The following is a 56,033-nucleotide window of genomic DNA, read 5'->3' as shown; positions in this document are numbered from 1 at the left end:
ACGACACCTTCCCCACCGCCACGCACATCGCGGCGACGGAAGCCGCTGTGCGCCACCTGATCCCGGCGCTCGAGGTGCTGCACGAGTCGCTGGCCAACAAGGCCCGCGCGTGGCGCACCGTCGTCAAGTCCGGCCGTACCCACCTCATGGACGCCGTGCCCGTCACCCTGGGCCAGGAGTTCGGTGGTTACGCCCGTCAGATCGAGGCCGGCATCGAGCGCGTCAAGGCGACGCTGCCCCGTCTGGGTGAGCTGGCCATCGGCGGCACCGCCGTCGGCACCGGCCTGAACGCCCCCGACGGCTTCGGCGCCAAGGTCGTCGAGGTGCTGGTGAACCAGACCGGCATCGCCGAACTGCGCACCGCCGCAGACTCTTTCGAGGCCCAGGCCGCCCGCGACGGACTCGTCGAGGCGTCCGGCGCGCTGAAGACCATCGCGGTGTCGCTCACCAAGATCGCCAACGACGTGCGCTGGATGGGCTCGGGCCCGCTGACCGGCCTCGGCGAAATCCAGCTGCCGGACCTGCAGCCGGGCAGCTCGATCATGCCGGGCAAGGTGAATCCTGTTCTGCCCGAAGCGGTTACCCAGGTCGCCGCGCAGGTCATCGGCAACGACGCGGCCGTCACCGTCGGCGGCCTATCGGGCGCCTTCGAGCTGAACGTCTACATCCCGATGATGGCCCGCAATGTGCTCGAGTCCTTCACGCTGCTGTCCAACGTGTCGCGGCTGTTCGCGTCCAAGTGCATCGACGGCCTCGTCGCCAACGAGGACCACCTGCGCACGCTGGCGGAGTCGTCGCCGTCGATCGTGACGCCGCTGAACTCGGCCATCGGCTACGAAGAGGCCGCCAAGGTCGCCAAGGAAGCCCTCAAGGAGAAGAAGACCATCCGGCAGACGGTCATCGACCGCGGCCTGATCGGCGAGAACCTCTCCCTGGCCGAGCTGGACAAGCGTCTCGACGTGCTGGCCATGGCGAAGGTCAAGGACGGCGAGTAGTTCTCAGCCGCAGAAAAGTGCCCTCTTCTTCGGAAGGGGGCACTTTTTTTGCTGCCCTCCCGCGGGCTCTTCTCACATCGCAGGTGAAGCGAATGTGAACAGCTCCTTACTGGACAGATACTGCCGGGAAACGGGATTCGACCCGTGCATTTGCGATTGTGTTGCAATGACGGCCGACCTCACCGATTCGCACCGAGGTGCCCGGCTGGATGCCGTCCCGTGCATGACGCACGGCCGCTTCCACATGCCGCACACGCACGCCGGCGAGCGGCTGCCCAAACCCCAGGCCGAGGTCCTCAAACTCGTGACGACATCACCGGGTCAGCGCAATGCGGATGTCCTGCAGGCCAGGTTGTTCATCGAACTGCTCGAGGACGAACTAGCCGAGTTGCACCTGCAGCTGGCGGTGACGGAGCGCCGGGCGGCCAAGCAGGGCGCCGACAAGCATCTCGACGTGCTGCGCGGGCGCATCGCCGAACTCCTGGCGATGGTCGACGCGATCGTCGACCGCTTCCCCACTGCGTAGGGTCCCCTGCACGGCGCCGAACCGGGCAGGAAGTCCGTGCGTTCAATCGCAAGGGCGATGTCCCGGTGGTTTTTGCACTCAGGGACCGTTGGTGGCCGGAAAAAGTACCTGGGTTCAGTCACCGCAGCCGCGGCCCGTCGTGATTGAAGCCACGTACTTCCGATGGCAGCACCTACCTCTGCGGCAGCCGCTCGGCGTACCTACTGGCCGTTGTTCGAGCCGCCGGAGTTGGCGCCCGGGATGTCGGTGATCGGGATGTTGGGCATCGGCGGCGGCGACGGCGTGTTGGGCAGCGTCGGAATCTCCGCCGGCGGGATGTCGGTCAGATCGTTGACCGGCGGGCCGTTCTCCCGGCTGCCGTAGCTCGTGCCCGGCTCACGAGGGCCGATCATGTGGCTGACCGTCACCATGTGATACCCGTTGGCCTTCAGGACCGGGATGAACTGCTGCACCAGATCGACCGTCGATGAGTAGGTGTCGTGGAACAGCACCACCGAGTTCGGCTTGATCTGCGTCATCAGCATGTAGCGGGTGGCCGCGGTGTTGGAGTCGTTGGCCCAGTCGAACGGGATGACGTCCCAGTTGATGTCGGCCAGGCCCTGCTTCTTCGCCTCGGCGAGCACCTGGTCATTGATCAGGCCGCCGGCGGTGCGCACCAGTTTCGGCCGCTGCCCGGTGGCCTTCTCGATGGCGTCGCTGGCCTTGCTGAACTGGCCCGCGATGAACTCCGGCGGGATGGTCGTCATGTTGGGGTGTTCCCAGGTGTGCTGACCGAGCTCCATGCCGGCCTCGACTACGCGCTTGGCGCCGTCGGGGTTTGCGGCGACCTTGTTGCCGATCTCGAAGAACGTCGCCTTCGCGTCGTTGTCCTGCAGGATTTTCAGCAACCGGTCGGTGTACGGGCTGGGACCGTCGTCGAATGTGAGCGCGACGCACTTGTACTTACTGCAGTCGACTTCGTCGGCCTTGGCGACATTGCCGGTCTGACACCCGACCACGACGATCGTCACACCGGCACACACACCGAGGACGGTTCGCCAGTAGGGCCAGGCCTTGCTCTCGCGTCGCACCCAATCACCTTACCGACGCCGCGATTTGTGCACGAAAACCCGTGTTCAGCGCGGAAAATCGTGCACAAATCGCGGTCCGGCTCAGGTCACGGCAGGGTGCCGGGGCTGATCTCCTCGAGCATCTCGGTGACGAGCGCGGCAATCGGCGAGCGTTCGCTGCGCATCAGGGTGATGTGCGCGAACAGCGGGTGGCCCTTGAGCTTCTCGATCACCGCCGCGACACCGTCGTGCCGGCCGACACGCAGGTTGTCGCGCTGGGCGACGTCGTGCGTGAGCACCACGCGGGAACCGGAGCCGAGGCGCGAGAGCACCGTCAGCAGCACGTTGCGTTCCAGCGACTGGGCCTCGTCGACGATGACGAACGAGTCGTGCAGCGAGCGGCCGCGAATATGCGTGAGCGGCAACACTTCCAGCATGCCGCGGGACAGCACCTCTTCCAGCACGGCCGGGCTGGCCAGGCCTTCCAGGGTGTCGAAGACGGCCTGCGCCCACGGGCCCATCTTCTCGCTCTCGCTGCCCGGCAGGTAGCCGAGGTCTTGTCCGCCAACGGCATACAGCGGCCGGAACACGACGACCTTGCGCTGGGTGCGGCGCTCGAGCACCGCTTCCAGGCCGGCGCACAGCGCCAGCGCCGACTTGCCGGTACCGGCCTTGCCGCCGAGGGAGACGATGCCGACGGACTCGTCGAGCAACAGATCGAGGGCGACGCGTTGTTCGGCTGACCTTCCCCGGAGGCCGAACACTTCGCGGTCACCGCGGACCAGCTGCACGCGCTTCTCGGCATTGACGCGGCCGAGCGCGTGCGACGTGCCACCGAGCAGCCGGATTCCGGTGTGGCACGGGAGATCCCGCGCTTCCAGCAGGTCGACCTCGCCGTCGGCGAACAGCGTGTCGATGTCTTCCGGCGAGGCGTCCATCTCGGTCATGCCCGTCCAGCCGGACGTCACGACATCCTGCGCGTGGTACTCGTCGGCAGTCAGGCCCACCGCGCCGGCCTTGACGCGCAGCGGAATGTCCTTGCTGACCAAGGTGACTCGCTTGCCCTCGGCGGCGAGGTTGGCGGCGCAGGCGAGGATGCGGTGGTCGTTGGTGTCGGTGCGGAAGCCCGAGGGCAGCACCGACTGGTCGACATGGTTCAGCTCGACCTGGAGCGTTCCCCCTTGCGTCCCAACAGGAATCGGCTGATCCAGCCGTCCGTGTTCCAACCGCAAGTCATCGAACATGCGCAGGGCCTGCCGGGCGAACCAGCCCAGTTCGTGGTGGTGGCGTTTACCCTCCAGCTCGCTGATGACCACCAGGGGGACAACCACTTCGTGCTCAGCGAAGCGTGTGCATGCCCAGGGATCGGACAGCAACACGGAGGTATCGAGCACGTAGGTACGGACCTGCGAATCAGACACGTGGCGCTCCTCGGCCCGTGCGGCCCCACACGAGTACTTCGGTGGACGCAGCGGTACCTGGACCGGGGCCGGTCCCAATCTCTAATCGGGTACCGCCCGGATAGCAGAGCAATTCGCTAGCCATCACCGGCGACGCTACCCCCGGCGACGGCCGCGCGCTCACTGGCGCGCCGCGCCTGTTTTGTGACGTCTAGATGAACTGAGCGAGCGACGGCTCGTCGCTCAGCCCCCACGCCTTGATGCGGTCCGAGATGACGGTGCGCAGTGCTGCGGCGTCGAAGATGCCGGCGTCAGCAACAACCTGGACCTTGTCCTGGTAGGCGTCGATGTCGGCACCGATGACCTCGAGGCCCGCGGCCCGGGCCGCGATGGCGGCGATGGTCTCGTCGCGGTGCGTCTGCAGCAGGTGCGAGACCAGGTTCGCGAAGAACTCCTCGTGCCGCTCTTCGTCGCGGGCGATACGGCCGGCCATGGCCGCCAGCACCGGCTCCTCGATCTGAGCCTGCAGGTTACGGGTGAAGACGGCATGCGCGCGCTCGAAGAACGCCATGAAGACCAGCGTCTCGATCTGGCTGTACTTGTCGGCCCGGTAGCCCTTCATGACGTGCTCGACGCGCACGTCCTCGTTGGCGGTCGGGTCGATCTGGCGGGTGACGACCAGGTAGTTACGCAGCGCGATGGCGTGCAGGTGCTCCTCGGCGGTCCAGCGGCCCAGCCAGCGGCCCCACTTGTCTTCGAGGATGAAGTGTTCGACCAGCTCACGGTGGTAGCCGGCGAGGTTGTCCTTGGTGATGAGCAGGATTTCCAGCGCATCGGTGACCGGCTTGGGCAGCGTGACGCTGGAGGCGTCCCAGTCGGTGCCGCCGAGGAAGGCGAAGTTCTCGCCCTGCTCGAACGGGACGTAGTCATGGGCGTACCAGGCTTCCTCAGTCGCGAGGTGCCGGGACAGCTCGGTGTCCACCACGGGCTCGAGCTCGAGGGTCAGTGCGTTGGCAACCGGTTTCTCAGCCATGAAAGTAACTGTAACCCGAGTTCACATGTTTTTGAAATCTGCCCCGCACAAATGGGGGCCGGTGTCACCCGGCCCCCATTCGCCCGCAGACGGTTACTTCGTTGTGCCCGAACCTGCGCCTGCGGTCTTTTCTCCGCCACCAGCAGAAGCTGAATTCTTACTTTCGGCGTGCTGCTTGCTGTGTGCGGGTTTGGAGTCCTCCGGGCCACTCGTCTGCGTGGCGCCAGAAGTGCTGGAACCCTTGGCAACCTTGGACGGCTTTCCATTGGCAGGTTTCGATCGCTTCCCGTCCTTGGGCTGCTTGACGTGCGGCGTGCCGTCGGTCTGCTGGTTCTTGCCATTGGCGGCCGCCGGCTTCGCCGATCCCTCGGCCGCCGGGGTGTCAGACGGTTTCGCAGGGCTGCTCGCCGGAGTGCCCGCCGGGTCCGCAGCTGTCGGTGCTGCCGGGCTAGCGGGCTGTGCCGTCGGTGTTGTGTCCGCCTCATGTGTGGTCTTCGCTGTCGGAGTCACGTCCGCGCCGAATGTTGCCGCGGTCGGCGCCGGCGTCCCGGTCGGGGTTTGTGACGTGGGGTTGGCCGCGGGGATCGCGCCGCGCAGCCCACCGACCAGCATGTGCCCTGTGGTGCGGCCGAGGTCTCCGAGCTCCTTGACGACCGTCTTGATGTTGCCCATCGTCAACGGCGAGTAGCTGTCGGCGCGGTTCAGCGCCACCGACAGGTCGTCACGCGCGTTCAGGAAGCCTGCAGTGACGCTGGTGCTCGGGTCGGTCAAGGTCCGGTTGATGATTGTGCCCAAACCTTGGATGCCACTGCCCAGCGCCGCGACCACGGCGGTGATGTTCCCGGAAGCGAGGCCGGCCCGGATTTGGGTGAGGGTCTGGTTGATGAGTAGGTCGCACCGCAGAGCGGACAGGACCATGGGATTCACGATGTCCTGGGCCGCCAACGGAATGTTCTGCACGAGAGCGGACAAGCTGCCGACGGGGTTGGCGAAGATGCCGCGGGCGAGGTCGACGTAGTCCGGGTTGAGGGCAGATTGCGTGATCCGGTCCAGGACGGACGGGACGTTGCTCTGGCTACCGAATATCTCGTTGAACTTGTCGGTGCCGACCGCTGCCCTGATCTGATCGAGCTCCAAATTCGCCGTCGCCCAGCCAGTGGGCACGTTGTTCTGGTTGTGCACGTAATTGAACTCGAACATCCGCCGTTTGAGGCTGGCCGCGTACTGCTGCGGGGTGACGGTCGGGGTATCGGCCGGCAAGTGCAGACGGACATCAGAGATCGGGACTACTTGGGCCGTCACCGCATTGTTGTCGAGCGTGCCGTTGACGTCCTGGAACCGGAGCGTGACGGAGCCGTTGACGACGCCTCCGTTGTCCAGCCAGTTCGCGACGCCGGGGTTCGTGGCGCTGACGACGTAATAGGTGTAACCGTCGTCTGCCTGAAAAATGTTGCTGCCGTTGAGGCTGCTCTGCGCGGTCACATACGGCAGATCCAGCTGCCAGATATTGGTCAGCTGGGCAGCCACGTAGCCGGCCGAAACGGTGGGCACCTTGACCACGAGTGCCTGGTCCGGCTGCAGGTTGAAGTGTCCGATGCTGGTCAATTGCCCCGGCAGAATCGGGCCGCCGACCGCCGAAGTCGTCGGCTTGATCACGGTGAAGGTGTTTTCCGGTACTGCGGCCCAGACCGCCTGAATTCCCTTATTCGTGACGCTGGAATTGAACCCGGAGACATTGTCCGCGACGCCGGCCAACACCGCCGCCACCTGGCTTTCTGACAGCACCGGCAGCTTGAACTGCGACGATGAACTCTGCTGCTTGATGAGGATCGTGTCGTGCGGAATGCCCCAGTCGGTGGTGGTATCGCGCATGAGGATCGTCTGGGCGCCGGTGCTGTTCACCCAGTTGCCCGGTTGCTGGTCCGGACTGATCACCACGGTGTACGTGCCGTCCGCATTCGGTGTGAATTGCGTCAGGTCATAGCTGACACCGGTCGAGATGAACTTCCCGTCCATGATGTTCCCCGACATCGGAACGAAGGTCACCACCTTCGTGCCAGGGCGAGGGGTGATGGTCACCGTGTACGACTCGCCCCGCACGGCCAGCAGCGTGTACTTGTTGTCCGCCGTCGGGTCGTTCGAGAACGGCAGAGGCTCGGCAGACGGCGCGTTCCAGGGGGCGGTGAGAAATTCACCGTTGCGGTCGTAGCCGTTGATCCGGTTCTGTTCATTGAGCGCACCGAAGAGCACGCCCATCGCCAGGGCCTGGGTGTATTGCGGCAACGAACTCACGTCGGACGGTTTGATGAACGGATAGTTGCTGTTGGTGGCGATGATCTGCTGCTGTTGGGCGAGGATCTGATCTGTCACGGCCTGGTTGCTGTCCGCGGCGAACGCCTGCGGGGCGGTCAGCGCCGCGACCATGGCGCCGGCGACGGCGGTCGTGGCGATCCCCCGCTTGGTCCGGGAGCGGCGCCGCGCCGCACGGTTACCGGTTGCTACCGGCTGATCGTCCCCTGCCGTATGCGACCGCCAAGAGTGGCCCAACTCAGACATGCTTCGCCCCTTCGTGATGGGTCTGCCCGGGTTGGCTGACTCAGCGGAACGCCGGGGTGTGATGTGGTGAACAGCTCGACGAAATTGTCGTCCACGTCACGATATGAGCGATCGCTGTGCTGAACCAATGGGTGCTCAGACCAGCGTTTTCGGGCCGGCATGTGCAAAATGCACATCACCCAGCCGCAAGCTCAGGAAACCGGCGCAAGCACCCGTCCGCCGTACCAGCGGCAAATCTCCAGGGCCAGCGCGACCGTCAGGGTGTCGGCGTCCAGGCGCAGGCCGTATTGGTCGACGGACTGTTGGACCCTGAGGTAGACGGTGTTGCGGTGGAACATCGTGCGCTTCGCGGTCTCGGTGTAGCTGCAGTTGGCGGCCAGGAAGGCCCGGATGGTCTCGCGTAGCTGCTCGCACCGCGCGTCGTCGTCCGCCAGCGAGCCGAGGACGGCGGCAACGAACGCCGCGAGGTCGGCCGGCTCGTCTGCCAGCAACGCGACTGAAGCAACGTCGTCGAACAGCACGACCTGCGGTTCATGGGGTGCGGACCGGGCCAATTCCTTGACCCGCGCTGCTGTCCGCGCCGCCGAGCGGAAACCGTCGAGCCCCTCACCGCGCCGGCCGACGGCGACGCGCAATCCGTTGATACACAATCGTCTTGCGAGTTCGTCGTGGTCCACCCGGACGGCCGCCGGCAGACGCAACCAGATGCGCTGTTGCGATTCCCCGCCTAAGACAAGGACGTCATCGACTCCTGGCAGCACCTGACGCAGGACCGTCACTACTTTGGGCAACGCGTCGGCGTCCGCGGTGTCGTCCGCCCATGCCTCGACGGCGAGGTGACTGCCAGACAGCCGGTATCCGAGCGCCGATTCCGCTTGCGCCACATCGGGTTCAGAGTCATTTAGCAGGCGGGTGATCCACTGCCGCCGGATCGCTTCGTCAGTGCGGACACGTTGTGTCAACCGGTCCTCGTACAGCGCGGTGATCTGCTCGGTGACCCGACCGTTGTGCGACCCGCTGAGATTCACCACCTCGATCATGGCCTCGGCCGCCCCGGGTGCATCGGCCGGCATCTCGGCCAGACAGGTGCTGAGCATGCGGCCATGCCCGACGCGGTATGCCCGCAGGATCGCAGTCAGCGGCACACCGTCGGTCACCGCCCGCTCGACGTTGGCGATGGCGAGGCTGGACGGCGAGATGCTTTGTGGGTCAAGGCCGTTCGCAAGCACGTCGAGGAAGAGGTCCAGGCTCTCGGTGGCATTGACAGCGACGATCTCATGGAACGACGGGTCGCTGAGTTCGGGCACTGCGTCCAGGATCTCGGCGATCACGCCCTTGACGAAGGCATATTTGTTCTGGGCGAAATAGTCGATGATCGCGGCCAGCACCTCACTGCCCATCTGCCACCTCCTCGGCCGCAGCTCAGGCTACCGAGGTGTGCGCCGTGCACATCGGCTTTCTCGCCAAGCGGCACACACGAAAGTGGGGCCTATGACCGAGAATCTCGCGATCCTCCGGCCACAGGCCCCACTTTCGGCGTCAAATCAGAGCGTCAGACCCGGGTACAGCGGGTTGGCGTCGAGCATCTCGGCCGAGGCCGCGCGGACGCGGTCGGCGGTGCCGTCGGCCAGCGTGTACTTGGCCTTCGACGGGCCGTTCGGGCCGGCGTCTGCCGAGGCGTTGTTCAGCACGTCGACCACCAGCTCGGCGACCTTGTCGAACTCGTCGGCGCCGAAGCCGCGCGTGGTCAGCGCGGGGGTGCCGAAGCGGATGCCGCTGGTATACCAGGCGCCGTTCGGGTCGTTCGGGATGGCGTTGCGGTTGGTGACAACGCCCGCGTCCAGCAGCGCCGACTCAGCCTGGCGGCCGGTCAGGCCGAACGACTGCACGTCCAGCAGCACCAGGTGGTTGTCGGTGCCGCCGGTGACCAGCGTCGCGCCGCGCTTGAGGAAGCCCTCGGCGAGCGCCTTGGCGTTGTCGGCGACGTTCTGCGCGTAGCTCCGGAACTCGGGCTGACGGGCCTCGGCCAGCGCCACGGCCTTGGCGGCCATCACATGCGACAGCGGTCCGCCGAGCACCATCGGGCAGCCCTTGTCGACGGCCGGGGCGTATTCCTCGGTGGCCAGCACCAGGCCACCGCGCGGGCCGCGCAGCGACTTGTGCGTCGTCGTGGTGGTGACGTGGGCGTGCGGCACCGGGTCCTCGTCGCCGGTGAACACCTTGCCGGCCACCAGACCCGCGAAGTGGGCCATGTCGACCATCAGGGTGGCGCCGACCTCGTCGGCGATCTCGCGCATCTTGGCGAAGTTCACGCGGCGCGGGTAGGCCGAGTAGCCGGCGACCAGCACCAGCGGCTTGAACTCGCGGGCGGCAGCGGCGACGGCGTCGTAGTCGATGAGGCCGGTCTGCGGGTCCGTCCCGTAGCTGCGCTGGTGGAACATCTTGCCCGAGATGTTGGGGCGGAAGCCGTGCGTCAGGTGACCGCCGGTGTCCAGCGACATACCGAGCAGGCGCTGGTTGCCCAGCTTGTTGCGCAGCTTCTCCCAGTCCTCTTCGGACAGGTCGTTGACGTGCTTGGCGCCGAGCTCGGCCAGGCCGGGGGCCTCGATACGGGTGGCCAGGATGGCCCAGAAGGCAACCAGGTTGGCATCGATGCCCGAGTGCGGCTGCGCGTAGGCGTAGGGGGCGCCGAACAGCTCGCGGGCGTGCTCGGCGGCGAGGGCCTCGACGGTGTCGACGTTCTGGCAGGCGGCGTAGAACCGGTGCCCGACGGTGCCCTCGGCGTACTTGTCGGAGAACCAGGTGCCCATGGTCAGCAGCACGGCCGGCGACGCGTAGTTCTCGCTCGCAATCAGCTTCAGCGAACTGCGTTGGTCGGCAAGCTCTTTGCGCGTCGCGTCGGCGACGCGGGGCTCAACCTGCTCGATGACCCGCAGCGCCGCCTGGTAGGCCTCGCTGGCGGTGGCGGCGTACCCGGCACCCAGGCCGGACGAGGCAGAAGCGCCCGATACAGTCGAATCCAAGGTCATGCGTTCAGCCTAATAGGGCCGGTCGTGGCCGTTCACCTGACCCGGGCCTGGATATCCCGTGGGTGGGTGAGGCGGCTGGACGGGCGCGAGGCCTTTGGTGAGCTTGGAGAACAGCACGCACCACGCGACGGGTCCGGCAATGACGCAGGCCGACCAGAGCAGCTCGCTCACCGTTTCCGACCAGGACGGCTCGCCGAGGAGTTTCATCAGGATCGACGACGTGGTGCCGCTGTCGCCGCCGTCTGCGCAGAACACGCCGAAGCCGAACATCGCCGACCACACGGCCACCTGCGCGCGGGTCTGGGCAGGGGTCAGCTCCCGCCCGGGTAGCTGCCGGATCATCCTGGTCGTCATCGTCAGGCAGATCAGCAGCACCGGCGAGACGAGGACGACGAATACCGTCATCCAGCCCAGCTGGACGAACAGTCCCCGCCCGACCGCCATCCACACCACCAACAGGACGTTGAGTGGCATGGCCTTGCCCGCGCTGTCCCGCGGCAGGGTCCACACCGTCGGCGCCTAATTCCGCAGGGACGACGGGATCAGTGGCTCGTCGAGCAGGCGGCCGAACCGCGCGGTGAGGCTGACATCGGCGGGCCGGGCATCGAGCCAGCCGCGCAGCAGCCGGTAGCCCTCGACATATGTCGACGTGTAGGCGCGCCACAGCGGCGACGACAGGAACCGCATGGACTGCCGGGCCCGCTCCGGGCTCGTCAGCAGCCAGCGCTGCAGGAAGGCGACCACGTCGTCGGCGTCGCGGTGCTCGTCGTGCAGCATCAGCGCGGCGTCCTGGCGGACGTCGGCGAGGGCCGCGCTGGCCTGTGAAATCGCTTCTGCGCGTTCGCCATCGAAGCGCAGGCCCAGGTCCTGGTAGATCTCGGCGGCCCAGGCGCCCCAGTTCTCGGGCACCGCGGCGTACAGCGCCAGGTCCGCCAGGCCCTCGGCCATCAGGCACTGCGGGGTGTTGACCAGGAAGATCGTCTGCTCGGCCTGATGTTGACCGGCTACCAACCCGAACTCTTTGCGGCAGTGCTCGGTGTGGTGGCCCGGGTACGACTCGTGCGCCACCAGCCGCGGCAGGTTCGACATCTGCTGCTTGAGGTCGGCGTTGACCGCCACCGTCGACCGGTAGTTGCCCTCGTAGTAGTTGAAGCCCGACCACGGCTTGTCGGTGACGATCTCGTAGTTGATGGTCTCGGAATCGGGCAGCGGGAAGTCGACCCGGACCCGGTCGCGCAGCGCGGACGAGAACGCGTGGATGCACTCCTCGAGCCGTTCGGGCGGAATCTCCTCGCCGGACCGGTGCGCCTGCATGCGCTCGACCAGCGGGCCGCTGCCGCCCAGCGCCTCGTCGAGCAGTCGATGCGCCTCGCGGTAGCGGTCCTCGTCGCCCTTGGCGATGGACACGTCGAAGTAGTCGCGGACCTCGTCGACGAAGCCGACGTCCTCGCCGGCGAACTTGCGCCCCGCGCAGTCCAGGGCCCGCAGATGCGCCTTCAGGTAATCCGCACGCTGCGGGTCCAGCCCGGAAGCATCGACCTCGCCGTGCAGCCGGCGGGCCTGGCGGGCCACCGCCGCGGGGTCCGGCGCGGGTTCGTCGGCGACCTGCTGCCGCAATGCCGGGTCGCCGGTGAACGAGTCGACGTAGCCCTCCTCGATGCGGTCGAACCGCAGACCGAGCAGCAGGTATTCGCGGATCAAGCCGTCGGCGACGGTGTCGGGAACCGGCAGCGAGATATGCCCAGCGCTCATACCCGCCCACGTTAGCCGGTACCCCCGCGTTCATCGCCCGGCAATGACTGCAAGACTGAGCACATGCCGCGGCCGAGCGAGCCGAGTCCCTACGTCGAGTTCGACAGGCGCCAATGGCGCGCGCTGCGTATGGCGACTCCCCTGAAACTCACTGCTCATGAGCTGCTGGGCCTGCGAGGTATGGGCGAGCAGCTCGACCTGCTGGAAGTCGAAGAGGTCTACCTGCCCCTGGCCCGTCTGATCCATCTGCAGGTCGCCGCCCGGCAGCGCCTCTTCGCCGCGACAGCGGAGTTCCTCGGCGAGCCGCAGCAGAATCCGGACCGCCCGGTGCCGTTCATCATCGGCGTGGCCGGCAGCGTCGCCGTCGGCAAGTCGACCACCGCCCGCGTGCTGCAGGCGCTGCTCGCCCGGTTCGGCCACCACCCGCGTGTCGACCTCGTCACCACCGACGGCTTCCTGTACCCGAACGCCGAGCTCCAGCGGCGAAAGATCATGCACCGCAAGGGCTTTCCCGAGAGCTACGACCGTCGCGCGCTGATGCGGTTCGTCACCGCGGTCAAGTCGGGCGCCGATCAGGCGTCCGCTCCGGTGTACTCGCACCTGATCTACGACATCGTGCCCGGTGAGAAGGTCGTCGTCCGGCACCCCGACATCCTGATCATCGAGGGCCTCAACGTCCTGCAGACCGGACCGGCCCTGATGATCTCGGACCTGTTCGACTTCTCGGTGTACGTCGACGCCCGCATCGAGGACATCGAGCAGTGGTACGTGTCGCGGTTCCTGGCGATGCGGGCGGGCGCGTTCGCCAATCCGCAGTCGCACTTCCACCACTACTCGACGCTGACCGACGAACAGGCCATCTTCGCCGCCCGCGACATCTGGCAGTCCATCAACCTGCCCAACCTGATCCACAACATCCTGCCGACCCGGCCCCGGGCCACGCTGGTGCTGCGCAAAGACGCCGACCACTCCATCAACCGGCTGCGCCTCCGCAAGCTCTAGACAGGGATTTGTGCACGATTTTCCGCGGGCGGCGCGGAAAATCGTGCACAAATCCCCAGGTGATCAGGCGCGGCGGACGCCCTGGTACTGCAACTCCGCCATCGCGAGCGTGTAGACGGCGCTGACGATCATCATGGCCACGCCCGTCGTCGTCAGCGGCCAGACATCGTCGACCACGGCCAGCACCGCGGCGATGGTGAAGACCACGTTGGCGATCGCCACCGCGATGCCGGGACGACGCACCGCGGCCAGGGTCGACAGCCCGTAGACACCGACGCCGTAGCCGACGAGGACGGCGGCCAGCACGTAGACGGCGGGCCGCGGGATGCCGGATTCCGCTGCGATGGCGCCGGCCGCGGCCGCCAGGATGACGCCGCCGCTGCCGCTGATGAGGGCGTCGGCGCGCAGGGCCAGACGCAGCAGACGGTCGGAGCGGACGCGGGCAGGTGCGGTGGTGGTGGTCATGAGTTTCCTTTCGGTGGAGGGGGTGGAAGGCCGGCGCGGGGACGTCAACTGCAACCTCTTTCAGCGACGCCCCCGCCCGGCGGGAAAGGAGTCACGCCAGACGGCGTACTCCGAGGTATTGCAGCCAGGCGCAGCCCAGGCCCACGGCCATGACCGCGAGCACCAGGACGTTGCCCGCCGCGGTCAGCGGCAGCACTCCGGAGGCCAGCACACCCAGCACCGCGACGGTGCCGATCAGATTGCCGATCAGCACGCCGGTCCCGACGCGCCGAATCCTGGGCACGGCGGCCAGGACGTAAAGAGCAAATCCCCAAACGACCAGCACCGCGCCGATGACCCATTCGGACGTCGCCGACAGCCCCGACAACCGGGACAGCGGATCGGCGGTGAACGCCATCAGCAGGCCGGTGAGCGAGCACAGCGTGCCGTCGACGCGGAGGCCGAAACGGAGCAGGGAATCGGAGCTGTCGGACAGTGGTCGGGTGTGGAGCCCTGGGTTGATTGCGGTCATGGCGGTCGCTCCTTGCGGTGCCGGTTGGGGGACACCCATGACACTGCTCGAACCGGGCTGCCCGGTCTGCACCAAACGCTGCCGATTACTGCCAGGCACTGCCAACCGCAGGTCAGCGACCCTTGCGGCCTACGTCAGCGTAGAGACCGGGGTACCGCGCAGGTCGGCGGCGATCACCCGGGCCGCCGCGTTCTGCCAGTTGTGCAGCGACCGCTGCGGCACCTCGGTGACGAACCATTGCCACGCCTGCCGGGCCACCGGGTCGAGCCCGGCCGCCGTGGCGTTCTGCGCGTAGGCCCGCACCCCGACGACGTACGGGAAGTACAGCGAGTTGTAGTGCCGCCACTGCTCGGTGGTGCCGAAGTCGCCGCCGTCGCGGGGTTTGAGCGCCGCGATGCGATCGGCCAGCAAATCCTTGAGTTCGTTGGCGCGCTCCAGCGGCTGGTCGGGTGCGCCGCGGCGGGCGAGTCTGTCATCGATGACGGGCAGCGTCGTCAACGGCGAGGCGACGAGCTTGGAGAGGTCGGCGTAGTGGCCGAGTGCGCGCCGGGTGAGGCGGACGAACGTCTCGTCATCGATGTGGTCCAGCGGGTTCGTAGCCCGCAGCGGCAGTGCAGCTTCGGTGCGACGCAGTGCGGCGCGGTCGGCCCGCAGGTCCGGCTCGCGCGCGAAGGCCAGCCGGTCCAGCAGCCCGGACAGCGGGTCGGCCAGGACGTTGATGGCGATGGCCACCGCGAGGCTGGTGAACAACAACACCATCAGCGCCAGATGCTCGCCCGTGACCGCCAGGCCGATCAGCACCTGGCCACCGAACAGCACCGACACCGCCATGCTGCCGACCAGCGAGCGGCGCATCCCCGCGCGCAGGGCCTGCCCTTCGTCGAAGGCGTCCCACCACGCCACCGCGATGCCCAGCAGCAGCACGTCGAAGGCCGCGGACGCCAGTACCAGCCAACTGGGCAACAAGCCCAGCGGAATGAGCAGGATCGCATTGCCGAGCCCGAAGAACAACGTCGCCGCCACCACCGGCGGGACGATCTTGCGCGACGACGCACCACGGCGCAGCCGTCGTACCGCCAGCACGAGCGCACCGAACGCCGACAGCGCGATGGCCCCGACCATGACCCAGTGCCCGGGCCGCAGCGGCGGGTGCACACCCCCGGAAATCCCGGCCCCGACCAGCGCGATGGCCGCCACCGTCGCCACCGCCACGAAACCCCACCGGCTCCGCGCCGAGTCCACGGGCCGGGACAGCTCGAGCAGCACGGTGAGCCAGGCGATGCCGGGCAGCACCGCCAGGTACGCCTCGATGTGACTGAGCGGGCCGGTCGGAGCGTCGCCGGCCAGCCGGATCGCGTCGACTGCGACCACCACGGCGAAGCTGCACAACCCGAACGCAGTCCACGCCAGCATGGGCTTGCGGGGATCCCGCGCGAGCAGGTACAGCCCCAGCCACCAGCTCAGGGCGAAGACCACTGCCGACAGCGCAGCCATGTCTTCAGTTTGGCACGAACGCTATTTGCCGTAGCGGCGGTTGCGCAGCGTGTAGTCACGCAGCGCGCGCAGGAAGTCCACCCGCCGGAAGGCGGGCCAGTGTGCGTCGGTGAACCACATCTCCGAATAGGCGCTCTGCCACAACAGGAATCCGCTGAGCCGCTGCTCCCCCGACGTGCGGATGACGAGGTCGGGGTCGGGCTGGCCCGAGGTGTAGAGATTCTCGGAGATGCCGTCGACGGTCACGGCCTCGATGAGTTCCTCGGCCGTCGCGCCGTTGGCGAGCTCCTTGCTCAGCAGGGTGCGCACGGCGTCGGCGATCTCCTGCCGGCCGCCGTAGCCGACGGCGACGTTGACGTGGAACGACCCGGCACCGGTGCGCGCGGCCGTCGACTCCACGGCGTCGCGCAGCCGCTTGGCCGGCTCCTCGCCGAGCAGCTCCAGGTCGCCGACGGTCCGCACGGTCCAGTGCTTGTCGGGCGCGCAGATCTCTTCGACGACGTCGGTGATGATCTCGATCAGCGGCGCCAGCTCCTGCGGGTCGCGCTGCAGGTTCTCGGTGGAGAGCAGGTAGATCGTCGCCATCTCGATACCGGCCTGCTGGCACCAGCGCAGCACCTCGGCGATCTTGGCCGCCCCCATGAGATAGCCGTAGCTGACGTCGTCGTGACCAGCCTCACGTGCCCAGCGCCGGTTCCCGTCGCACAACACCGCAATGTGGCGTGGCAGTTGCGCTTTCGAGTGCGCAAGCTCCTGACGCAGCCGCAGCTCATAGAGCCGGTACGCCGGTTCCTTGAGACGCGGGGGAATGATGTCCACGAGAAACCAGACTACTGTGGACGCCTGGGTATCCCATGGCTGTTAGTGGAGGAACGTTGTCCGCTCCGAGCGATACAGGTCCGGCCGCCACCGACCCGGCTAACGCACCGTCGAACATGACCAAGCCGTACCGCGCCGCCGCGGTGCTCCGGCAGGCGGATTCACTGCCCGACGTGGTGGTGGAAAGCGTCGTCGAATTCCTCGGCAAGCCGCGCGCCCGCGGCTGGATTCACGTCTATTCGGCGGTGGTCGCGTTCTTTGCCGGTGCCGCACTGGTTTCGGTGTCGTGGGCCATGCAGGGCACGCGCGCCGGTTTGGCGACGTTGCTCTACACCTTCACCATCGTCGCGATGTTCACCGTCAGTGGCACCTATCACCGGGTGAACTGGAAGTCGGAGAAATCGCGCACCTGGATGAAGCGCATGGATCACTCGATGATCTTCATCTTCATCGCCGGCAGTTATACGCCTTTCGCGCTGCTCGCGGTGCGCACCGACGGCTGGCTGTTGTTCTGGATCGTCTGGAGCGGGGCGCTGGCCGGCGTGGCCCTCAAGATGCTGTGGCCGACGGCGCCGCGCTGGCTCGGCGTGCCGCTGTACATCCTGTTGGGCTGGGTCGCGGCCTGGTTCATCGGGCCCATCCTGGAGGGCGCGGGCGTCACGGCGGTCGTGCTGTTGATCGTCGGCGGCGCGCTGTACTCGATCGGCGGCGTGCTCTACGCGCTCAAGTGGCCCAACCCGTGGCCGCGGACGTTCGGGCACCACGAGTTCTTCCACGCCTGCACCGCGGTGGCGGCCATCTGCCACTACATCGCGATGTGGTTCGCCGTCTTTTCCGGGTGATTTGTGCACGATTTTCCGCGCTCAGTGGGTGTCGCAATTTGATTGAGCGTGTCTGGGCGCTTTGACCTGCTGGTTTGCCAGAATGTGTTGGTGGCCAAAGGATACCGCCCTGTTGTGCGTGACCAGGAGTTTCTGTTGCCGCCGAATATGGCGGACTGGCTGCCTGAGGATCATCTGGTGTGGTTCGTGTTGGATGTGGTCGCGGAGTTGGATACCTCGGCGCTGCATGCCGCCCGCCGCACCGGTGGTGTCGGGCGGGCCGGGTATGACCCGGACATGCTGGTGGCGTTGATGATCTACGCCTACGCGACCGGGCAGCGGTCCTCGCGGCGGATCGAACAACTGTGTGGTGATCATGTGGCGTTTCGGGTGCTGTGCGCCCAGGACCCGCCTGATCACAGCACGATCGCCCGGTTCCGCGCCGCCCACGACGGGGTGTTCGTTGACCTGTTCGCGCAGGTGCTGCGGTTGTGCGCCGAAGCCGGGCACGTGCAGGTCGCCACGATCGCCGTCGATGGCACCAAGATCGCCGCGAACGCGTCGAAATCGGCGAACCGGTCCCATGCCTGGGTGCGTGAACAAGCCCGCGCGATCGCGCAGCAGGCCCTCGATGAGGCCACTGCAGTCGATGCCGCCGAGGACGCCGCCGAGGCTGCGGCCGGCGGCCCGAGGCGGCCACCGGCAGCGTTGCGGACGCGGGCGGGGCGGGCGGCGGCGATCAAGAAAGCCATGGCGGAAATCGCCCGGCAGGACGCCGCCCACCAGGCTGCTGATGCCGCTGACCGGCAGGTGCAGGAGGACTACCTGCGGCGGGTCGAGGCCGGCGAGGCGGTGCCGGGCCGGCCACCTGCTGGTATCGACGAAGTCCGGCTGCACCAGGCCCGACTTGTTCGGGAGCAGCAGCGCCTGACCTTGGTGGCCGATGCGCGGGGCGCTGCAGCGACCAGTCAACGCAGCGCGATCCGCCGGGCCATCACCAAGGCCCAGGCCGCACTCGACGGTGCCATCGCGGCACAGGCGGGCGGGAGCGCCGACCGGCGTGGCGCCACAGCACGCGAGCGTGACCGCGATCAGGCCCGCCGCGGCCCAGCCGTTGGGCCATTGGTGAACCTGACCGATCCGCAGGCCCGGATCATGGTCGAGGGCTCCGGTGGCGGGACGGTGCAGGGCTACAACAGTCAGATCGTGTGCTCTGATGACCACTTCATCATCGGGCTGCACGTATCCCAGGACGCTAACGACACCCATTGCTGGACACCGTCTTTGGCCGCTGCTACCGCCCAGGTTGAAGCACTGGGCAAGACGATCGGGGTGGTGTTGGCCGACAACGGGTACTTCACCGACGCCAACCTCGCCAGCACCGGACCGGCACGGCTGATCGCCCCCGGCAAAGGCCGACAGGTGCACCACGACGCCGTACACCATCCTGCCGAAGGCCCGCCCCCGGCAGGCTTGTCACCCGCGGAGAAGATGCGCCACACCCTGCGCGATCCAGAAAACGCCCAGCGCTACAAACGACGTTCGGCGACCGTCGAACCCACCATCGGACGAGTCAAAGACCGAATCGGCTTACGCCGCTTCGCCCGTCGCGGACTCGACGCCGTCACCGCCGAACTGAACCTGGCCGCTGCGGCCCTGAACATCACCCGACTGCACCACGCCACCACCGCCTAACGGAATACGCGGCGCTATGCCATTCCGTCAGAAGTCGGTCACCCGCCCGGCAGCACAAATTGCGACACCCACTCACCGCGGAAAATCGTGCACAAATCGCTCAGAGCTGGGTGACGTTCGCCGGGCCCCAGTACGCCTTCATCGAGGTGATCTTGGCGTCGGCGTCGAAGTTCATGGTGCTGATGATGTCGATGCGCATGGCGCTGTTGACGGTCAGGGTCCAGTAGAACGCGGCCTCGTGGCCGCAGACCCGCAGCGTGTGCAGTTCGTGGGAGTTCTTGGTGCCCGCGATGTTCGAGTAGAAGCCGTGGATCGTCTGGCGGCCGACGTGCACCTCACCGCCGACCGGGTCCTCGATGGCGGCATCGACGGCGTACAGCTCCGCGATCCCGTCGGCGTCGGCGACGTCGACGAGGTCCAGATAGCGGTTGACGTTTTCGGTGATCTGCTCAGCGCTGGGCATGCGCCGCACGCTACACGGCCGCGCCGAGGGCAGCGCCGAGATCCCCCGCCGTCGTCACCGGAAGGTCACACGCCTGGCCACGGCAGACGTACGCGGCGTCCTGGCCGTGCACGCGGCCACGTCCGTCGAGCAGCGTCGACGACCCCTCGGCACCACCGACGACGATGGCGCCACCGGGCGCGAATCTGCGTGCCGCACCGAGCAATTCCGAGTCCGGACCGGTGCAGGCCACCGCGATCTGAATGGGGCCGCGGACGGCCGCTTCCGTGACCGCCAGCCAGTGGCCACCGCCGCGTGGCGAGCGGGCCAGGATGGGGGTTGCCGACGCCAGTGTGGCGGCGGCCGCATCGAGGTACCGCTCGGGTTCGGCGGCCAGGTGCGCGAACGTCAGCAGCGCCTCGGCGACCAACGACGCACCCGACGGCGTCGCCCCGTCGACCGGGTCGGCGGGGCGCACCAGCAGGGCCTCGGCGTCATCCGCGGTGTCGAACCAGCGGCCACCGCGGTCCGGGTCGGCGAAGTGCGTCAGCGCGGTGTCGAGCAGACCGTGCGCGGCCGTCAGCCAGCTGTCATCGCCGGTCACCTGATGCAGCGTCAGCAGGCCCGTCGCGAGCGCCGCGTAGTCCTCCAGGATCCCGACGCTGTCGCCGACGACGCCGCCGAGGCTGGCCCGGCGCAGCCGGCCGTCGACCAGATGCAGATCCAGCAGCCGGCGGGCGCAACCCGTTGCGGCAGCGAGGAATTCGGGCTTGCCGAGTGCGACGGACGCCTCCGCGAGCGCCGTGATGGCGAAGCCGTTCCAGGCGGTGACGATCTTGTCGTCGCGTCCCGGCTGCGGCCGCAGCGCCCTGGCTGCCATCAACTTCGCGCGAACCTGCTCGAAGCGGGCGGCGTCGTCGGGGTCGGTCAGCAGCTGCAGCACCGAGCTGCCGTGCTCGAACGTGCCGGCCTCGGTGACTTCGAAAAGCGCAGCGGCCCAAAGCCCGTCGTCGTTGCCCAGCACCGACACCAGCTCCGCCGGCGTCCACACGTATGTCAGGCCCTCGTGCCCGGCGGTGTCGGCGTCCAGCGACGAGACGAACATGCCGCCGTCGCCGAGGTCGTCGATGATGAACCGCGCCGTCTCGTCGGCCACCTTGCGGGCCAACGGGTTTCCGGTCAACCGTGCCCAGTGGGCGTACACCCGCAACAGCAATCCGTTGTCGTACAACATCTTTTCGAAGTGCGGCACCACCCACGACGCGTCGACGCTGTACCGGGCGAAGCCGCCCGCCAGTTGGTCGTAGATGCCGCCGCGCGCCATCGCGGCACCTGTGCGTTCCACGGCGTCGAGGCCCGAACCGGTGCGTTCATGGTGCCGCAGCAGGGCTTCCAGCAATGCCGACGGCGGGAACTTCGGCGCCCGGCCGAAGCCACCGCGGGCATGGTCCTCGTCGCGCAGCACCGCGGCGACGGCGTGGTCACACAGCTCGGGTGACGGGACCGGGCCACCTGAGGGCAGCGCGGACGACATCTTGCGCAGCTCCGTGGCGATCTGGTCGGATGCCTGCTCGACCTCGTCCCGCCGGTTCTGCCAGGTGTCGGTCACCGCCGAAAGCAGCTGCAGGAAGCTGTCTTTCGGGTAGTACGTGCCGCAGAAGAAGGGCCGGCCGTCGGGCGTCAGGAAGCACGTCATGGGCCAGCCGCCCTGGCCCGTCATCGCGACCGTGGCGTTCATGTAGATGGCGTCGAGGTCGGGACGTTCCTCCCGGTCGACCTTGATGCACACGAAGTTCTCGTTCGTCACCGCAGCCACGTCGTGGTCCTCGAAGGACTGGTGCGCCATCACATGGCACCAGTGGCAGGCGGCATAGCCGATGGACAGCAGGATCGGCACGTCGCGGGCCGCGGCCTCGGCCAGGGCCTCCGGCGTCCACTGCTGCCAGTGCACCGGGTTGTCGGCGTGCTGGCGGAGGTAGGGGCTGGTGGCGGAGCCGAGCGTGTTGGCCATACCTGGAGTCTTACCCGGTTTCTGGCTTTGTAGTGCCGTCGGGGCCGGCGTCACCCGTCGGCGCCTCGTGCGGCACGCCGCCGACGGTGCCGTCGTCGACCGCCTGATCCGGTTCGGGATGCGCGGGGTCGAAGGATTCGGGCAGCTTGCGCAGGTGCCGGTTCATCGACCAGACCAGGGCCACCACGGCGATCAACAGGATCAGCGTGATCACCAGCCCGGCCGGGCTGGCCTTGCCGAAGTCGGGCCCCGTCTGGCGCGGACCTTCGGCCAGCAGGATGGTGAGCGGAACAGAAATCACAGCGATACTCCCGTGAACAGATCGGTCTCGGGCAACGTCACCGGAACCCTGGATCGGGCCAATTCGTACTCCTCGGTCGGCCACAGCCGCTGCTGCCATTCGATGGGCGCGCGGAAGAAGTCACCGTTCGGGTCGATCTGCGTGGCATGCGCCAGCAGCGCGCGGTCCCGCTGCTCGAAGAAGTCGGCACACTCGATGCGGGTCGTCACCCGGTTGGCGAAGGGATCGTGCTCGGGGTCCCAGTGCTGCAGCCACTTCTCGAACGGCCCGACCTCGCCGTGCTTGGCGAACTCGTCCTGCAGCAGCTGCATGCGCCGGCGCAGGAAACCGTGGCCGTAGTACAGCTTCGCGATGCTCCAGGGCTCGCCCTCTTCGGGGAACTGCACATGGTCGGCGGCCGCTTCGTAGGCCGCCATCGACACCTGGTGAGTGCGGATGTGGTCGGGGTGCGGGTAGCCGCCGTTCTCGTCGTACGTGGTGATCACGTGCGGCCGGAACTCGCGGATCACCCGCACCAGCCGGCGGACGGGCTCTTCGATCGGCACCACCGCGAAGCAGCCGTCGGGCAGCGGCGGCAGCGGGTCACCCTCGGGCAGCCCGGAGTCGACGAACCCCAGCCAGTGGTGCTCGACGCCGAGGATCTCGGCGGCCCTGGCCATCTCGTCACGGCGGACCTCATGGATGCGGCCGTGCACCTCGGGCAGGTCCATCGCCGGATTCAGGATGTCGCCGCGCTCGCCGCCGGTCAGGGTCACGACCATGACCCGGGCGCCGTTGGCCGCGTACTTGGCCATGGTGGCCGCACCCTTGCTCGACTCGTCGTCGGGGTGCGCGTGCACCGCCATCAACCGCAGTTCGCTCACGTGTGCCTTACCTACTGTCTCTACTCGGTGGGACAACTCGCTGCAGTCCAACCATGTCGCTGGGTCCTATAGTTCCAGTCCAAGCATTCCGAACCGACCGATGGGGCACCCAAAGTAGCCATGATCGAGCGTCCGACCGCCCGCTACGGGCGCCAGCGCATGTCCAGGCTGACCCGTCGCCGCATCGCGATCGGCCTCACGCTCCTCATCGTCGTCGCTGGTGTGGCGCTCGCGTTCGTCGGTTTCCAGCGTCTGGGGACGTCCCCCGTCAAGGGTGAGTTGAGCACGTACAAACTCATCGACAACGAAACCGTTGCGGTGACCATCTCGGTCACGCGCGAGGACCCGGCCCAACCGGCGGTGTGCATCGTGCGGGCGAGGGCGCTCGACGGCAGCGAAACCGGGCGGCGCGAGATTCTCGTCGTGCCGGCAGAGGCCAAGACGGTCCAGGTGACGGCCGTCGTGAAGTCCACAAAACCGCCGGTCGTCGGCGACGTCTACGGCTGTGGCACCGACGTGCCGTCGTACCTCGTCGCGCCCTGAACACCGGCCGGGTGACCAACCGTCCGGCGAACTCCGAACTGCGAAATCATGACCGTTTGGAGACGCCCAAGTGGTACGCTTGCTCAGTACACGGTTCCGACTGGGGCCGTGTATTGCTGCATTAGCGGGCACCTGCTGGCACCTTCTGGGGGGACCTGGACCTGCCGTCGCGATCGCAGCACCGCCGGCCCCAAGCAACGGGGCAACCCCGGACACACCGCCCGGGCATACACGCACGCTTACAACGACAGGAGAGCAGCAGACATGACCGATACCCAGGTCACCTGGCTCACCGAAGAAGCATTCGAGCGCCTGAAGGCTGAGCTCGATCAGCTGATCGCCAACCGCCCGGTCATCGCTGCCGAGATCAACGACCGCCGCGAAGAGGGCGACCTCCGCGAGAACGGCGGCTACCACGCGGCCCGCGAAGAGCAGGGCCAGCAGGAAGCCCGCATCCGTCAGCTGCAGGAACTGCTCAACAACGCCAAGGTCGGCGAGGCACCGAAGAAGTCCGGTGTGGCGCTGCCCGGCTCGGTCGTGACCGTCTACTACGACGACGACCAGAACGACACCGAGACGTTCCTCATCGCCACCCGTCAGGAAGGCGTCACCGACGGCAAGCTCGAGGTGTACTCCCCCAACTCGCCGCTCGGCCACGCGCTGATCGACGCGAAGGTCGGCGAGGAGCGCAGCTACACGGTGCCCAGCGGCGCCACCGTCAAGGTCACGCTGGTCAAGGCCGAGCCCTATCACGCCTAGACCTGCGACGGCCGGCCCTACTTGTCCGGCCACCAGCTGACATTCATGGCTCAGATCGCCGAAGACCTGTATCTGCTGCTCCTGGACAATTCGTCCGCACAGCCGGGTCTGGATCAACCACGTCGGCACCGGGTGTTGTCCGGTGCCGTCCTGCTGGACCTGGCGCTGGCGTGCCGTATTCGGCCCGCCGCGCCAGGTGACGGCGCACCCGACGGCCACCTGGTGGCCCTCTCCGGCGACGGCACCGTCGACGCGGTGTCCGCGCCGGCACTGGACCTGCTTCGCCAGCGACCGCGGCGGCCTGCCGCCGTGTTGTCCAAACTGCGCAAAGGCACCGAGGACCGTCTCATCGACCAGCTGGAGCGTGCCGGGCAGCTGCGTCGGCAGCCGTTGGGCGGCAACAGGTTCCGGCCGCACTACGCCTTGCCGTTGACGGACCGGGCGCGCGTCGGGCAGGCGCGCGCGGCGCTGCTGTCGGCATTGTTCGACCGCCGACCGCCCGCGCCGGCGACGGCAGCCATCGTCACGCTGCTGCACACCGTCGACGGCCTGGGTTCCCTGATGAGCCTCAACGACCGCGGCTGGCGGTGGGTGCATGCCCGCGCCGGCGACATCGCCAGCGGCCACTGGGTCAACGAATACGAGACCGGCGTCGCCGAGGTGAACCTCGCCGTCACGGCCGCCGCGGTGCGGGGCGCGCTGGTTTAACCCAGCGCCTGCTCCAGGTCCCCGATCAGGTCAGCCACGTCCTCGATGCCGACCGACAGCCGGACCAAGTCGTTCGGCACCTCCAACTGCGAGCCGGCGGTGGATGCGTGCGTCATGGCGCCGGGATGCTCGATCAGCGACTCCACGCCACCGAGCGACTCCGCGAGAATGAAAATCTCTGTGCGCGAGCACAACTCGCGGGCGGCCTGCTCACCGCCGCGCAACCGCACCGACACCATGCCGCCGAAACCGCTCATCTGCTTGGCCGCCACCTCGTAGCCCGGATGACTCGACAGACCCGGGTACAGCACCGTCGCGACGGCCTTGTGGTCATTGAGGAATTCGGCCACCCGCAAGGCGTTTTCGCAGTGCCGCTGCATGCGCAGCGGCAGCGTCTTGAGACCACGGTAGGTCAGGTAGGCGTCGAACGGGCCCGGCACCGCACCGGCGCCGTTCTGCAGGAACGCGAATTTCGCGTCGAGCTCTTCGTCGTTGGTCACCAGCGCGCCGCCGACGACGTCCGAGTGCCCGCCGATGTACTTGGTGGTCGAGTGCAACACGATGTCCGCCCCGAGGGCCAGCGGCTGCTGCAGCGCCGGCGAGGCAAAGGTGTTGTCCACCAACACCTTCACGCCCGATGTGGCGCCGATCTGCACGATGGCCGCGATGTCGGCGATGGACAACAGCGGGTTGGTCGGGGTCTCCACCCAGATCAGCCGGGTCTTCGAGGTGATCGCCGCGCGCACCTCGTCGAGGTTCGACAGCTGCGCCGGCGTGTGCGTGATGCCCCACTGCGTGAAGACCTTGTCGATCAGGCGGAAGGTGCCGCCGTAGGCGTCGTCGGGGATGACGATGTGGTCGCCCGGACGCAGCACGGCGCGCAGCGCGCAGTCGGTGGCCGCCATGCCGGAGCTGAACGCCCGGCCGTAGTGCCCGCCCTCGACCGCGGCCAGCAGTGTCTCCAGCGCCGCCCGGGTCGGGTTGCCCGTGCGGGCGTACTCGAATCCGCCGCGCAGCCCGCCCACGCCGTCCTGCGCGAACGTCGAGCTGGCGTAGATGGGGGTGTTGACGGCACCGGTCTGCGGGTCCGGCCGGAACCCGGCATGAATGGCCCGGGTCGACGGTCCGTAGGCGCGGTAGTGGTCTGCCTGGCTGCGCTGCTCACTCACAGGCGCCAGCCTAGTCGCGGAGCTTGCGCCCTTGGGGGTCGGGAACGTTCCCCATCAGAATCATGATGCCGTCGATCAGCGGCCAGATGGCGCCGATGCCGCAGGTCACCAGTGAGACGACAAGCTGGAGCACGCCGATGGTCGTGTAGCCCAGATAAAATCGCCCGACGCCGAAGGTGCCCAACAGGATCTGCAGCAGGCCGGCCGTCACCTTGGACTTGTCCGACAACGGCAGCCCCGTCAGGGGATCACGGCCCCAGGGCGCGGACGGGTCGGCCGCGAACTGCGGCGCGTAGCCGTAGCCCGGCGGCGGCGGGTAACCCGGCGGCGGCGGGTAACCCGGCTGCTGCGGGTACCCGGGCGGCGGGTAACCAGGCTGTTGGAAACCGGGCTGCTGTGGGTACCCCGGGTATTCGTGGCCGCTGAACGGCGGCTCGCCCGGCTGTTGCGGACCGGACCCGTCTGCGGGCTGGTATGGATTCGTCATTGGTCAGGTCCCGTCTAGTAGGTGGTGGTGCCGCTGCTGCCCACGATGAGCGCGATCAGGCCGAAATAGAAGATTGCGATCAGCGCGAAGAGCGCCAGCCCGATGTAGCCGACGATCAAACCCGCGAGAGCCATGCCCTCGCCCTCCTCGCCGCTCTGCTTGATCTGCGACTTGGCGAGGTGCCCGAAGATCACCCCGAGGATCGAGGTGGCCGCACACGTCGCCAAGCCCAGCAGTGAACAGACCAACGACGCGATGGCCAGGCCGTTCGTCTTCGGCACCGGCGCATAACCCATCGGCATCATGCCGGGCATCGGCGGCATACCCGGATATCCCTGGGCCACAGGCGGATACGGCGCGACCGGCGGCGGGTAGCCCGGACCCGGGAAACCGGTGACCGGCGGCGGAAACGGCTCGGGCGCCGGCATCGACGGGTACGGCTCCGTGCCGTAGGCCGGGAGCGGCGGCATACCGTAGGCCGGGGTCGAAGCCTCCGGCTCGCCCGCACCCTGGTTCTGTTCCTGCTCAGTCATCGTCCACCCCGTCTGTCCCTGAGCGACCAGCGTAGCCGGGGTCTGCTCTCGCTTTACGCCGAACTCCCGGTGTAGAACTGCACCATGACAGCCTCGATCGACAATCTGCTCGGCACCGACGACCTGTTGAGCGCCGAGGACATCGAATTGCGCACCATGGTGCGCCAGTTCGGCGAGCAACGGCTGCGTCCCTACATCGCCGAGTGGTTCGAGAACGGTTCGGTTCCGGTACGCGAGATCGCCACCGAGGTGGGCAAGCTTGGCCTGCTCGGCATGCACCTCACCGGGTACGGCTGCAGCGGGTCGACGGCGACGGCCTACGGGCTGGTGTGCCAGGAGCTGGAGGCCGTGGACAGCGGCATCCGGTCACTGGTGTCGGTGCAGGGCTCGCTGGCGATGTTCGCGATCCATCACTGGGGCAGCGAGGAACAGCGCGAGCAGTGGCTGCCGGGCATGGCCGCGGGCGATCTGATCGGCTGCTTCGGTCTCACCGAACCGGACTTCGGCTCCAACCCCGGCGGCATGCGCACCACCGCCCGACGGGACGGCGACGACTGGGTCCTCAACGGCTCGAAGATGTGGATCACCAACGCCTCGGTCGCCGATGTCGCGGTGGTGTGGGCGCGCGCCGAGGAAGGTGTGCTGGGATTCGCGGTGCCCACGGACACACCGGGTTTCAGCGCCCGGGAGATGACGCGCAAGATGTCGCTGCGGGCCTCGGTCACCTCCGAATTCAGCCTCGACGACGTCCGGCTCCCCGAGTCCGCGCGGCTGCCCGGCGCGCGCGGCCTGTCCGGCCCGCTGAGCTGTTTGTCGGAGGCGCGGTTCGGCATCGTGTTCGGCGCGGTGGGCGCGGCGCGCGACTGTCTGCAGGCGACGCTGGACTACGTCGGCACGCGCACGGTTTTCGACAAGACGCTCGCGGAATACCAACTGACGCAGGCCAAGATCGCCGACATGGCCGTCGAACTCGGCAAGGCGCAGCTGCTCGCCCTGCAGCTCGGCCGGCTCAAGGACGCCGGGAAGATCCAGCCCGAGCAGGTCAGCGTCGGCAAGCTGAACAACGTCCGCGAGGCCATCAAGATCGCCCGGCAGTGCCGAACCCTGTTGGGCGCCAACGGCATCACCCTGGAGTACCCGGTGATCCGGCACGCCAACAACCTGGAGTCGGTGCTGACCTACGAGGGCACGTCCGAGGTACACCAGCTGGTGATCGGGCAGGCGCTGACCGGGGTCAGTGCGTTCCGCTGACGGGGGTGCGCGTGCGCGGCGGCGTCACGCAGACGGTCTCCATCACCATGTCGGCGAACGTCTGTCGCTTGGCGTCCCACAGCGGCCACAGATAGCCGACGATCGACAGGTCGGCCAGGTGTACCGCCTGCCGGAGCAGTGAACGCCCGAAACCTATTGGCGTGCCTGAGGTTTGACCGACGACCCGGACGCGCAGGGCCGTCTTGCCGAGGCTGGCGCCGGTGCGTCCCTGGCGGTAGCCGAAGTTCCAGACCAGATAACCGACCATGAGCGCCCAGGTGACAACCAGGCTGACGTAGCCCAGCGTCGAGTAGCCGTCACCGCATTGGGCGCCGCCGTCGAACGCGGAAGTATCGGTGTCGCACAGCCGGTCTCGCGTGAACCACACCAGTGCCGCACCGGCCGCGGTGAGTACCAGCAGAGGCAGCAGGTCGATGACCGCGGCAGCGGCCCGCCGCCACCACGGGGCGTACGCCATCATCGCGTCGACACGCAGACGGTCGACATGATCTTGTCGGCCAGGGTCTGCCGCTTGGCGTCCCACAGCGGGAACAGGTAACCGGCGAACACCGGGACGGCGTCGACGACGTGCGCCAGCTGCCGCACCACCGAGCGACCGAAACCGACGGGCTCCCCCGTCTTTTCGTCGATCACCTGGAAATGCAACACCCGCTTACCCAGGCTGGCGCCCGTGGTGCCCTGCAGATACCCGTGATTCCACACCATGAACAACACGGCGACGACGAGTCCGGCCAGCCAGATCAGCACACCGGCGACAGAGTTCCCGGTGGCGCAGTACGGGCCGATGCTGTAGTCCGCTTGGTCGGCAAGGCATTTCGTCACGCGCTGGGAGCGCTCGACCAGGCCGCCGACGATGATGACGAACAGCGGCGGGACCCGGTCGATCAGGCTGGCCACCACGCGGGCCCACCAGGGTGTGTAGTTCAAGTCGTCCTGTCTCATGGGGTGCTGCCGTCATGCCTGTTCGGGGGCCGCGACCGGCGTCCCCCGAACAGGCCACGGCGTTACGGCGTCAGCGGGGCGACCTGACCACCGCTGAGGCGACGGTAGGTGTACACCAGCATCAGCGAGGCGACCGGACCGGAGACCAGGACACCGACGCCGCAGGCGAGGATGCCGGCCGCGGCGATCAAGCCGGCCACCAGCCAGACCAGGATCACCTGTCCGACATTGGCTTTCACGATCTCGATGCTGGCCTTCAGCGAATCGATCGGCGACAGGTTGCGATCAACCAGGATCGGGTGCGCGAATATCGCGAACAGCGCGACGATCAGACCGGGGATAACGCACAACACGTACCCGATACCGACGAGCACACCGACGATGAGCGTCAGGACGATCATCGGCCCGATGTAGCGCGGCTTGAAGAACGACCCGATGGTGGTCGGCTGCCCGTCGGCGATGCCGAGCAGGCCGACGTACTGGGCCGACGAGATGGCCGCCGCGACCACCAGCAACACGAGGTAACCGAGCACCAGGATGGCGATGCTGGCCGGTCCCAGTGAGGTGACGTTGTACGAGTAGCTGAAGCCGGCGTCGTCCGCCGAGTAGCTCGAAACGGAAGTGTCAGCCAATCCCAGTGCACTGAACTGCACGATGCTGGCGATGACACCGACGATGAGGCCGTAGACCAACACCGACACGATCAGCGGCGCCGGGTTCTTGGTGAACTTGTTCCACGCCCACGACAGCGCGTCGCCGACGCTGAACGGGGCGGCACCGCCCGGCGCACCGTACTGGTAGCCGGCCGGCGGGTATGCCCCTGGCGGCGGCGGCGCGAAGCCACCCTGCGGCGGCGGGGGCGGCGGGTAGGCACCACCCGGCGGCGGGGGCGGCGGGGCGTATCCACCTTGCCCCGGAGGAGGCGGGTAGCCGCCCTGCGGCGGGGGCGGGAATCCTCCGCCCGGAGGCGGCGGGTAGCCGCCCTGCGGCGGGGGCGGGTAGCCACCCTGCGGTGCCTGCGGAATGTATTCCGTCGGAGCGCCTCCCGGAGGTGGCGGCGGCGGGAACCCACCCGGCGGTGGCTGCGGAATGTACTCCGTCGGCTTATTGGCGTCCGGCGGAGTGCCGTCCGTCGGTTGGTCCGTCATCTTTCGTCCCTCCGAGCGATGTGGATGTGGCGTTTCTGATTACAAACGTGAACTACACGTACAACGAAATGAACGGCGCTATCGGCACATTGCGAATAACAAACCAAATGCACATTACCGTCAAAACGGCCGGAGCGGCCCAGCCCCGATGCTGCCAACTGGTGATTTTTCGGCCCACAACACGGCCGTACGTCCAGGCGCCATAGGACCAGACGAGTAATACCAATGCGACCAGGCCAACCGCGTTGAAATGCAACGCAGCCGAAAAGTCGCCGTGCATCAGCGAATACAGCATTCGCATGCTGCCGCAGCCCGGGCAATCGATACCCAGCAGCGCCTTGGTGGGGCAGACCGGCATCGGGCCACCCGGCACTGTCGGATTGCTCAGCCAAATCGCGCAGCACACCACGCCGGCGCCTGCCGCAACACCGAGCGGCCCAAGGAGCGGACTAACCGCCTTGGGCCGCTGGAGGTGTTGCATTTGGGGTGCGACCTATCCCGAATAGGACGACGTCGAGAAGGAGAACGCGCCGAGCACAACCACGAAGATGATGTAAAGCACGGCCACGACAGCGCCGGCGATGGCGCCCCACATGGCCCACTTCTTGGCGTCATCGGCGGCGGCCTGTGCCAGATCGGGCCGGCCCTGCGCCCACAGTCCGGATACCTGCGTCGCCTTGACGATCGATACGATGCCGAAGGGCAGGCAGCAGAAGATGGTGACGAGGATGCCCCACACCAGATTGTTGTCCGGCGGCCCGCCGGCGCCGGGATATCCACCGACCGGCTGGTAACCGCCGGGCGGGGGCGGCGGGAAATTGCCCGGGGGCGGCGGCGGGAAATTCCCGGGCGGCGGTGGCGGGTACTCGGTCATTGCGGCCTTTCCAAAGGTGAACAGCGAGAAGCGAGCGGTCTCGCCCTACCGGAGAAGATAAGTCAATCTCCCCCCAATTACGCGGCTATTTGCGCGAGCCGCCCTGCGTCAGGAACCCGAGCAGATCGTGCCGGGTCAGCACGCCGACGGGCTTGCCGTCGTCGACGACCATCACGGCGTCGACCTCGCGCAATTCCTTCGCCGCCGCGGACGCCAGCTCGCCGGCGCCGATCAGCGGCAGCGGCGGGCTCATGTGCTGCGCCACCGCGTCGGCCAGTTTTGCCCGGCCCTCGAAAACCGCTGAGAGCAGCTCACGTTCGGACACACTGCCCGCGACCTCACCGGCCATCACCGGCGGCTCGGCCCCGACGACCGGCATCTGCGAGACGCCGTACTCTCGCAGGATGCTGATGGCGTCACGCACCGTCTCCGATGGGTGGGTGTGGACCAGATCCGGCAGCCCGCCGGACTTGCCGCGCAAGACGTCACCGACGGTGTGCTCCTCCGGAGTGCCGTCCAACCGGCTGCGCAGGAAGCCGTACGACGACATCCACTCGTCATTGAAAATCTTTGACAGATAACCTCTTCCGCCGTCCGGCAGCAGGACGACGACGACGGCGTCCGGGCCCTCGCGCTCGGCCACCTTGATCGCCGCGACCGCGGCCATGCCGCACGAACCGCCGACCAGCAGGGCCTCTTCGCGCGCCAGGCGCCGGGTCATGTCGAACGAGTCGGCGTCGGAGACGGCGATGATCTCGTCGGGGATGCTCGGGTCGTAGGCCGACGGCCAGAAGTCCTCACCGACGCCCTCGACCAGGTATGGCCGACCGGTGCCGCCGGAGTACACCGAGCCCTCGGGGTCGACGCCGACGATCTTCACCCGGCCGCCCGAGACCTCCTTGAGGTAGCGGCCGGTGCCGGTGATCGTGCCGCCGGTACCGACGCCCGCCACGAAATGCGTGATCTTGCCGTCGGTGTCGGCCCAGATCTCCGGGCCGGTGGTCTCGTAGTGGCTGGCCGGGCCATTCGGGTTCGAGTACTGGTCCGGCTTCCAGGCGCCGTCGATCTCGGTGACCAGCCGGTTGGAGACGCTGTAGTAGCTGTCGGGATGGTCGGGGGCCACGGCCGTCGGGCAGACGACGACGTCGGCGCCGTACGCGCGCAACACGTTCTGCTTGTCTTCGCTGACCTTGTCCGGGCAGACGAAGATGCACTTGTAGCCGCGCTGCTGCGCCACGATGGCGAGCCCGACGCCGGTGTTGCCGGACGTGGGCTCGACGATGGTCCCGCCTGGCTTGAGCAGTCCGGCCTCTTCGGCGGCGTCGATCATCTTGACCGCGATGCGGTCCTTGGCGCTGCCGCCGGGGTTGAGGTATTCGATCTTGGCGGCCACCACCCCCGACCCCGCTGGAACAACCGAGTTCAGTTGGACCAGAGGCGTATTGCCGATGAGCTCACTGACGTGCCGGGCGATGCGCATGGGTACATGTTGTCAGGCCGCACCCCGGTTGCGCATGCGGGATTACCAGGTTGCCTCGCGGATGTACTCGCCGATCTGCTTCAGCGAGCGGTCGGCTTCCTTGACCAGCGGGGCAGCGAGTTGGAAGACGTGCATCTGGCCGGGCCAGACGTGTACCTCGACCGGCACGCCGCTGGCGGCCAGCATGTGCGCGGCCTTGCGGGCATCGTTGAGCAGCACCTCGGAACCGGACACGTGGATCAGGGTCCGCGGCAGGCCGGGCTCGATGTGGTCGAGCGGCTCGTACACCTCTTCGGGCTTCCCGTCGACGATGTGGCGCGATGCCGCGTGCTCGATGAGCTCGATCAGCGCGTCGAAGGCGTGCGCCGGGAACATGGCGTCGGACTTCATGTTCGGGTGCTGGGCCCGGCTCTCGTTGTCGATCTCGAACAGCGGCGACATCGTCGTCACCGCCGCCGGCAGCTCGCCTTCCTCCTGCAGCTTCTCGGCCAGCGCGAGCGACAGATAGCCGCCCGCCGAGTCTCCGGCCAGCACGATCTGATCCGGCTCGTAGCCCTTCAGGCGCAGCCACCGGTAGGCGTCGTGGCAGTCCTCGAGGGCCTCGCCGATCGAGTGCTTCGGAATCATCCGGTAGTCGACGACCAGGACAGGGGCGTCGGCGTACTTCGACAACGCGCCGACCACGCGGCCATGGGTGTGCACTCCGCAGGTCAGGAACGCCCCGCCGTGCATGTAGAGGATGACGCTGCGGCGGCCGTCGGCGGGCAGCACGCCCTTGGCGCGGACCAGGTGCGCCGTACAGTTCGGCAAACCGATCGTGGCGCGGACGGTGCCCGGCTCAGGCCGCATGATCCGAGCGACGAAGTCCACCATTCCCCACGGCCAGGGGGCCTTGGGGGCGTAGCTGCCGATGGTCAGAGTTGACTTGATGGCGAGTGTCGCGGCTACCGACATCAGGCGCCCGGCGAGGCTGGGACCGTCCTCGACGATCTCTACCGGTGCGCCGTCGCTGACCGGATAGCGGCGTGGTTTCCGCCCCTTAGCAGCACTTATAGCAACACTATGGGTTCTGACAACCCTGCTCGGTGCGGTCATCGCCACCACTCCTACGCCTTTGTAGTTCCGGTGCACTTCGTTATTTATGTCACTTAATAGGCAACCCGCGTAACTTAGCTTGCCACCGCTACATAGATCAACAATCAAAGTCGCCAAATTGATGCCCCAGTCGATATGACTACGTGATCGGGCCGCCCGCGGTTCATCGACCTGCGAATCTCCGCAACCGACCTAGACTGAACGCCGTGGGCAGACGTGCACCGCGCCGGAAGACCATCGCTCTGGCGACCGCAGCCACCATCGCCTCGACAGGGTCGTTCTACGTCGGGGCCCGAAACCTCCTGAGCGGCCAGGCCGCCAAGGCACGCCGGGTCATCCCCAAGTCATGGGAAGTCCCGCCCCGCGCCGACGGCGTCTACAGCCCCGGGGGCGGACCCGTCGAGAAATGGCAGCGCGGCGTACCGTTCGACCTGCACCTGATGATCTTCGGTGACTCCACCGCCACCGGATACGGCTGCCGCCTCGCCGACGAGGTGCCCGGCGTCCTGCTCGCCCGCGGGCTGGCACAGCAGTCCGGCAAGCGAATCCGGTTGTCCACCAAGGCCATCGTCGGGGCCACGTCCAAGGGCCTGTCCGGTCAGATCGATGCCATGTTCGTCGCCGGTCCGCCGCCCGATGCCGCGGTCATCATGATCGGCGCCAACGACATCACCGCCGTCAACGGCATCGGGCAGTCGGCCCGCCGCCTCGGCAACGCGGTGCAGCGCCTGTGCGCCAGCGGCGCCGTCGTCGTCGTCGGCACGTGTCCGGACTTCGGCGCCATCGCGGCCATTCCGCAGCCGCTGCGCTTCGTCGCCCGCAACCGGGGCCTGCGGCTGGCCCGCGCCCAGGCCGGGCAGGTGCGGTCGAACGGCGGCGTGCCGGTACCGTTCTCGGACCTGCTGGCGCCCGATTTCCTCAAGGCGCCCGAGGTGCTCTTCTCCCCGGACATGTTCCATCCGTCGGCCGCCGGGTACTCCCTGGCCGCCCAGCAGCTGCTGCCGGCCCTCTGTGAAGCGTTGGGCGAGTGGACAACTGAGTCTCCGCCCGCATCCGCGCTGGTCTCGCGGACCGCGGACGTGACGAGCCTGCTGGCCCGCCTGGCCGGCATGGCGCGCCTGTGGCGGCGCACGACAGGCGTACCCGCGCCGATCGTCGCTCCTGTCACGGGATAAATTCGCCAGGAAGCTATTTTTGGATCCTTAGGAGCCCGTCATGCCCGAAGCCGTCATCGTCTCCACCGCCCGCTCCCCCATCGGCCGTGCCGTCAAGGGCTCGTTGGCCACCATGCGGCCCGACGACCTGGCCGCCCAGATGGTGCGCGCCGCGCTGGACAAGGTGCCCGCGCTCGACCCGCGCGATGTCGCCGACCTGATGATCGGTTGCGGACAGCCCGGTGGTGAGGCCGCCTACAACATCGGCCGCGCCGTGGCCGTCGAGCTCGGCTACGACTTCATGCCGGGCACCACCGTCAACCGCTACTGCTCGTCGTCGCTGCAGACCACCCGCATGGCGTTCCACGCCATCAAGGCCGGCGAGGGCGACGTGTTCATCTCGGCCGGTGTCGAGACCGTGTCCCGCTTCGGCGTCGGCGCTGCCGACGGCGCCCCGAACAGCAAGAACTCGCTGTTCGACGAGGCCCAGGCCCGCACCCTGAAGCAGGCCGAAGGCGCCACCGAGTGGCACGACCCCCGCGAGGACGGCGTCCTGCCCGACGTCTACATCGCCATGGGCCAGACCGCCGAGAACGTCGTCCTGCACACCGGCATCAGCCGTGAGGACCAGGACCACTGGGGCGTCCGCTCGCAGAACAAGGCCGAGGAAGCCATCAACGCCGGCTTCTTCGAGCGCGAGATCGTCCCCGTCACCCTGCCCGACGGCACCATCGTCTCCAAGGATGACGGCCCGCGCGCCGGCACCACCTACGAGAAGATCAGCCAGCTGCAGCCGGTGTTCCGCCCGAACGGCACCATCACCGCCGGTAACGCCTGCCCGCTGAACGACGGCGCTGCCGCCCTCGTGATCATGAGCGACGAGAAGGCCAAGGCCCTCGGCCTGACCCCGCTCGCGCGCATCGTCTCGACCGGTGTGTCGGGTCTGTCGCCGGAGATCATGGGCCTGGGCCCGATCGAGGCCGTCAAGCAGGCCCTCGGCCGCGCCAACATGGCCATCGGTGACGTCGACCTCTACGAGATCAACGAGGCCTTCGCCGTGCAGGTGCTGGGCTCGGCCCGTGCCCTGGGCATGGACGAGGACCGCCTGAACGTGTCCGGTGGCGCCATCGCCCTCGGCCACCCGTTCGGTATGACCGGCGCCCGCATCACCGCGACGCTGATCAACAACCTGCAGACCCACGACAAGCAGTTCGGCATCGAGACCATGTGTGTCGGTGGAGGCCAGGGTATGGCCATGATCATCGAGCGGCTTTCGTAAGTCTCTGGAGCAGTCTCTGAAGCGGCGTCCCGCCGCTATGCGTTGACCCTCATATGGGGGTAACCCTGTCAAGTGGCAGGGCGAAGCGGCGGCCGTAACCGTCGTTAGGGCCGCCGCTTCGTTGTTGCCAGCACGCACCCGTTCGGTTGGTGCGGCGTGTCGATGGTGTGGGTCGACGCGAGGGGGTCAAGTCTCATATGCGCGGGTTGGTTACCGCAGGACGGGACTTTCGGCAGAAGTGGACGCAAGTCTGAAAAGTACGAGCGTCAACCACAATTGCATAGCAATCATGTTGCGCAGCAATATGATTGGCTCAACAGGGTCATCGCGTGTCACTGGTGTCTTTCGCGTGCCGTGCACCATGATCGGGTGCGTGCTGGACGTGTTATCCGGCGATGGGCTTTAGTCGAGCACCGCCAGCGACCAGCACCAGGCGGCCAGCTCCCGGGCCACCGCTGCGTTGGCGATCACCGGCCGCTTCTTACGCTGATCGAAGCCCATCCACCGCTTGTGCAACCGCTGGTTGCCTTCGTGGCCCCGCGCCCGCGCCGCCGGGCTGGCCGCATCCCAGCGCCGACGCAACGTCACCCCGGGCCGGTAGGGCTTGCGGTGCTGCCAGGCCGCCTCGATCAGCAGCCGGCGCACATGGGTGTTGCCGGTGCGGGTGATCCCGCCCTGGCTGCGGCTGGCGCCTGAGGAGTATTCGGTGGGCACCAGGCCCAGGTAGTTGCCGATCGACCGGCCCGTCAAGCGGTGCCAGTCCCCGATCTCGGTGGCCATCCCGAATGCGGTCAGCGTGGAGATGCCCCGCAGGCATCCGAGCCGGGTGATCACCGGGGTGAACTCACAATCGGCGGCCATCGCCGCGATCGCGTCATCGAAGCGGTCCCGGCGGGCGGCGGCCACCAGCACCGCGTCGAACGCCTCATCGAAGGTGGTCTGCAGCGCCGGACGATCGAAGTGCTGTTGCCGAAGCCATATCCGGTGGTCACCGGTCCACGGGTGTCCGCCGTAATAGACGATGCCGCGGCGCAGCAACAGGTGCGTCAACCGGTGCTGGGCGGCCATCAAATCCCCACGACAGTCATCGCGGGCCCGCACCAGATCCCGGGCCGCTTCCTGACCCAGGCTCGGGACCGTCACCTCGACAATCTCGCCCAGATGCAGCAACCGGGCCAGATGACGGGCATCACGGGCATCGGTTTTGACCCGATCCCCGCTGGGGCGCACCAACTTTGACGGTGCCGCGACCACACACTCCACGCCGGCCGCGAGAAGAAACCGGGCCAGGGCATACCCGGTCGGGCCGGCCTCGTACACCACCTTCACCGGGCCCGGCAACGAAGCTATCCAGGCGGCGACCTCCCCGGGATCAGGGGTCAACCGCCGCTCACACAACTCACCGGTCTCGCTATCGAATCCACACCCGAACACCGATCGTGCGTGCACATCCAAACCAACACTCGTACGCTGACGTAACACTGGGGCCTCCCACATGGTTGTGGCTCTGCCGACCAGGACCACCCTGTCGGTAACCCACGTTCACATGCGAGCGAGGCCCCAGTCCCCCATACCGTCTGTACTCAGGGCGCATTTGTTCGAGTGGAATGCGCCCCAGGTACAGGGTCAACGTGTTTCTGGGGTTGGCTCTGCGCGGGCGGCGCAAAGTCGCAAGTGGCGTAGGCCCTCACCGCAGGGTCAACCAGCCCCACCGTTGACTCTGCGGTAGCGGCGCAAAGTTGCAAGGCGGTTTCAAGGGATCGATGCAACACCCCTTTTCTGACTGAGGAGTGTTGTGGGTTCCAAGCTTGTGTTGCGGTCGCGGATGCCGGCGTTTTGGGCGTTCATCCGGCAGGGCATAACTGCTGGTGATGCCGGGCAGGCTGCAGGGGTGTCGGCCACGACGGGGCAGCGGTGGTTCCGTGATGCTGGCGGAGTGAAACCGCGTGCACATCAGCCGAAGACATCAGGGTCCCGGCCCCGCCTGACCCTCGAGGAACGCATCGAGATCCAGGCCGGGGTGCATGCCGGGGAGTCGATTCGGTCCATCGGGGGACGTCTGGGCCGGGCACCGTCGACGATCAAACGCGAGATCGACAACAACAGCGAGCTGCGTAACCGCTACACCGGATGCAAATCGGGATACCGGCGCAAGCACGCGTTCGGGGCCCGTCAAAGCGGCCGCAGCGCCACGGTGACCTACCGGGCTATGAGTGCTCATGACCGCAGCGCCGAGTCCGCCCGACGCCCCAAGCCACGCCGGTTGGCCCTCGATGACAGGCTGCGCGAGCAGGTGCAGACTCGGTTGCAGCTGCGGCACAGCCCGTGGCAGATCGCTCGCCGGCTGCGCGAGGATTTTCCCGACGATCCGGAGATGTGGGTGTCACACGAGGCCATCTACCAGGCCCTTTACGTGCAAGGACGAGGCTCGCTGCGCCGAGAGTTGGCCCAGTGTCTGCGCACCGGACGAGCGATGCGACGTTCCCAGCGCAACAGCGAGGAACGCCGCGGCCGGATCCCGGACAAGGTCATGATCAGCGACCGTCCCGCCGAGTTCGCCGACCGCGCGGTCCCGGGCAGCTGGGAAGGCGACCTGATCATCGGCACCGTCGCGTCGGGGTCGGCGATCGGCACCCTGGTCGAGCGCACCACCCGCTTTGTGATGCTGCTGCACCTGCCCAATGGGCACGGCGCACTCGCCGTGCAGGAAGCCATCATCGCCAAAATGGCTGAGCTGCCCGAACATCTGTGTCGGGCGTTGACCTGGGATCAGGGCATGGAGATGGCCAACCACGCCCAGATCGCTGAGGCCACCGGGTTGAAGATCTATTTCTGCGACCCGCATTCGCCCTGGCAGCGTGGCACCAACGAGAACACCAACGGACTTCTGCGCCAGTACTTTCCCAAAGGCACCGACCTCTCACTGCACGGCCCCGGAATCCTCGACAACGTCGCCGCTGAACTCAACGGCCGCCCCCGCCAAACCCTGAACTGGCGCACACCAGCAGAAGCACTCGAGGCACTACTGTCGAACCCGCCAACTGTTGCATCGATCTCTTGAAACCGCCCAAGTGGCGTAGACCCTCACCGCAGACTCAACGTCACCACCGTTGACTCTGCGGTAGCGGCGCAAAGTCGCAAGTGGCGTAGACCCTCACCGCAGGGTCAACCAGCCCCACCGTTGACTCTGCGGCAGCGGCGCAAAGTCGCGAGAAGCGCGGGCCCTCAGCGCAGACTCAACCAGTCCCACCGTTGACCCTGCGCCAGCGGCGCAAAGTCGCGAGAAGCGTGGACCCTCACCGCAGGGTCAACCAGCCCCACCGTTGACTCTGCGGCAGCGGCGCAAAGTCGCAAGTGGCGTAGGCCCTCACCGCAGGCTGAATGCCGCGGGATGTCGCCGGCGCACCGCAAGGTCCCAGGCGCGGTTCACTCGTGCCAACACGTCGGGCTTCCGGTGGCCCGCCGCGACCCGAACAACCGTCCACCCGATTCCGGCGATGTACTCACTGCGCACGATGTCATAGCCGAGCTGATCTGCATGCTGTTCCCCGTCGTATTCCACCGCGAGCATCAGGTCCTCCCACCCCATATCGAGGAAGTACTTGGGACTGCCATCGGGCCCGGGGACAGGAATCTGCGTCTGTGGCCGTGGGAAATCCTCGGCGATCAGCATCAGTCGGATCCTTGTTTCCTGGGGAGATTGCCCGCCCGGGTCGCAGAGGTCCAAGGCTCGTTCCAGTTGACGAAGCCCCCGGCAGTGTCGATGTTCGCCGGCCAGCGCCAAGACTTCGTCGGTGACGAATCCCGTTGCCACGCAGAGCGCGTCGAGCCGCGCGACGGCATCATTGAGCCGCCCGCGGCGTCCGAGGTCGAATGCCGCACGTGCCGGGGTGGTGACCGGCAATCCGTCGACGGCGTGGACCTCATCGGCAAAAATCAGGTCGTCGCGAGTGACGACTCCGCGCGGCGATCGGGCATTCGGCCAGATCAGCTCGATCGCGGCGTCGTCCGGAATCCACTTCGCGCCCAGCAGGCTTGATGCAGTCGAGCCCGCGATCACCGCTTCACGCTGCGACCACAACCACGCGGCGGCAGCGCGTTGCTGCAAAGACGGATCAATCCGCTTGTCCAAGTACACGTTCGGCATGATCGCGCGGTAATACCGGCGCAGTTCGTAACGGTTGAGGGCGCCCGCTTGCAGGGCCTCGCTGCCGATGAACGGCTGGTTGTCGATGTCCATAGCGGCAACCGTGCAGGCGTCGTCCGACACAATTTGCGGCGCAATCAGCCAGCCGAGCCTCGCTTGTGGACGAATCGCGCACTGTGCACAACGCTCCTGCCGTTCGTCCTGCGGCAGCGGCGCAAAAGTGCGAGTAGCCGAGGCCATCAGCACAGACTCAACCAGCACACACCACTGACCCTGCCGCAGCGGCGCAAAAGCGCGAGAAACCCGCGCCCACACCGCAGGGTCAACGGGCCGGGGGACCACGACTGCGCCGACCTCGCACAGCCCAAATCGAACCCGACCCCATAGACTCAGCCCCCAATGATCACCATCGGAACCCCACTGTCGCCGAACGCGACCAGGGTCATGCTGCTCGGCTCCGGCGAACTCGGTCGCGAAGTGCTGATCGCGTTGCAGCGTCTGGGCGTCGAGACCATTGCCGTCGACCGCTACGAGAACGCGCCGGGCCAGCAGGTGGCCCATCACGCGCGGACCATCTCGATGACCGATCCCGACCAGTTGAAGGCGCTGATCGCGGCCGAGAAACCGGACCTCGTGGTGCCGGAGATCGAGGCCATCGCCACGCCGGCGCTGCAGGAACTCGAGGAAGCCGGTGTCGTGCGGGTGATCCCGACCGCACGGGCCGCCCGCCTGACCATGGACCGCGAGGGCATCCGGCGGCTGGCCGCCGAGGAGCTCGGGGTGCCGACGAGCCCGTACCAGTTCTGCGATTCGCTCGAGGAGCTCCAAGCCGCCATTGACGGCGGCATCGGCTACCCCTGCGTGGTGAAGCCCGTCATGAGCAGTTCGGGCAAGGGCCAGAGCAAGCTCGACGGCCCGGACGACGTCGCGAAGGCCTGGGACTACGCCATGGGCGGGGCCCGCGTCACCAACACCCGGATCATCGTCGAGGGCTTCGTCGACTTCGATTACGAGATCACGCTGTTGACCGTCCGGGCGCGCGGGACGGATGACGAGGTCGAGACGCAGTTCTGCGAACCGATCGGGCATCGGCAGGTCGCCGGCGACTATGTGGAGAGCTGGCAGCCGCACCCGATGTCGGCCGCCGCCCTGGCGAACGCCCAGCAGATCGCGCACACGGTCACCGAAAACCTTGGTGGGCAGGGCGTTTTCGGCGTCGAGTTGTTCGTCAAGGGCGACCAGGTGTGGTTCAGCGAGGTGAGTCCGCGGCCGCACGACACCGGTATGACGACGATGATCACGCAGTGGCAGAACGAGTTCGAGCTCCATGCCCGCGCGATCCTCGGCCTGCCGGTCGACACGTCGCTGAAGGCCCCGGGCGCCAGTGCGGTGATCTACGGCGGTGTCGAGGCCGAGGGCATCGTCTTCGACGGTGTCGACGAGGCCCTGCAGGTGCCGGGCACCGACATTCGGCTGTTCGGCAAGCCGGAGAGTTTCCGCACCCGCCGCATGGGCGTGGCCCTGGCGCGGGCCGCGGACATCGACACCGCGCGCCGCAACGCCGCCGAAGCTGCCGGCCGGGTCAAGCCGCGCGCAGTCTGAGCACCACACGAAGAAGGGGCGCCCGCCGAAGCGGACGCCCCTTCTCTGTCAACGGAGCTAGTCGTTGTTGAAGTAACTCAGCAGTCGCAGGATTTCCACGTACAGCCAGACCAGGGTGACGGTCAGGCCGAGCGCGACGCCCCACGCCGCCTTCGCCGGCGCACCTGCGCGGATCATCTGGTCGGCCGCGTCGAAGTCGATCAGGAAGCTGAACGCCGCCAGCGCGATGCAGACCAGCGAGAAGATGATGGCCAGGCCGCCGCCGTTGGTCAACGGAGCGTTGCCGGTGAAGATCGCGAACAGGATGTTGACGATGCTCAACGCGACCACACCGAACATCGCCGCGACCATCATGCGAGTGAATTTCGGGGTGACCCGAATGGCGCCGGTCTTGTACACGACGAGCATGCCTGCGAAAACACCGAACGTAGCCACCACAGCCTGGAAGATCATGGCGGGGCCACCCGTGGACACCAGGTTGGCGAACAGATACGACGCCGTGCCGACGAAAAGGCCCTCGAAGGCTGCGTATGACAGCACGATGGCCGGGTTGTCCTGCTTACGGCCGAATGTGGCGATGAGCACCAACACCAGACCACCGATGCTGCCGATCATGAACATCGGGAACATCAGCGCCGGGTTGGCCGCCGCGAAGAAGTAGGACAGCACGCCGACGACCGACACGATGGACAGCGTCATCGCCGTCTTGGTGACGACGTCATCGATGGTCAGCGCCCGCGAGAAACCGGCCTGCTGCTGCGGGTACTGGGTGTATGGCTGGGCCATGGTCTGCTGGGCACCATATGCGGCGGCGCCACTACCGAATTGCGCGTATCCGCCCTGCGATTTGGGCAGGGAACGAAATATCGGGTTGCTGCTCTCGCGCACCGTCTGGGTTCCTCTCGTGAAGCTGTGGTCCGTCTGCTGACGAACACCCACTCAACGTACGGCTTCGGGTGTTGGTTCCCGGCGAGACGGAGAAACTGGGAACTTACTGTGAAACGGTACCTGGTCGGCGCAGCGGTTGCGCGACGATCTAGATTGCTTACCGTGGCGGAAAACGAGGATATCCTAGTAAATGTCGAGAACGGCGTCGGCGTCGTCACGCTGAACCGTCCGAAGGCCATCAATTCGCTCAATCAGGTCATGGTCACGGGCCTGGCCGAGGCGCTCACCGCGTGGGAGCACGACGACAGCGTGCGCGCGGTCCTGCTGACAGGCGCCGGCGAGCGCGGCCTGTGCGCAGGCGGCGACGTGGTCGCGCTGTATCACTCCGCCAAGGCGCAGGACGACAAGGCCAGGACGTTCTGGCATGACGAATATCTGCTCAACGCGCACATCGGCCGCTACCCCAAGCCGTACGTCTCGCTGATGGACGGCATCGTGATGGGCGGCGGCGTCGGGGTCGGCGCGCACGGCAACATCCGCGTCGTCACCGAGAAGACCAAGCTCGGCATGCCCGAGGTCGGCATCGGTTTCATCCCCGACGTCGGCGGTACCTACCTGCTGTCCCGTGCGCCGGGCCTGATCGGTCTGCACGCCGCACTCACCGGTGCCCCGTTCTCCGGCGCGGATGCCATCGCTCTGGGCTTCGCCGACCATTTCGTCCCGCAGGCCGACCTGCCCGCCTTCCGCGACCTGGTGATCAGCGACGGCCCCGACGCGGCGCTCAAGAAGTACGCCGTCGAGCCGCCCGCCAGCGAGCTTCTGGCACAACAGCATTGGATCGACGAGTGCTACGCGGCCGACACGGTCGCCGAGATCCTGGAGAACCTGCGGAACAGCGAAGCCGCGCCCGCCAACGCGGCAGCCGACCTGATCGCCACCCGGTCGCCCATCGCGCTGACGGTCACCCTGGAGGCCGTGCGCCGCGCCGCGAAGCTGCCCACCCTCGAGGACACCCTCGTGCAGGAATTCCGAGTCTCGATGGCGTCGCACAAGTCTCACGATTTCGTGGAGGGCATCCGCGCCCAGCTCGTCGACAAGGACCGCAACCCGCAGTGGTCCCCGGCTAGTCTTTCGGACTGCACCGCCGCCGACGTCGACGCCTACTTCGTCTCCGCCGACCCTGATCTCACCTTCTAGGAGAACCGATGACTTTCGAAACCATCCTGGTCACCCGCGACGACCGCGTCGCCACCATCACCCTGAACCGGCCGAAGGCCCTCAACGCCCTCAACAGCCAGGTGATGACCGAAGTCACCACGGCCGCAGCCGAACTCGACGCCGACCCGGGCATCGGCGCCATCATCATCACCGGTAGCGAGAAGGCCTTCGCCGCGGGCGCCGACATCAAGGAGATGGCGAGCCTGACGTTCGCCGACGTGTTCTCGCAGGACTTCTTCGCGCTGTGGAACAAGTTCGCCGCGACCCGCACCCCCACCATCGCCGCCGTCGCCGGCTACGCGCTCGGTGGCGGTTGTGAGCTCGCCATGATGTGCGACCTGCTGATCGCCGCCGACACCGCCAAATTCGGCCAGCCCGAGATCAAGCTGGGCGTGCTGCCCGGCATGGGCGGCAGCCAGCGTCTGACGCGTGCCGTGGGCAAGGCCAAGGCGATGGACCTGATCCTCACCGGCCGCAACATGGACGCCGAGGAAGCCGAACGCTGCGGCCTGGTGTCGCGTGTGGTCCCGGCCGACAAGCTGCTCGAAGAGGCCAACGCCGTCGCCAAAACCATTGCCGGCATGTCGCTTTCGGCGTCGCGGATGGCGAAGGAAGCGGTCAACCGCGCCTTCGAGAGCACCCTCGCCGAGGGCCTGCTGTACGAGCGCCGGCTGTTCCACTCGGCCTTCGCCACCGACGACCAGACGGAGGGCATGGCGGCGTTCACCGAGAAGCGCGCGCCGAACTTCACGCATCGGTAAAGTCGATCGGTGGCCGACACCGCACAACTGCCTGATCCCGCCCACGACGGCGCCGCTGTCGCGGTGGCCGAGCCGTCGGACGCGGAGTCATTCGTCGCGAAACTGGAAGAGCCACCCTCGGATTGGTGGGTCCGCCGCTACACGTTCTTCGGCACCGCAGTCGGCCTGACCTTCATCTGGCTCTCGCTGACGCCGTCGCTGTTGCCGCGCGGACCGCTCTTCCAGGGCATCGTCAGCGGCGCTGCCGGCGCGTGCGGCTACGGCCTCGGGGTGCTCGGCGTCTTCCTGGTGCGCTACATGCGCTCGAAGGACAGCAGCCCCAAGGCGCCCCGCTGGGCGTGGCTCGTCCTGATCGGGGTCGGCGTCATCGGCCAGGTGCTCGCGGTCATCTGGTTCCACGTCTGGCAGGACGAGGTCCGCGACATGATGGGCGTGCCCCGGATGAAGTTCTGGGACCACCCGCTGACGGCGGTGTACTCGATCGTCTTCCTGTTCGGCTTCGTCGAAATCGGCCAGCTGATCCGCAAATTGGTGCGTTTCCTGATGCGTCAGCTGGAGCGCGTGGCGCCCCCTCGGGTGTCCGGTGTGGTGGCAGTGCTCCTGGTCATCGCCGTGTTCGTCGAGGTGTTCAACGGTGTGGTCGGCAACTATGCGATGTCGTGGATCAACAACACCTTCGCCTCGGCCAATGACGAGGATGATCCCGACAACCCGCCTCCCACATCGCCATTGCGGTCGGGCGGCCCCGGCTCACTGGCCAGCTGGTCGTCGCTGGGCCGGCAGGGCCGCATCTTCGTCGGCAACGGACCGAGCGTCGAAGAGCTCGAGAAATTCAACGGCCGCAAGGCAATCGAACCGATTCGCGCCTACGCCGGTCTGCACTCCGCGGACGGCATCCGGGCGACGGCCAGGCTCGCCGCGCAGGAACTCAAGCGCACCGGCGGACTCGAGCGCGCGGTCGTCGCCGTCGCCACCACGACGGGCACCGGCTGGATCAACGAGGCCGAAGCCGCGTCGCTGGAGTACATGTACAACGGCAACACCGCGATCGTGTCGATGCAGTATTCGTTCCTGCCCAGCTGGATCTCGTTCCTGGTGGACAAGGACAACGCGCAGGAAGCCGGCCAGGAACTGTTCGAAGAGGTCGACGCCCTCGTGCGGCAGATGCCCGAGGGCAAGCGCCCCAAGCTCGTGGTGTTCGGGGAGAGCCTCGGCTCGTTCGGCGGCGAGGCTCCGTTCCAGTCGCTGAACAACCTGGTGGCCCGTACCGACGGCGCGCTGTTCTCCGGACCGACGTTCAACAACGTCATCTGGACCGAGCTGACCCGCTACCGCGACGCCGGGTCACTGGAGAAACTGCCGATCTACGACCACGGCCTCAACGCCCGGTTCGCTTCTCGCCCTGAGGATTTGGACCGCCCCGCCGACGCCACCTGGGGCCACCCGCGGGTGGTGTATCTGCAGCACGCGTCCGACCCGATCGCCTGGTGGAATCCCGACCTGCTGTTCGCCCGGCCCGACTGGCTGGAAGAACCGCGCGGCCGTGACGTCTCGCCGCGGATGGAGTGGATTCCCGTCGTGACGTTCCTGCAGGTGTCGGCCGACATGGCCGTCGCGGTCGACGTCCCGGACGGGCACGGACACGTCTACGTCAGGGACGTCGCCGATGCGTGGGCCGACGTGCTGCAGCCACCGGAGTGGACCAAGGAGAAGACGGAGCGGTTGCGCCCGCTGCTACACCCAAGCGCCGGCACGTAGCAGCACCGACGCGGCCGTCCCGCCCAGCAGTCCTTCATCGACCAGCGCCCGGTATCCGCCGATGACGTCGGTGGCGCGGTACAGCCCCAGGTCCTGCAGCGCGGCGGCGGCCAGGCTCGAGGTGTAGCCCTGCGAGCACAGCACCACCCACTCGACGTCGACTCCGGTGGCCTGCGGCAGACGGGCGTCACTGGTCGGGTCGCAGCGCCATTCCAGGACGTTGCGTTCCACGACGAGCGCGCCGGGAAACTCGCCCTCGATGGCGCGCTGCGCGGCCGGCCTGATGTCCACCAGCACGGCGCCCCGGGCCAGCGCGGCGGGGATTTCGGCGGCGGACAGCCGGACCAGCCGCTCGCGCGCCGCGTTCAGCATGGCGTCGACTCGGCTGACCGCGTTCCCCGTCGCTTCACTCGCCGTGGTCATCAGTCCCCCTCGGGCTTGTCGGTGAGTTCGGTGTAGACGCGCCGCAGCTTCTGGCTTTCGGTCACGTCGTAGTACGACATGGCGGTCAGCGGCGGCGAGTAGGCGTGCACACTCAGAGTGGGCGGAGCGGGCGATACTCCTGCGGCATCGTTGCTGCCCGCCCGCACCACGTCGTGGACCCAGCCCAGCGGGAACGCGGCCTGGTCACCGGCCTCCAGAGTGCGCTGCCGCAGCCCGCGGCCGTCCCAGCGGGTTTCCTCGAGCGCCCCGGACACCACGGTCAACGCACCGAGCGATCCGCCATGGTCGTGCAGCTCGGTGCTGCGCTCGGGGACCCAGCTGATCAGCCAGAGATCGAGTTCGTCGTCGCCGTACAACCGGCGGAACCAGCGTTCGTGAAGGGGCAGGCCGTCGGCCGGCAGCAGCCGGTCGTAGCGGCCGCTCAGGACGTCGTCGGCGCACCGATCAGTGGCGTGCAGCAGGTCGGGCAGCCGCAATCGGGTCGGGGCCAGGGAAGTGGGGCCAGAAACAGAAAACTCTGTCAGGACGGACATGACGGAACTCCAATGCAGAAACGAACGGGTGGGCTTGGCGCCCTCACAAGGCCGGGCTCAAGCCCGACAACATGTCGCGTTCTGCACGTTCTGCACTGCCATGTTCCCCATGGTGTCGGCGCCGCGGCCGCCGGGAAAGGGTTAGCGTCAGGGTGATCCTGAATGCCTACACCTCTAGATTGGCAAGCATGCAGATCAACGTCATCCGGGCAGCGCTGCTCACGACCACCGCACTGACGTTCCTGACAGCCTGCGGGCCGGACAAGCAAGCCGCTCCCGCCCACACTCCCGCCGAGCTGCCCACGCAGTCGCACGAACACCCCGCACCCGCCGGCGGCGCCGTCTCCCCGGGCGGCGTGACAACTGCTGTCGACGCCCCGCCGGCGGCGACCGAGTCCGAGTTCGGCCAGGCGTGCCACGCCGCGAAGGTGTGGATGGACGCTCAGAATGCCGACCCGGCGACGCTCGTCGAGCCGTACCTGGGTCTCATGCAGCGGCCGGAAACACGTGATCCCGGTAACTTCAACACCCCGTGGACCGAGCTCACCGCAGGCCAGCAGGCCGGCGTGATCATGGCCGCGACCAGCGCCTCCAAAGGTGAATGCGGCTGATACCCGCCGTTCACTGAGGATTCGCTGAGTCTGCGGCGTTGCCCTAAAATCGGTCGCACTGCCGTCCGATCGCTCTGACGCATACACGCGGGCCGCGGTGACAGCGAACTTTCCGACCGCCGGATCCGACCGGCGGTCCTCACGTACCCGCGAGGCCCGCCGAGATGACCGCCATGACCGCATCCCCTCGAGGTCGCAGCTGAGCACCTCCGATCTCCAGCGCAGCGATACCGCCCGCCACCGTCTTCCAGCCCGGCACCGCCGGAGCCGGCTGCAAAGCCTGCTCAGCGCCCGGGTGGGCTGGGACACCGTCGGGCGGGTGGCGCTCGCCCTGGTCACCACGGTGGCGGTGGCGACGACCGGCCTGGGCTGGTGGACGGTGCGCGGCGCGCTGCACGGCATCACGGTCAGCGATGCGCTCGGGGCCGACGCGCCCAAGTCCACCGGCGGGGCGATGAACATCCTGCTGATCGGCCTGGACTCGCGGAAAGACCAGCAGGGCAATGACCTGCCGCAGGCGCTGCTCGACAAGCTGCACGCCGGGGATTCGGACAACGGCGGCTACAACACCAACACGCTGATCCTGGCGCACATCTCCGCCGACAACCATGTGGTCGCGTTCTCGATCCCGCGCGACGACTATGTGCGGGTCACCGGCATCCCCGGATACGACCACATCAAGATCAAAGAGGCGTACGGCCTGACCAAGGCCAACGCCATGCAGCACCTCATGGACAAGGGCGTCACCGACCAGGCCGAGCTGGAACGCAAGAGCCGCGAGGCCGGCCGCGCCGCCACCCTGGCCGCGGTCCGCAATCTGACCGGTGCGCCCATCGACTACTTCGCCGAGGTCAACCTCGCCGGTTTCTACGACATCGCCGAGAGCCTCGGTGGCGTCGAAATCTGCCTGAACCACCCCGTGTACGACGACTACTCGGGCGCCGATTTCCCGGCCGGCCGCCAGATGCTCGACGCCTCGCAGGTCGTCGCCTTCGTCCGGCAACGGCACGGCCTGGACAACGGCGACCTGGACCGGACCCACCGCCAGCAGGCGTTCCTGATCTCGGTGATGCACCAGCTGCAGAAGGACGGCTCGTTCAGCGACCTCGGCAAGCTCAATCAGCTGATCGGCGTCGCACAGAAGGACGTCGTGCTGTCGGCGGGCTGGGGCCAGGAGCAGTTCAAGCGCATGGGCGAGATCGCCGGCGGCGCAAACGTCCAGTACCGGACATTGCCCGTCGTGCGCTACGACAACATCGACGGCCAGGACGTCAACATCGTCGACCCCATGGCCATCAAGGTCGAGGTCGCCAAGGCCTTCGGCCTCAAGCCACCGGCCGGCGCACCGACGACCACGCCCAGCACGTCGACCGAGCCGTCGACGCTGGACAAGGCCGCCGACAGCACCGGTACGACGTCGAAGAACGCCAAGACCGCCGTCATCGACGTCATCAACGGTTCCGACGTGATGGGCCTGGGCCGGCAGATGTCCGAGATCCTGGGCGATCTCGAATACTCCATGGGCCAGACCCGGAGCTCGCAGGACGGCGAGCTCAGTTCGACGGCCGTCGACTTCGGCGCCGGTACCGACGCCGAAGCCAAGCACCTGGCAGAACTGTTGGGCATCGACGCGGTCCGCGCCGACCCGTCGGTGCCCGCCGGCCGCATCCACGTGACGCTGGGGCCGGGCTATCAGGTGCCAGACACCCTCGACAGCGTCTCCCTGGCCGCGGCCAAGTCGTCCAATTACGACACCACGTTGCCGACCCCGGAAGCCGGGCCGCCGGTGCGTGCCAACGACGGGCTCCCCTGCGTCAACTGACGCGCGCCCGCTTTTCCGTGCCGCCAGTGTGCGCACAGACCGTCGATCCGGCCGGTTCCGCGATCTGCACGCACACTCGCGATGCAGACGCCACCAGCTGCCGGCGCAAATTAATTAGATTAGTTCAACGAATTAAATTCGCCGCCCATCGAAGCGCGAAAAATGAGCAGCAACACCATTCCCAGAACACAAAGCACATCTAACAAATTTGCCCGCCGACCAGGCAAAACGTCGCGAAAGCAATGAGATCAGCTAACGAATACGACCAATTTCCCAACTACTGGTCAGTAATTGTGCTTTGACTCACACAATGGTGCACACTATGGGGTGTCTCACTCATTGTCGAAGGGATGAGCTCAATGGTTGCTCCTCAGCACGTACCGGTCGCTCGGGCCCACAGTGGCGCGGTCAACGGGCGCCGGGTGCTCTTCATGGGCATCCTCCTGCTGCTCATCGCGGTCGCCGCGGTCAGCGGCATCCTCTTCGCCATGAGCAGCGGACAGCCGCAGGTGGCCCTCATCATCGGGCTCGTCTCGGCGGCGTTCTTCTCGCGCATCCGCTGCTGACGCGGCCTCGTCTCGCCGCCGCCTGATCCGCACGCCAAAATAGGGCCATGCGGGTCGCACTGGTCCTTGGCAGCGGTGGCGCCCGGGGTTACGCACACATCGGCGTCATCGACGCGCTCCGCGAGCGCGGCTTCGATGTCGTCGGCATCTCCGGTTCATCCATGGGCGCACTCGTCGGTGCACTGCAGGCCGCCGACAAACTCGACGAATTCTCCTCCTGGGCCAGTGCTCTCACGCAGAGCGCGGTGCTTCGCCTGCTCGATCCATCCCTCACCGCCGCCGGTGTGCTTCGCGCCGAGAAAATCCTGGCCGCCGTCCGCGAGATCATCGGCCCGCGGACCATCGAGAGCCTGCCGATCCCCTACACCGCCGTCTCGACCGACCTGATCGCCGGAAAATCGGTCTGGCTGCAGCGCGGCCCGATCGACGCGGCCATCCGCGCCTCCATCGCCATCCCCGGCGTCATCGCGCCCTATCTGCTCGACGGCCGGCTCCTGGCCGACGGCGGCATCCTCGACCCTCTGCCCATGGCACCGCTCGCCGCCGTCAACGCCGACCTGACCATCGCGGTCAGCCTCAACGCCAGCGACCCCAATCCCGCCCCGGAATCCCCGCGCCCCACCGCCGAGCTGTTGAACCGCATGCGGCGCAGCACGACGTCACTGATCGACCGGGCCGCGGCGAGCACCCTGCTCGACGGCCCCACCGCACGATCGGTGCTGAGCCGCTTCAGCAACGCGGTCGACGGCATCGACGCCGTCCCCGAGTCCGAGGTCGAGACCGAGGAAGACACGCACGTGCCGCGGCTCGGCGGATTCGAGGTCATGAACCGCACCATCGAAATCTCGCAGGCCGCGTTGATGCGACACACCCTGGCGGCCTATCCGCCCGACCTGTTGATCGAGGTGCCGCGCACGGTGTGCCGCAGCCTCGAGTTCTACCGAGCCTCCGAGGTCATCGAGATCGGGCACGAATTGGCTTGCGCCGCACTCGATTCCCTCGACCACGCCGACTAGGACAGGAACGCGGCGACCTCTGCCGCGACCTTTCGGCCCTGCACCCGGCCGGCCTGCGCCGACGGGATACGACAGGCCGGATCGAGCGGGTCGACGCCGAAGGCGGCGAGGGACTCAGCGTCGGCGAAGATGCCGCAGGCGCGGCCCGCAAAGCTCCTGACGTCCGCGCCGGGGCCCGCCCCGAACGGCGACGGCGAGTCCGACGGCGCCGGAACCAGCACGACGGCGGCGTCACAGTCCTTGACCGCGATCATGTTGACGCTGCTGCCCATGCCGCCGTCCATGTAGCGGCGGCCGCCGATGGTCACCACCGGCCAGGCGGCCGGCACCGCGCAGCTGGCCTCGACGGCGTCGACGAGGGACACCCCCGATTCGCGGGTGAACACCACCAACTCGCCGGTGTCGATGTCGACGCCGGTGATGCGCAGGTCATGGTCGGGCCACTCGTGCGACGGCAACCGGCGTTCGATGACGTTGCGGCGCACGGCCGGACTGACGGTGTCGGCGGCCGCCGCCGCCTTGCCCAGGCGCTGCAACTGCTCGGCCCGGCTGCCGTGGTCCGCCGACATCGCGTCGATGAACGTGGTCAGGACGGCCTCGATGTCGATGCCCGGGCTGATCTCTGCCGATTCGGCGGCCACCTGGCGCTCGAACAACTCTCCGATGCTCAGGGCGCTGCCCAGCTGTGCACCGACCGCCGACCCCGCCGACGTGCCCAACACCACATCGGAATTCCGCACCGCCGCGGCGACCTCCGGGGCCTCGTCGGCGATGCCCTGCAGGATGCCGGTCTCCCACGCGATGCCGGCGATGCCGCCACCAGCCAGAACGAGTGCACGCTTAGTCATTAGTTCATCTAACCGGATTCGGCGTGCGCCGTGGGACCGTCATCCCACCAGGAGGTCAGAAAGATGCTCCAGCGACCGGCCGGCGTAGCCCTTCCACAGCTTGCCGAACACCGGCAGCAGCGGAGCGGTCAGCGAGCTGCGCGGGTGCAGGGTCCACCGCCAGGTGATCTTGGTGCGGGGGCTCTGCCCAGCGGAGACATCCTGGAACAGCCACATCCCTTGCACGCCACCCACCAGCGGCGCCAGTGGTCCGTTGATGTCGGACAGCGTGTAGCCGAACGAGTGCGGCTCGTCGTACGAGGTCAGGGTCTCGGCCATGCTGCCGCCACCGGTCAGCAGGATGGTGCGGGTCTGCCCCACCGCATCCCAGATGCCGGTCTGGTTCCGCACGGCCTTGATCGGCGGGATCGGTCCGTACCAGCGACAGAACAGCTCATTGAGCGGGATCGGTGCGGTGCCGCTGAACGCGTCGGCCACCGCGACGGGGACTATTCGTGATTGCTCGACCACCAATGCCTGCGCCATGATGGCGATCGTAACCATCGATGCTGACCACTGGAGTGCCATGACCTCGACGATGCGGGCCCAACGGTTCTACGCCGACACCAAAAAGGTTGTGGTGGAAGATGTTCCGATTCCGGAGCCGGGCCCGGGCGAGGTACTGGTCAAGGTCGCCTACTGCGGCATCTGCCACTCCGACCTCAGCCTGATCAACGGCACGTTCCCGTCGCAGCTCCCCGTCGTGACGCAGGGCCACGAAACGTCGGGCACCATCGCCAAGCTGGGGCCGGGCGTCACCGGCTGGGCCGAGGGCGACCGCGTCGTCGTCGCCGCCGGCAAGCCGTGCATGGACTGCGTTAACTGTCGTCGCGGCGACATGTCGAACTGTCTGCGAATCCGGCTCATGGCGTTCGCGTACGACGGGGGCTGGGCCGAATACACCGTCGCGCAGGCGTTCGGGCTGACGCGCGTCCCCGACAACGTGCCGCTGGAGCAGGCCGCGATCCTCGCCGACGCGGTGTCGACGCCGTTCGGCGCCGTCGTGCGGACCGGCCAGGTGGGTATCGGCGAGTCCGTCGGCGTATGGGGCATGGGTGGGCTCGGCACGCACATCGTGCAGTTGGCCCGATTGGTCGGGGCGGCGCCGATCGTCGCGGTCGACGTCAACCCGGCAGTGCTGGAGCGCGCGCTGGAGGTCGGCGCGGACTACGCCTTCGACGCCCGCGACCCGGAGTTGTTGGCCCAGATCGGTGCAGCCACCGGCGGCCGGATGCTCGACGTCGCGTTCGACGCGGTCGGCAAGGGGTCGACGTTCGATCAGGCGCTGGCGGCGCTGACCGTGGGCGGACGGTTCGTCGGCGTCGGGATGAGCGCCGATGCCCCGTCGATCGGCCCGACGTCGTTCTTCAACCTGACCAAGAAGCAGGTGCGCGGGCACCTGGGCTACCAGAACGCCGACATCGGCACGCTGGCCACGCTGGTGTCCCGCGGCCGTCTGGACCTCACCCGTTCGATCAGCGAGATCGTCCCGCTCGAGGACGTCGCCGAAGGCATCGCGAAACTCGATCGGGCCGAAGGCAACCCGATCCGGATCCTCGTGCAACCCTAATTACCGCGAGCGGCCGTGTTTGTACGCCGACACGCCGCCGCGGGCGTGCAAAAACGTCGCGCTCACCTCAGCCGAGGTGCCGCTTTCGCGCTGAAGAGCGGCAGGTCCAGATAGGTGGCGATACCCGGTTCCGCGGCACACACCGCCGGCACGGAGTTGACGCAGTGGGCGGCGGTGCCGACGACACCGGGTTCGGGGCCGTCCTCTCCGACCAGTCCCTGAAAGCCCTTGATCGACACGGTGAAGTCCGGATTTCCCTTGACCTCCATCTCGTAGCGTTGGCCTTCGGGGCCGAAATCCCATGCCGGTTCGAGGTTTTCCTCACCCATGAACCAGTTGACGGTGACGCGCACGACAACCTCGTCGCCGACGACCGCCTCCCAGTGGAACTTGCGGGCGGCCACCTGGCCGGGCTGGATGGGCCCCAGCGGTGAGTCGATCGGCGCGGTCGCCACGGCAACCTCTTGGCGCGCAACGATCTTGGGGTCGGCATTGAAGCCGAACTCGTCGACGCACATCCGCACGGCCTGGATGAAGCCACTGTCGAGCAGCTTCTGCATCGGACCGGTCAGCGCCTTGTCCGGCGTTTCACCGAACCCCATGACGTGCCGCAGCACGTCGGGCGCCTCGTAGGTGCGCAGATCCGAAAACTCCTCGGCCCGAACGAAAGTCACGCCGGTGGACATCACCGAGAACAGCAGCGGGAACTTCTCACTGATGCCGCCGGGTGCGATGCCGGTGCCGTGCAGCGTGGCCCCACCTGCCAGCGCGGCTTCCCGCATCGGCGCGCCCTGCTTCTCGCTCGGATACACCCACCCGACGGGCGTCACCACGTTCTTGCCGGACCGCAGCAGGGCCGCCACCTCGTCGGGGTTGGCCATCAGCGGGGCGTAGATGACGGCGTCGGCCTCGAGCGCCAGGATGTCGTCGATGTTGTTGGTCGCAGTGACACCCAGCGGCTCGGCGCCGATGATCTCGCCAACATCCTTGCCGTTCTTGGCTTCCGAATGCACCCAACAACCGACCAGTTCCAGGTCCGGGTGTTCCAGCACGCCCTTGATCGCGGCGACGCCGACTCCGCCGGTTGCCCACTGCACGACCCGCAACGCCATGAAACCTCCCGAGCACCGCCCGAACTAGAACACGTTCTAGGTTGTATACCACCGGCCCGGCGCCGGAGACCAGACCTTTGGGGTCTTGACTAAAACCGCCGGGCGTGACTGAACTACAGGTAGTAACGAAAGGACTCTCAATGACCGTGTCAAGCCGCCGCCGTGGCGATTTGGGGCGTGTCGGGGTGCCAGGTCCGGTTGTCACGGATGAGGGCGTAGAGGACGTTGACGCGTCGGCGGGCCAGGCAGATGGTGGCAGGGATGGCGCGTTTGCCTTGGTCTCGTTTGCGCTGGTAGTACGCCTTCGACGTGGGATCGCAGCGGATCGCGGTCAGCGCGGACATGTACATCACCCGGCGCAGCCGTCGGCTGTAGCGCTTGGGCGTGTGCAGCCGGCCGGTGCGTTTTCCGGAATCTTTGGATACCGGCGCCAATCCGGCCCAGGCGGCGAGTTGGTCAGGCGATTGCAGCAATGCGGGATCGCCGACCACGGCAAGGAATTCGGCGCCGAGCCGAAAGCCCATGCCGGGCAAGCTGGTGATTACCTCAGCGAGCGGATGGCGGCGAAATCGTTCCTCGATGTCCGCGTCGGTGTGTTTGATGCGCTCATCGAGGTTGATCACCCCCTGCGCCAGCTCGGCGACCAGCCCGGCACCCACATCCTCACCTGGCAGGCGGACGGTCTGGGCCTTGGCAGCAGTTACCGCGGCAGCCGCGATCGTGGCGGCGTTGCGCGCCCCGGCCGCCGCCAGTACCTTGGTCAGCCGCGAAACACCGGTTCGGCGAATCGCTTTCGGCCGCTGATAGTGCGCCAGCAGTACCGCCCAACCCCGGTCTTGGGTCAGTTCGGCGACGCGTTCGAGTGCCGGGCATACGGCCAGCAGTTGTTGG

General features: G+C 67.4%; 56 protein-coding genes (1 of these 56 running past the window's edge). 21 read left to right on the top strand and 35 right to left on the bottom strand.

Translation table 11 applies throughout. The features are described from left to right. Both ACJH6I_RS26410 and ACJH6I_RS26405 read left to right on the top strand, forming a co-directional pair. Positions 1–995, top strand: partial view of a class II fumarate hydratase gene (locus ACJH6I_RS26410; RefSeq protein ID WP_138248182.1) — the 3' portion only. Its footprint begins 418 nt before the window's first position; 995 of the gene's 1,413 nt are visible here — the last part of the coding sequence; its start codon lies beyond the left edge, outside the window; it ends in the stop codon at positions 993–995. 166 nt (positions 996–1,161) lie between these two features. Further along, positions 1,162–1,521 carry a hypothetical protein gene (locus ACJH6I_RS26405; RefSeq protein WP_406784777.1) on the top strand — a complete coding sequence of 120 codons (360 nt, stop codon included), beginning with the start codon at positions 1,162–1,164 and terminating at the stop codon, positions 1,519–1,521. Positions 1,522–1,721: 200 nt separating this feature from the next. On the opposite strand, the gene ACJH6I_RS26400 is transcribed toward ACJH6I_RS26405, so the two are convergent. The 8 genes from ACJH6I_RS26400 to ACJH6I_RS26365 form a co-directional block, all read right to left on the bottom strand. Then, a complete protein-coding gene (locus ACJH6I_RS26400; protein WP_406775954.1) occupies positions 1,722–2,591 on the bottom strand; it encodes a polysaccharide deacetylase family protein in 870 nt (289 codons plus the stop codon). 86 nt (positions 2,592–2,677) lie between these two features. After that, positions 2,678–3,991 (bottom strand): PhoH family protein, encoded by a 1,314-nt coding sequence (locus ACJH6I_RS26395; protein WP_029104718.1) that lies wholly within the window; start codon positions 3,989–3,991, stop codon positions 2,678–2,680. Between the two features lie 190 nt (positions 3,992–4,181). Further along, positions 4,182–5,003, bottom strand: a complete 822-nt coding sequence (locus tag ACJH6I_RS26390; RefSeq protein WP_406775955.1) for an acyl-ACP desaturase — start codon at positions 5,001–5,003, stop codon at positions 4,182–4,184. A 93-nt stretch (positions 5,004–5,096) separates the two neighbouring features. Beyond that, on the bottom strand, positions 5,097–7,559 hold the full coding sequence (locus tag ACJH6I_RS26385) for a hypothetical protein (RefSeq protein WP_406775956.1): 2,463 nt from the start codon (positions 7,557–7,559) through the stop codon (positions 5,097–5,099). Positions 7,560–7,750: 191 nt separating this feature from the next. Then, a complete protein-coding gene (locus ACJH6I_RS26380; protein ID WP_346415198.1) occupies positions 7,751–8,959 on the bottom strand; it encodes a helix-turn-helix domain-containing protein in 1,209 nt (402 codons plus the stop codon). A 144-nt stretch (positions 8,960–9,103) separates the two neighbouring features. After that, positions 9,104–10,588 (bottom strand): glycine hydroxymethyltransferase, encoded by a 1,485-nt coding sequence (locus ACJH6I_RS26375; protein WP_346415199.1) that lies wholly within the window; start codon positions 10,586–10,588, stop codon positions 9,104–9,106. Between the two features lie 9 nt (positions 10,589–10,597). Next, positions 10,598–11,098, bottom strand: coding sequence for a hypothetical protein (locus tag ACJH6I_RS26370; RefSeq protein ID WP_346415200.1), 501 nt, complete (start codon positions 11,096–11,098; stop codon positions 10,598–10,600). A gap of 9 nt (positions 11,099–11,107) precedes the next feature. Further along, positions 11,108–12,340 carry a DUF885 domain-containing protein gene (locus ACJH6I_RS26365; protein ID WP_346415201.1) on the bottom strand — a complete coding sequence of 411 codons (1,233 nt, stop codon included), beginning with the start codon at positions 12,338–12,340 and terminating at the stop codon, positions 11,108–11,110. A 63-nt stretch (positions 12,341–12,403) separates the two neighbouring features. Here ACJH6I_RS26365 and coaA point away from each other — a divergent pair, with 63 nt between their 5' ends. Beyond that, on the top strand, positions 12,404–13,342 hold the full coding sequence (gene coaA / locus ACJH6I_RS26360; protein ID WP_133425516.1) for a type I pantothenate kinase: 939 nt from the start codon (positions 12,404–12,406) through the stop codon (positions 13,340–13,342). Positions 13,343–13,405: 63 nt separating this feature from the next. Here coaA and ACJH6I_RS26355 read toward each other — a convergent pair whose 3' ends face one another. From ACJH6I_RS26355 to ACJH6I_RS26340, 4 genes are all read right to left on the bottom strand, one after another. Further along, complete coding sequence (locus ACJH6I_RS26355) at positions 13,406–13,807, bottom strand: hypothetical protein (RefSeq protein WP_406784776.1); 402 nt, start codon at positions 13,805–13,807, stop codon at positions 13,406–13,408. A 91-nt stretch (positions 13,808–13,898) separates the two neighbouring features. Then, complete coding sequence (locus tag ACJH6I_RS26350; RefSeq protein WP_061001759.1) at positions 13,899–14,318, bottom strand: hypothetical protein; 420 nt, start codon at positions 14,316–14,318, stop codon at positions 13,899–13,901. 129 nt (positions 14,319–14,447) lie between these two features. After that, positions 14,448–15,812, bottom strand: a complete 1,365-nt coding sequence (locus ACJH6I_RS26345) for a hypothetical protein (protein ID WP_406784775.1) — start codon at positions 15,810–15,812, stop codon at positions 14,448–14,450. A gap of 21 nt (positions 15,813–15,833) precedes the next feature. Next, complete coding sequence (locus ACJH6I_RS26340; RefSeq protein WP_061001760.1) at positions 15,834–16,631, bottom strand: (2Z,6E)-farnesyl diphosphate synthase; 798 nt, start codon at positions 16,629–16,631, stop codon at positions 15,834–15,836. 116 nt (positions 16,632–16,747) lie between these two features. Here ACJH6I_RS26340 and ACJH6I_RS26335 point away from each other — a divergent pair, with 116 nt between their 5' ends. Both ACJH6I_RS26335 and ACJH6I_RS26330 read left to right on the top strand, forming a co-directional pair. Further along, complete coding sequence (locus tag ACJH6I_RS26335) at positions 16,748–17,473, top strand: hemolysin III family protein (RefSeq protein WP_061001761.1); 726 nt, start codon at positions 16,748–16,750, stop codon at positions 17,471–17,473. Positions 17,474–17,563: 90 nt separating this feature from the next. Further along, complete coding sequence (locus ACJH6I_RS26330) at positions 17,564–19,147, top strand: transposase (RefSeq protein WP_406784774.1); 1,584 nt, start codon at positions 17,564–17,566, stop codon at positions 19,145–19,147. A gap of 100 nt (positions 19,148–19,247) precedes the next feature. On the opposite strand, the gene ACJH6I_RS26325 is transcribed toward ACJH6I_RS26330, so the two are convergent. The 4 genes from ACJH6I_RS26325 to mca are packed head-to-tail and all read right to left on the bottom strand — an operon-like array spanning position 19,248 to position 22,764. Beyond that, positions 19,248–19,610: a nuclear transport factor 2 family protein gene (locus ACJH6I_RS26325; protein WP_061001775.1), complete on the bottom strand. Its 363-nt coding sequence runs from the start codon at positions 19,608–19,610 to the stop codon at positions 19,248–19,250. A 10-nt stretch (positions 19,611–19,620) separates the two neighbouring features. Continuing rightward, positions 19,621–21,600 (bottom strand): thioredoxin domain-containing protein, encoded by a 1,980-nt coding sequence (locus tag ACJH6I_RS26320; RefSeq protein ID WP_061001762.1) that lies wholly within the window; start codon positions 21,598–21,600, stop codon positions 19,621–19,623. A gap of 10 nt (positions 21,601–21,610) precedes the next feature. Further along, the gene (locus tag ACJH6I_RS26315; protein WP_082762313.1) at positions 21,611–21,901 is read right to left on the bottom strand and encodes a hypothetical protein; all 291 of its coding nucleotides are present in this window, start codon (positions 21,899–21,901) and stop codon (positions 21,611–21,613) included. Next, entirely contained in the window at positions 21,898–22,764 is an 867-nt protein-coding gene (gene mca, locus ACJH6I_RS26310; protein ID WP_061001763.1) for a mycothiol conjugate amidase Mca, read from the bottom strand. The genes ACJH6I_RS26315 and mca overlap by 4 nt, the downstream gene beginning before the upstream one ends. A gap of 120 nt (positions 22,765–22,884) precedes the next feature. Here mca and ACJH6I_RS26305 point away from each other — a divergent pair, with 120 nt between their 5' ends. The 3 genes from ACJH6I_RS26305 to ACJH6I_RS26295 all read left to right on the top strand — a co-directional run bounded on the left by ACJH6I_RS26305 (position 22,885) and on the right by ACJH6I_RS26295 (position 24,774). Continuing rightward, a complete protein-coding gene (locus tag ACJH6I_RS26305) occupies positions 22,885–23,307 on the top strand; it encodes a DUF4307 domain-containing protein (RefSeq protein ID WP_020099199.1) in 423 nt (140 codons plus the stop codon). 264 nt (positions 23,308–23,571) lie between these two features. Next, on the top strand, positions 23,572–24,066 hold the full coding sequence (gene greA / locus ACJH6I_RS26300) for a transcription elongation factor GreA (protein ID WP_061001764.1): 495 nt from the start codon (positions 23,572–23,574) through the stop codon (positions 24,064–24,066). Between the two features lie 45 nt (positions 24,067–24,111). Then, a complete protein-coding gene (locus ACJH6I_RS26295; protein WP_135355690.1) occupies positions 24,112–24,774 on the top strand; it encodes a GPP34 family phosphoprotein in 663 nt (220 codons plus the stop codon). Here the strand turns inward: ACJH6I_RS26295 and ACJH6I_RS26290 are convergent. The 3 genes from ACJH6I_RS26290 to ACJH6I_RS26280 are packed head-to-tail and all read right to left on the bottom strand — an operon-like array spanning position 24,771 to position 26,963. Next, positions 24,771–25,943: a cystathionine gamma-synthase gene (locus ACJH6I_RS26290; protein WP_061001766.1), complete on the bottom strand. Its 1,173-nt coding sequence runs from the start codon at positions 25,941–25,943 to the stop codon at positions 24,771–24,773. The genes ACJH6I_RS26295 and ACJH6I_RS26290 overlap by 4 nt on opposite strands. A gap of 10 nt (positions 25,944–25,953) precedes the next feature. Continuing rightward, positions 25,954–26,430 (bottom strand): TM2 domain-containing protein, encoded by a 477-nt coding sequence (locus tag ACJH6I_RS26285; protein WP_406784773.1) that lies wholly within the window; start codon positions 26,428–26,430, stop codon positions 25,954–25,956. Between the two features lie 14 nt (positions 26,431–26,444). Then, positions 26,445–26,963, bottom strand: a complete 519-nt coding sequence (locus ACJH6I_RS26280; protein ID WP_064860356.1) for a DUF4190 domain-containing protein — start codon at positions 26,961–26,963, stop codon at positions 26,445–26,447. An 84-nt stretch (positions 26,964–27,047) separates the two neighbouring features. Here ACJH6I_RS26280 and ACJH6I_RS26275 point away from each other — a divergent pair, with 84 nt between their 5' ends. After that, on the top strand, positions 27,048–28,214 hold the full coding sequence (locus ACJH6I_RS26275; RefSeq protein WP_110767579.1) for an acyl-CoA dehydrogenase family protein: 1,167 nt from the start codon (positions 27,048–27,050) through the stop codon (positions 28,212–28,214). On the opposite strand, the gene ACJH6I_RS26270 is transcribed toward ACJH6I_RS26275, so the two are convergent. The 7 genes from ACJH6I_RS26270 to ACJH6I_RS26240 all read right to left on the bottom strand — a co-directional run bounded on the left by ACJH6I_RS26270 (position 28,198) and on the right by ACJH6I_RS26240 (position 33,774). Then, positions 28,198–28,692 (bottom strand): RDD family protein, encoded by a 495-nt coding sequence (locus ACJH6I_RS26270; protein WP_064860355.1) that lies wholly within the window; start codon positions 28,690–28,692, stop codon positions 28,198–28,200. The genes ACJH6I_RS26275 and ACJH6I_RS26270 overlap by 17 nt on opposite strands. After that, entirely contained in the window at positions 28,692–29,177 is a 486-nt protein-coding gene (locus ACJH6I_RS26265; protein WP_064860354.1) for an RDD family protein, read from the bottom strand. Before ACJH6I_RS26265 ends, ACJH6I_RS26270 begins: the two co-directional genes overlap by 1 nt. Before the next feature lie 62 nt (positions 29,178–29,239). After that, entirely contained in the window at positions 29,240–30,325 is a 1,086-nt protein-coding gene (locus ACJH6I_RS26260; protein WP_212812771.1) for a hypothetical protein, read from the bottom strand. Positions 30,326–30,377: 52 nt separating this feature from the next. Next, positions 30,378–30,806: a DUF2752 domain-containing protein gene (locus ACJH6I_RS26255; protein WP_064860420.1), complete on the bottom strand. Its 429-nt coding sequence runs from the start codon at positions 30,804–30,806 to the stop codon at positions 30,378–30,380. Positions 30,807–30,818: 12 nt separating this feature from the next. Next, positions 30,819–31,199, bottom strand: coding sequence for a CD225/dispanin family protein (locus ACJH6I_RS26250; protein ID WP_133425507.1), 381 nt, complete (start codon positions 31,197–31,199; stop codon positions 30,819–30,821). An 85-nt stretch (positions 31,200–31,284) separates the two neighbouring features. After that, positions 31,285–32,679, bottom strand: a complete 1,395-nt coding sequence (locus ACJH6I_RS26245; protein WP_061004953.1) for a cystathionine beta-synthase — start codon at positions 32,677–32,679, stop codon at positions 31,285–31,287. A gap of 42 nt (positions 32,680–32,721) precedes the next feature. Beyond that, positions 32,722–33,774 (bottom strand): alpha/beta hydrolase, encoded by a 1,053-nt coding sequence (locus ACJH6I_RS26240; protein WP_061004956.1) that lies wholly within the window; start codon positions 33,772–33,774, stop codon positions 32,722–32,724. A gap of 206 nt (positions 33,775–33,980) precedes the next feature. Here ACJH6I_RS26240 and ACJH6I_RS26235 point away from each other — a divergent pair, with 206 nt between their 5' ends. Together ACJH6I_RS26235 and ACJH6I_RS26230 are read left to right on the top strand one after the other, a co-directional pair. Beyond that, a complete protein-coding gene (locus ACJH6I_RS26235; protein WP_061004951.1) occupies positions 33,981–34,949 on the top strand; it encodes an SGNH/GDSL hydrolase family protein in 969 nt (322 codons plus the stop codon). Positions 34,950–34,989: 40 nt separating this feature from the next. Continuing rightward, a complete protein-coding gene (locus ACJH6I_RS26230; protein WP_061004949.1) occupies positions 34,990–36,207 on the top strand; it encodes an acetyl-CoA C-acetyltransferase in 1,218 nt (405 codons plus the stop codon). Between the two features lie 402 nt (positions 36,208–36,609). Here the strand turns inward: ACJH6I_RS26230 and ACJH6I_RS26225 are convergent, their stop codons facing one another. Then, a complete protein-coding gene (locus ACJH6I_RS26225) occupies positions 36,610–37,704 on the bottom strand; it encodes an IS110 family transposase (RefSeq protein ID WP_138247896.1) in 1,095 nt (364 codons plus the stop codon). 328 nt (positions 37,705–38,032) lie between these two features. Between ACJH6I_RS26225 and ACJH6I_RS26220 the strand changes: the two genes are divergently transcribed. Next, complete coding sequence (locus ACJH6I_RS26220) at positions 38,033–39,268, top strand: IS30 family transposase (protein WP_406784786.1); 1,236 nt, start codon at positions 38,033–38,035, stop codon at positions 39,266–39,268. 306 nt (positions 39,269–39,574) lie between these two features. Here ACJH6I_RS26220 and ACJH6I_RS26215 read toward each other — a convergent pair whose 3' ends face one another. After that, the gene (locus tag ACJH6I_RS26215) at positions 39,575–40,441 is read right to left on the bottom strand and encodes an endonuclease domain-containing protein (protein ID WP_234785370.1); all 867 of its coding nucleotides are present in this window, start codon (positions 40,439–40,441) and stop codon (positions 39,575–39,577) included. 312 nt (positions 40,442–40,753) lie between these two features. On the opposite strand from ACJH6I_RS26215, the gene purT reads away from it, so the two are divergent. Then, on the top strand, positions 40,754–41,956 hold the full coding sequence (gene purT, locus ACJH6I_RS26210; protein ID WP_406784772.1) for a formate-dependent phosphoribosylglycinamide formyltransferase: 1,203 nt from the start codon (positions 40,754–40,756) through the stop codon (positions 41,954–41,956). Between the two features lie 57 nt (positions 41,957–42,013). Here the strand turns inward: purT and ACJH6I_RS26205 are convergent, their stop codons facing one another. Next, positions 42,014–42,844, bottom strand: coding sequence for a Bax inhibitor-1/YccA family protein (locus tag ACJH6I_RS26205; RefSeq protein WP_406784771.1), 831 nt, complete (start codon positions 42,842–42,844; stop codon positions 42,014–42,016). A gap of 162 nt (positions 42,845–43,006) precedes the next feature. On the opposite strand from ACJH6I_RS26205, the gene ACJH6I_RS26200 reads away from it, so the two are divergent. From ACJH6I_RS26200 to ACJH6I_RS26190, 3 genes are read left to right on the top strand one after another with little or no spacing between them, the layout of a single operon-like run. Next, the gene (locus tag ACJH6I_RS26200; protein WP_318986907.1) at positions 43,007–44,041 is read left to right on the top strand and encodes an enoyl-CoA hydratase/isomerase family protein; all 1,035 of its coding nucleotides are present in this window, start codon (positions 43,007–43,009) and stop codon (positions 44,039–44,041) included. Between the two features lie 8 nt (positions 44,042–44,049). Continuing rightward, positions 44,050–44,823: an enoyl-CoA hydratase gene (locus ACJH6I_RS26195; RefSeq protein WP_135355226.1), complete on the top strand. Its 774-nt coding sequence runs from the start codon at positions 44,050–44,052 to the stop codon at positions 44,821–44,823. 9 nt (positions 44,824–44,832) lie between these two features. Then, positions 44,833–46,581, top strand: coding sequence for an alpha/beta hydrolase (locus ACJH6I_RS26190; protein ID WP_406776226.1), 1,749 nt, complete (start codon positions 44,833–44,835; stop codon positions 46,579–46,581). Here the strand turns inward: ACJH6I_RS26190 and ACJH6I_RS26185 are convergent. Then, a complete protein-coding gene (locus tag ACJH6I_RS26185; protein ID WP_133425503.1) occupies positions 46,558–47,004 on the bottom strand; it encodes a rhodanese-like domain-containing protein in 447 nt (148 codons plus the stop codon). The two genes, ACJH6I_RS26190 and ACJH6I_RS26185, sit on opposite strands and share 24 nt — an antisense overlap. Continuing rightward, positions 47,004–47,558 (bottom strand): cysteine dioxygenase family protein, encoded by a 555-nt coding sequence (locus tag ACJH6I_RS26180; RefSeq protein WP_133425502.1) that lies wholly within the window; start codon positions 47,556–47,558, stop codon positions 47,004–47,006. The genes ACJH6I_RS26185 and ACJH6I_RS26180 overlap by 1 nt, the downstream gene beginning before the upstream one ends. A 188-nt stretch (positions 47,559–47,746) precedes the next feature. Here ACJH6I_RS26180 and lpqV point away from each other — a divergent pair, with 188 nt between their 5' ends. The 4 genes from lpqV (at position 47,747) to ACJH6I_RS26160 (ending at position 51,573) form a co-directional block, all read left to right on the top strand. Next, positions 47,747–48,169 (top strand): lipoprotein LpqV, encoded by a 423-nt coding sequence (gene lpqV / locus ACJH6I_RS26175; RefSeq protein ID WP_406784770.1) that lies wholly within the window; start codon positions 47,747–47,749, stop codon positions 48,167–48,169. 199 nt (positions 48,170–48,368) lie between these two features. After that, positions 48,369–49,991: an LCP family protein gene (locus ACJH6I_RS26170; RefSeq protein WP_371824595.1), complete on the top strand. Its 1,623-nt coding sequence runs from the start codon at positions 48,369–48,371 to the stop codon at positions 49,989–49,991. Positions 49,992–50,350: 359 nt separating this feature from the next. Next, positions 50,351–50,557, top strand: a complete 207-nt coding sequence (locus tag ACJH6I_RS26165) for a hypothetical protein (RefSeq protein ID WP_237162747.1) — start codon at positions 50,351–50,353, stop codon at positions 50,555–50,557. 47 nt (positions 50,558–50,604) lie between these two features. Continuing rightward, positions 50,605–51,573 carry a patatin-like phospholipase family protein gene (locus ACJH6I_RS26160; protein WP_133425499.1) on the top strand — a complete coding sequence of 323 codons (969 nt, stop codon included), beginning with the start codon at positions 50,605–50,607 and terminating at the stop codon, positions 51,571–51,573. On the opposite strand, the gene ACJH6I_RS26155 is transcribed toward ACJH6I_RS26160, so the two are convergent. Further along, positions 51,570–52,421: a patatin-like phospholipase family protein gene (locus tag ACJH6I_RS26155; RefSeq protein ID WP_346415211.1), complete on the bottom strand. Its 852-nt coding sequence runs from the start codon at positions 52,419–52,421 to the stop codon at positions 51,570–51,572. The genes ACJH6I_RS26160 and ACJH6I_RS26155 overlap by 4 nt on opposite strands. A gap of 39 nt (positions 52,422–52,460) precedes the next feature. After that, positions 52,461–52,946 (bottom strand): SRPBCC family protein, encoded by a 486-nt coding sequence (locus ACJH6I_RS26150; protein WP_133425497.1) that lies wholly within the window; start codon positions 52,944–52,946, stop codon positions 52,461–52,463. A gap of 40 nt (positions 52,947–52,986) precedes the next feature. Here ACJH6I_RS26150 and ACJH6I_RS26145 point away from each other — a divergent pair, with 40 nt between their 5' ends. Next, entirely contained in the window at positions 52,987–54,030 is a 1,044-nt protein-coding gene (locus ACJH6I_RS26145; protein WP_346415233.1) for a zinc-binding dehydrogenase, read from the top strand. Between the two features lie 62 nt (positions 54,031–54,092). On the opposite strand, the gene ACJH6I_RS26140 is transcribed toward ACJH6I_RS26145, so the two are convergent. Further along, entirely contained in the window at positions 54,093–55,142 is a 1,050-nt protein-coding gene (locus tag ACJH6I_RS26140) for a dihydrodipicolinate reductase (protein WP_406784769.1), read from the bottom strand. A gap of 149 nt (positions 55,143–55,291) precedes the next feature. Then, on the bottom strand, positions 55,292–56,033 hold a 742-nt coding region (locus ACJH6I_RS26135), incomplete at its 5' end, for a transposase (protein ID WP_406784768.1).

It is taken from the genome of Mycobacterium sp. SMC-13 (assembly GCF_045311035.1).
Taxonomy (GTDB): Bacteria; Actinomycetota; Actinomycetes; order Mycobacteriales; family Mycobacteriaceae; genus Mycobacterium.
The sequence above is the reverse complement of the archived record's forward strand: the minus strand, read 5'-3'. Positions and strand labels throughout refer to the sequence as shown.

Excerpts from the sequence above, each read along its gene's own strand:
- ACJH6I_RS26240 (WP_061004956.1), bottom strand. The coding sequence starts at position 33,774 with ATGACCGCACCGAGCAGGGTTGTCAGAACCCATAGTGTTGCTATAAGT.
- ACJH6I_RS26150 (WP_133425497.1), bottom strand. The coding sequence starts at position 52,946 with ATGGCGCAGGCATTGGTGGTCGAGCAATCACGAATAGTCCCCGTCGCG.
- coaA (WP_133425516.1), top strand. The coding sequence starts at position 12,404 with ATGCCGCGGCCGAGCGAGCCGAGTCCCTACGTCGAGTTCGACAGGCGC.
- ACJH6I_RS26255 (WP_064860420.1), bottom strand. The coding sequence starts at position 30,806 with ATGCAACACCTCCAGCGGCCCAAGGCGGTTAGTCCGCTCCTTGGGCCG.
- ACJH6I_RS26265 (WP_064860354.1), bottom strand. The coding sequence starts at position 29,177 with ATGAGACAGGACGACTTGAACTACACACCCTGGTGGGCCCGCGTGGTG.
- ACJH6I_RS26155 (WP_346415211.1), bottom strand. The coding sequence starts at position 52,421 with ATGACTAAGCGTGCACTCGTTCTGGCTGGTGGCGGCATCGCCGGCATC.
- ACJH6I_RS26230 (WP_061004949.1), top strand. The coding sequence starts at position 34,990 with ATGCCCGAAGCCGTCATCGTCTCCACCGCCCGCTCCCCCATCGGCCGT.
- purT (WP_406784772.1), top strand. The coding sequence starts at position 40,754 with ATGATCACCATCGGAACCCCACTGTCGCCGAACGCGACCAGGGTCATG.
- ACJH6I_RS26275 (WP_110767579.1), top strand. The coding sequence starts at position 27,048 with ATGACAGCCTCGATCGACAATCTGCTCGGCACCGACGACCTGTTGAGC.
- ACJH6I_RS26355 (WP_406784776.1), bottom strand. The coding sequence starts at position 13,807 with ATGACCACCACCACCGCACCTGCCCGCGTCCGCTCCGACCGTCTGCTG.
- greA (WP_061001764.1), top strand. The coding sequence starts at position 23,572 with ATGACCGATACCCAGGTCACCTGGCTCACCGAAGAAGCATTCGAGCGC.
- ACJH6I_RS26405 (WP_406784777.1), top strand. The coding sequence starts at position 1,162 with ATGACGGCCGACCTCACCGATTCGCACCGAGGTGCCCGGCTGGATGCC.
- ACJH6I_RS26185 (WP_133425503.1), bottom strand. The coding sequence starts at position 47,004 with ATGACCACGGCGAGTGAAGCGACGGGGAACGCGGTCAGCCGAGTCGAC.
- ACJH6I_RS26225 (WP_138247896.1), bottom strand. The coding sequence starts at position 37,704 with ATGTGGGAGGCCCCAGTGTTACGTCAGCGTACGAGTGTTGGTTTGGAT.
- ACJH6I_RS26305 (WP_020099199.1), top strand. The coding sequence starts at position 22,885 with ATGATCGAGCGTCCGACCGCCCGCTACGGGCGCCAGCGCATGTCCAGG.
- ACJH6I_RS26325 (WP_061001775.1), bottom strand. The coding sequence starts at position 19,610 with ATGCCCAGCGCTGAGCAGATCACCGAAAACGTCAACCGCTATCTGGAC.
- ACJH6I_RS26390 (WP_406775955.1), bottom strand. The coding sequence starts at position 5,003 with ATGGCTGAGAAACCGGTTGCCAACGCACTGACCCTCGAGCTCGAGCCC.
- ACJH6I_RS26320 (WP_061001762.1), bottom strand. The coding sequence starts at position 21,600 with ATGGCCAACACGCTCGGCTCCGCCACCAGCCCCTACCTCCGCCAGCAC.
- ACJH6I_RS26220 (WP_406784786.1), top strand. The coding sequence starts at position 38,033 with ATGCCGGCGTTTTGGGCGTTCATCCGGCAGGGCATAACTGCTGGTGAT.
- ACJH6I_RS26165 (WP_237162747.1), top strand. The coding sequence starts at position 50,351 with ATGGTTGCTCCTCAGCACGTACCGGTCGCTCGGGCCCACAGTGGCGCG.
- ACJH6I_RS26245 (WP_061004953.1), bottom strand. The coding sequence starts at position 32,679 with ATGCGCATCGCCCGGCACGTCAGTGAGCTCATCGGCAATACGCCTCTG.
- ACJH6I_RS26295 (WP_135355690.1), top strand. The coding sequence starts at position 24,112 with ATGGCTCAGATCGCCGAAGACCTGTATCTGCTGCTCCTGGACAATTCG.
- ACJH6I_RS26270 (WP_064860355.1), bottom strand. The coding sequence starts at position 28,692 with ATGGCGTACGCCCCGTGGTGGCGGCGGGCCGCTGCCGCGGTCATCGAC.
- ACJH6I_RS26160 (WP_133425499.1), top strand. The coding sequence starts at position 50,605 with ATGCGGGTCGCACTGGTCCTTGGCAGCGGTGGCGCCCGGGGTTACGCA.
- ACJH6I_RS26350 (WP_061001759.1), bottom strand. The coding sequence starts at position 14,318 with ATGACCGCAATCAACCCAGGGCTCCACACCCGACCACTGTCCGACAGC.
- ACJH6I_RS26180 (WP_133425502.1), bottom strand. The coding sequence starts at position 47,558 with ATGTCCGTCCTGACAGAGTTTTCTGTTTCTGGCCCCACTTCCCTGGCC.
- lpqV (WP_406784770.1), top strand. The coding sequence starts at position 47,747 with ATGCAGATCAACGTCATCCGGGCAGCGCTGCTCACGACCACCGCACTG.
- ACJH6I_RS26250 (WP_133425507.1), bottom strand. The coding sequence starts at position 31,199 with ATGACCGAGTACCCGCCACCGCCGCCCGGGAATTTCCCGCCGCCGCCC.
- ACJH6I_RS26285 (WP_406784773.1), bottom strand. The coding sequence starts at position 26,430 with ATGACGAATCCATACCAGCCCGCAGACGGGTCCGGTCCGCAACAGCCG.
- ACJH6I_RS26195 (WP_135355226.1), top strand. The coding sequence starts at position 44,050 with ATGACTTTCGAAACCATCCTGGTCACCCGCGACGACCGCGTCGCCACC.
- ACJH6I_RS26145 (WP_346415233.1), top strand. The coding sequence starts at position 52,987 with ATGACCTCGACGATGCGGGCCCAACGGTTCTACGCCGACACCAAAAAG.
- ACJH6I_RS26380 (WP_346415198.1), bottom strand. The coding sequence starts at position 8,959 with ATGGGCAGTGAGGTGCTGGCCGCGATCATCGACTATTTCGCCCAGAAC.
- ACJH6I_RS26280 (WP_064860356.1), bottom strand. The coding sequence starts at position 26,963 with ATGACTGAGCAGGAACAGAACCAGGGTGCGGGCGAGCCGGAGGCTTCG.
- ACJH6I_RS26345 (WP_406784775.1), bottom strand. The coding sequence starts at position 15,812 with ATGGCTGCGCTGTCGGCAGTGGTCTTCGCCCTGAGCTGGTGGCTGGGG.
- ACJH6I_RS26375 (WP_346415199.1), bottom strand. The coding sequence starts at position 10,588 with ATGACCTTGGATTCGACTGTATCGGGCGCTTCTGCCTCGTCCGGCCTG.
- ACJH6I_RS26335 (WP_061001761.1), top strand. The coding sequence starts at position 16,748 with ATGACCAAGCCGTACCGCGCCGCCGCGGTGCTCCGGCAGGCGGATTCA.
- ACJH6I_RS26260 (WP_212812771.1), bottom strand. The coding sequence starts at position 30,325 with ATGACGGACCAACCGACGGACGGCACTCCGCCGGACGCCAATAAGCCG.
- ACJH6I_RS26385 (WP_406775956.1), bottom strand. The coding sequence starts at position 7,559 with ATGTCTGAGTTGGGCCACTCTTGGCGGTCGCATACGGCAGGGGACGAT.
- ACJH6I_RS26365 (WP_346415201.1), bottom strand. The coding sequence starts at position 12,340 with ATGAGCGCTGGGCATATCTCGCTGCCGGTTCCCGACACCGTCGCCGAC.
- ACJH6I_RS26140 (WP_406784769.1), bottom strand. The coding sequence starts at position 55,142 with ATGGCGTTGCGGGTCGTGCAGTGGGCAACCGGCGGAGTCGGCGTCGCC.